Genomic DNA, 53,070 nt, shown 5'->3' with positions numbered 1-53,070 from the left:
CGCGGCCAGCAGCAGCCGGGCGGCGCCGAGCGCGCCGCCGTACCAGGCCGCGGCCAGGCCGGCGGCGCCGTGCCAGAAGCCGGGCCGGTCCAGGTACGCCCCCGGGCCGCCGACCGCGATGCCCGGCACCGCGTCCAGGGTGATCGTGACGGTTCCGGTCGCGGCCAGGCCGACCGCCGGCCAGCTGGCCGGGTCCGGGACGATCGCGGCCACGTCGAGGGCGAACAGCCGCCGCTCGTCGCCGGCGTGCGCGGTGACCAGGGCCCGGTCCAGGATCTCGGCCCCGGAGCACCAGGCCTTCGTGCCGGACAGCCGCCAGCCGGACCCGGACCGCCCGGCGACCACCCGGGCGGTCGGCGGCTCCGCGGCCCAGACGCCCCAGAGCCCGACCGCGGGCGGCCCGCCCAGCTCGGCCAGGATCGCGACCGCGTCGGCGTGGGCCTCGGCCAGCCGGCCGAGGCTGAGGTCGGCGGCGGCCAGCTCGGCCAGCGCGGTCCACCGCGCGAGCGTGCGGCCGGAGCCCGGGAGGGGCAGGTCGAGCTCCCCGGCCGCGTGCACCGCCCGCAGCACCGTCCCGGCGGTGGACCGGGTCAGCGGCAGCTCAGTGCGCCAGTCTCCGGTCACGGGCGGACCCTATGTCGCCCGGGCGGCCCTCGCCGCTCGGCGGATCAGCGCCGTCGGACGCGCCGTCGGACTCGCCACCGGCGAGCTCGCCCGGGTCGGGCAGCGGCTCGGCCAGCAGCGGCGAGTGGGCCAGCACGTACACCCCGGCGCAGACCAGCGCGGCGCCGACCGCCAGCCCGGCCAGTCCGCCGGCGCTGGTCGGCAGCCCCTCGTTGAAGCCGATCACCGCCAGCGCGGTCCCGACGACGGGATTCGCGATGGTCATGGCGGTCGCCGCGACGGGGAGCCGACCCGAGGTGAACGCGACCTGCTGCAGGATCACGCCGACCGCGGTGCCGAGCGCCAGCGCGTACCCGGGCCAGTCGGTGGCGGTGTAGGCGATGCCGTGCTTGACCAGGTCGTCGGAGGTGAGCTTGACCATGCTCGCGGTCGCCGCCAGGGACACCCCGGCCGCGCTCGCGAACAGCGTCGCCCGGATCGGCCCGGACCGCAGCGCGCCCGCCGCGGCCAGCACGAGCACGGTCCCGGCCAGCGCGAACAGCAGGAGCAGCAGCCGGCCCCGGTGGGCCTGGGACGCGCCTGGCTCCACCCCGCGCACGGCCAGGAAGACCGCCAGCCCGACCGCGATCGTGCCGGCGCCGATCCAGTCCCGGGCCCGCGGCCGGATCGTCTGCCCGATCCCGGCCAGCGGCAGCGTGAAGATCAACGTGGTCACCTGCAGCGACTGGACCACCGAGACGGACCCGAGGTTCAGCGCGGCGGCCTGGACGAAGAACGCCAGCGTGCCGAGGCCCCAGCCGAAGAACCAGACCCGCTCCTTGGCCATCCGGCGCAGCGCCCGGCCGGCCGCCCCGGCCTCGGCCAGCAGGCGCGCCGCCCGGTCGTCGTCCGAGTCGGTGTCGGCCGGGGTCGCGCTGCGCCACGCGGCCCGCTGCTGGAGGTACTCGGACAGCGCGTACAGGAACGCGGCGATCAGCGCGAGGAGGATGACGATCGCCAGCACACCCAGGATTGTCCTCAGTAATCCCGAGTCGTGTCGTGCCGGGTACGTCACACGGCGTTTCGCGGCCGCTCGGGAAGGTTTTCGGGTCCGCCGTAGTAAGCAGAACTGATGGGGACGAGCCGGGGCGCGCAAGCCCGGCCCCGAGGACGGGCCGAGCTGGGTATCGGCCTTGCCGTCTTCGCCTACTACCTGGTCGTCTCCCACCTGGGTGGACCGGGCCGGTACGCGGCCGCCGTCGACCACGCCGGGATCGTGTACGGCCTGGAGCGCGACCTCTGGATCGACGTCGAGCCCTGGTTCAACGCCGCCCTGCACCCGCACCGCACGCTGGTCATGCTGGCCAACTACGAGTACGCCACGACGTACGTGATCAGCGCGCTGGCGATGCTGATCTACCTGCTGGTCCGGCGGCCGGACCACTACCGCCCGGCCCGCAACTCGTTCGTGCTGCTCAACGTCATCGCGATCAGCTGCTTCGGGTTCTGGCCGACGGCGCCGCCGCGGCTGGTGCCGGACCAGGGGTTCGTGGACACCGTCCGGCTGGGCCAGACTTGGGGGTCGTGGGGATCACCCGTCGGCGACCAGGCCAACCAGCTCGCGGCGATGCCGTCGCTGCACTTCGCCTGGGCGGTGTGGGTCAGCGCGGTGCTCGCCTGGCTCGGTCACCACTGGTGGCTGCAGCTGATCAGCGCGGCGCACGTGCTGCTCACGTTCGTGGTCATCGTGGCCACCGGTAACCACTACGTGCTGGACGCGGTGGCCGGCCTCGGGCTGGCCGCGCTCTGCGTCGCCGTGGTCGGCCGGCCGGTGCCGGGGGCCCGGCTGGTGCCGCCCGCGGACGCGTTCTTCCTGCACGTCGAGACGCTGGACGCGCCCCAGGTGGTCGGCGGCGCGGTGCACCTGCAGGCGCCGCCGTCGATGACCGCGCTGCAGGACGTGCTGCGGGAGGCGCTGCCGGAGCTGCCGCGCTTCGACCAGAAGCTCACCCGCCGCTCGGTGCTGCACAAGTGGCGCTGGCAGCCGGTGGACGACCTGGACTGGTCCTGGCACGTGGTCGACTCCCGCACGCTCGGCTTCGAGGGCATGGAGCTGGACGCGCTGATCGGCCGGCTGGCGGCGATGCGGCTGCCCCGCGACCGCCCGCTCTGGCGGATGGTCGGGGCCGCGCTGCCGGACGGCCGCGGGGTGGCGATCCTGCTCGCGCACCACGTCTGCGCCGACGGCGTCGGGCTGGTCACCGGCGCGTTGTCGATCCTCAAGCCGCGTTTCGAGAGCCACGGGCTGCTCGGTCCGGTCGCCGCCCCGCCCGGGACGCTGCGGACCGTGGCCGGGGTGGCCGGGCTGGCCGCCGACACGGTCCGCGGCCGGGGCCGGCTGCGGCTGCCCGCCGGCGGCGGGCACGAGTTCGCGACCGTGGTGCTGCCGCTGGCCCAGGTGCGGGCGGCGGCCCGGCGGCAGCGGGCCGGCGTACCGGACCTGCTGCTGTCGATGCTGGCCGGCGCGCTCGGCACGGTCTCGGAGCGGACCGGGCTGCTGCGGGTCTCGATGCCGCTGACCACCCGCCAGGCCGGTGGCCCCGCCGAGGGCAACCGGACCGGCACGATCCTGATCGACGTCCCGGTCGCGCCGGGCACCCGGCCGGCCCCGGCCGAGCTGGCCGAGCAGATCGCGGCGCTGTCCGCGAGCGGCCGCCCGGCCGCGGCCCGGGCCGTGCAGAAGGTGCTCGGCCTGCTGCCGGCGCCGCTGCACCGCCTGATCGCCAAGGCCGTCTACGGGCGGGGCACGTTCGGCGCGATCGTGTCCTGCATGCCCGGGCCGCGGGCCCGGCTCTCGCTCGGCGGACCGCCGATCGAGGCGGTCTTCCCGCTGGTCCCGCTCGCGCCCGGGACCGCGGTCGCGGTCGGCACGCTGACCTGGAACGGGAAGCTCTGCGTCGGGATCGAGGTGGACCCGGCGCTGGCGCCGGCCGCGACGATCGGCGCCGCCCTGCGGGCCGAGTTCGCCGCGGCGGCCGACCGGTCCCCGTCCTACTGGACGGGTGGGGAGGACGGGGTCAGCTCGGGTCCTCGCGAGGAGGGCCCCAGGCCAGTGCCAGGGTGAGCCGCAGCCGGGTGTCGGGGTCGTCGTCCAGCGCCGGCCCGAACGCCTCGCGCAGCTGCTTGAGGCGGTAGCGGACGGTCTGGGGGTGGATGTGCAGCTCGGCCGCGACGGCGCCACCGTCGCCGCCGTGCCGCAGCCAGGCCGCCAGCGTCTCCTCCAGCCGGCGCCGGGCCCCGGCCGGGCGCCCGTCCAACGGAGTCAGGCTGCGTCGCCGCAGCACCGCGAGCAGGTCCCGGTCGCGGTGCACGATGATCGTGTCCAGATGCTCATCGACGAACAAAGGGTCGCCGACCAGCACGCCCGAGCGCCGCAGCCGTACGGCGGTCTCGGTGATCCGGCCCGCGGCCGGCAGCTTGTCCAGCGGCACCGCCGGACTGACCACGGCCCGCACGTCCTCCAGCGCGGCGATGATCCGGTCGCGCTGCCCGGGGCCGGCCGCGTCCGGGACGATCGCGCCCAGCAGGCTGCCCCAGCGCACCGGCAGGCTGTCCGGGCCGAGCCGGCGGGGGACGGCCGCGGCCCCCGGGTCGTCCGCGTCGACCAGCACCAGCGCGGCCGTGCCGGGCAGCCGCCAGCCGCAGCGGGCGGCCCCGGCCCGGATCGCGGCCGAGCTGGCCCGGTCGGCCAGCAGCAGCTCGGCCAGCTCCTCGCGCTGCCGTTCCCGGCTGCTGGCCTGCTCGGCGTGCTCGGCCACGTACCCGTCCGCGGTGGCCGAGGCCAGCGCGTCGACCAGCACGAACATCTCGTCGGCGAGCGAAGCCAGGGTCTGCGCGGAGGCGCCGGAGGCGGTCGCGATCCGGCCCAGGTGCCGCCAGCCGACCCGGGCCGCGACCCGGTACGCGGCGAGCAGGTCGGACAGGTGCCGCCCCTCCCGGCACTGCGCGGCGCCGACCTCGGTGAACAGCAGCGTGACCAGCGTGGGCAGCTCGGCCAGCTGGTCGGCGGCGACCCCGCTCTCGGCCCGGGCCACCAGCTCGATCGTGGGCCCCTCGATCGCGCCGAGCACCTCGGCCCGGTCCTCGTCCAGGAACCGGGCGAAGGCCGGCCATTTGTCCCGGAACAGGATGGCGATCTCGTCCAGCGCGTCGGGCAGCCCGGCCGCGAGCGCGGCACCGAGCTGACCGGGGTGCAGGGTCGGTTCCAGGCGATCTCCCACGAACGGCGGAATGCGCGGCACTGCCGAAGTTATGCCCGATGCCGCGGAATTTGTCACGGAGGCGCAAAGACAGTGGTCCACCCTGGTCCCGGTGGAGTAGAGAAGATCGGCACCGATGAGGAGTGTCATGAGACGTGGAGGCGGAGCGGGTGGTTGAGGGTCGAGCCCACCCGGGTACGCGTACGGTCCGGCTGCGCCGGCAGGAGTCGGCCGAGAACTTTCCCGTCGCGATGCGTGTCCTCCCGGCCGCCGTCCGCGTCCACCTGCGCGCGATCTACGACGTGGTGCGCGTGATCGACAACCTCGGCGACGACGCCGGGTCGCCGGCGGACCGGACCGCGGCGCTGGAGGCGTTCGGCGCGGACCTGGCCACGGTCTGGACCACCGGCCGTCCCTCCGACCCGGTGCTGGTCGGCCTGCTTCCGTCCGTACGGGCCTGCGGTCTGCAGCATCGTGACTTCGCCGCGCTCGTCGAAGCCAACGTGCAGGACCAGCGGCTGACCCGGTACGGGACGTACGGGCAGTTGCGGGGTTATTGCGCGCTGTCCGCGGCCCCCATCGGCCGGCTCGTGCTGGCCGTCTTCGGGGCGACCACCCCGGCCCGGGTCGTGCTCTCGGACCAGGTCTGCGACGCGCTGCAGCAGCTGGAGCACTGGCAGGACGTGGCCGAGGACCTGGCCGGTGGCCGGATCTACGTACCGCAGGAGGACCTGGCCCTGTTCGGGGTGACCGAGGCCGACCTGGCCGCGCCGGCCTCCTGCGCGGCCGTCGCCGAGCTGATCGTGTTCGAGACCGAGCGGGCCCGGGCGCTGCTGGTCGGCGGCTCGCCGATCGTCGGCACCCTGCACGGCTGGGCCCGGGTCGCGGTCGCCGGCTACGTGGCCGGCGGCCTGGCCGCCGCGGACGCGCTGCGCCGCCGCGGCGCCGACCCGCTCGTCGCCACCCCGGTCGCCTCCAAGGCCGGCACCGCCCGGCATGCTCTGGCGGTGCTCGCGCGGGGGAGGGCGGCATGACCCGCGCCCGGCCCGCCCCGGGCCCGGCCCAGCTCCGGGACGCGTACGAGGTCTGCGCCGCGATCACCAAGGTCGAGGCGGGCAACTTCTCGTACGGGATCCGGCTGCTGCCGACGGTCAAGCGCGACGCCCTCTCGGCCGTGTACGCGCTGGCCCGGCGCGTCGACGACATCGCCGACGGCGACCTGCCGGCGGCCGAGCGGGCCGCGGCGCTGGACCGGCTGCGGGAGGCGATCGCCGCGCCGCCGCCCGTGGACGACCCGGTGCTGGTCGCGGTCACCGACGCCGCCGGTCGGCTGCCGATCCCGATGGGCGCGTTCGGCGAGCTCATCGACGGCGCCCAGATGGACGTGACCGGCCGGCGGTACGGGACGTTCGCCGAGCTGGAGACGTACTGCCGGTGTGTGGCCGGCGCGGTCGGGCGGCTCTGCCTGGGCGTGTTCGGCTCCCGGTCGCACCCGGACGCGGCGCTCCACGCCGACCAGCTCGGCATCGCCCTGCAACAGGCCAACATCCTGCGCGACGTGCGCGAGGACCTGCTCAACGGCCGGGTGTACGTGCCGGCCGAGGACCTGGACCGGTTCGGGGTCACGATCCGGCTCGGTCCCGACGGCCGGCTGGCCGACCCCGACGGCGGGCTGGCCCGGCTGATCCGGTTCTCGGCCGAGCGGGCCCGGGGCTGGTTCGCCGAGGGGGAGCGGCTGATCCCGTTGCTGGACCGGCGCAGTGCCGCCTCCGCCGCCGCGATGGCCGGCATCTACGCGGCCCTGCTCGACCGGATCGCCGAGCAGCCCTCCCGCGTGTACGGCGGCCGGCTCTCGCTGCCGGTCTGGCAGAAGGCCGCGATCGCGGCCCGCTCGCTCGCCGGGGTGTCCCGGTGACCCGGGTCGGGGTCGTCGGCGGCGGCCTGGCCGGCATCACCGCCGCGCTGGACCTGGCCGCCGCCGGGCGGGACGTCGTGCTGCTGGAGTCGCGGCCCTGGCTCGGCGGGCTGGCCTCGTCGTTCGGGCGGGGCGAGCTGACCGTGGACACCGGGCAGCACGTGTTCCTGCGCTGCTGCACGGCGTACCGGGAGTTCCTGGACCGGCTCGGCGTGACCGGGCTGACCACGCTGCAGCCGCGGCTGGACATCCCGGTGCTGCGGACGGACGGGAAGCCCGCCCGGCTGCACCGCGACCCGCTGCCGGCGCCGTTGCACCTGGCCCGCGCGCTGCTCGGCTACCGGGTGCTGACGCCGCGGGAGCGGATCAGCGCGGCCCGGGCCGTCCGGGCGCTGGGCCGGGTCGACCCGGCCGACCCGGCCTCGGACGCGGTCACGTTCGGCAGCTGGCTGGCCGCGCACGGGCAGGGCCCGCGCGCGGTGGCCGCTCTCTTCGACCTCATCGGCGTGGCGACGCTCAACCTGCCCGCCGATCAGGCCTCGCTGGCGTTGGCCGCGATGGTCTTCCGTACGGGGCTGCTGACCGACTCGTCGGGCGGCGACCTGGGCTGGTCGAGGGTCCCCCTCGGCCGGCTGCACTCCGAGGCGACCGTGACGGCGCTGTCCTCGGCCGGGGTGTCGGTGCGGTGCGCTGCCCGGGTCCGCTCGCTGGACCGTCTTGGAGAGGAGTTCCGGTTGGTGCTCGACACCGATTCGATCCCGGTGGACCAGGTGGTCCTCGCCGTCCCGCCCCCGGCCGCCGAGGCCCTGATGCCCGGCGGCGGTACGCACGCCCCGGCCGGCTGGTCGGCGAGGCTGGGCGCGTCCCCCATCGTCAACGTGCACGTCCGGTACGACCGGAAGGTCACCGAGCACGAGTTCTTCGCCACCGTCGGCTCCCCGGTCCAGTGGGCGTTCGACCGGACCGAGGGCAGCGGCGCGACCGAGGGCCAGTACCTCGCCGTCTCGCTGTCCGCGGCCGGCCGGCAGATCGACGAGCGGGCGGCCGACGTGGTCGCCGAGGTCGTCCCGGCGCTGGCCGGGCTGCTGCCGCGGGCCCGCAACGCGCGGATCCTCGACACCTGGGTGACCCGGGAGCGGACCGCGACCTTCCGGGCCGCGCCCGGCAGCGCCGCGCTCCGGCCGCCGGCAAGGACGGAGATCCCGGGGCTCGCGCTGGCCGGCGCGTGGACCGCGACCGGCTGGCCGGCGACGATGGAGAGCGCGGTCCGATCCGGACACGCCGCCGCCGACGTGCTCATCGGCACCTCCGCACCGGCCGGGGTGGCAGCGTGACCGCCGTGGCCGAGCTCGTGAGCGTCGGTCCGGCGCTGCGGGCAGCGGTGGACCGGCTGGAACCCAACACCTGGAAGGTCGCCGCCTACCACTTCGGCTGGGTCGACGCGGCCGGCCGGCCGTCCGGCTCGGACGTGACCGGCGGCGGCAAGGGCGTCCGGGCCCGGCTGGCGCTGCTGTCGGCCCGGGCCGCCGGCGCGCCGGCCGAGGTCGGGCTGCCCGGCGCGGTCGCGGTCGAGCTGCTGCACAACTTCTCGCTCGTGCACGACGACGTGATGGACGGCGACGTGCAACGCCGCCACCGCCGTACGGTCTGGGCCGTCTTCGGGGTCCCGGCCGCGATCCTGGCCGGCAGCGCGCTGCAGTCGCTGGCGCTGGAGGTCGTGCTCGACCCGCCGACGCCGGCCGGGGCGGCCGCCGCCGACCTGCTGTCCAAGACGACCCGGGCACTGATCGGCGGCCAGTTCGAGGACCTCGCCTTCGAGCGGCGCCGCTCGGTCACCGTGGCCGAGGCCGAGGAGATGGCGGCCGGCAAGACCGGCGCGCTGGTCGTCGCCAGTGCGGCCGTCGGGGCCGTGCTGGCCGGGGCCGGGCCGGAGACGGTCGCGGCGCTGGAGGCGTACGGGGACCACGTGGGGCTGGCGTTCCAGCTCGAGGACGACCTGCTCGGGATCTGGGGCGACCCGACCGTGACCGGCAAGCCCGCACTGGCCGACCTGCGGGCCCGCAAGAAGTCGCTGCCGGTGGCGGCCGCGCTGGCCACCGGGGGACCGGCCGCCGACCGGCTGCGGGAGTGGCTGGCCACCCCGGCCCCGCCGCCCGGGCAAGCCACCGAGGTCGACTGGGAAGACCTGGCCGAGCTGCGCGCGATCGCCGACCTGGTCGAGCAGGCCGGGGGCCGGGCCTGGGTCGCGGCCGAGGCCCGGCGCCAGGTCGTGCTGGCCGAGCAGGCCCTGGCCGGGGCTCCGGTGGAGCCGGCCGCGGCCGCCGAGATGGTCGCGCTGGCCCGGTCCCTGCTGGGACGGTCGGCATGACGGCCACCGTGCCGCCGCCGGCGGCCCCCGGGGAGCCTGACAGAGCGGGACATCAGACGGCCGAGGGGCCGTTCGGGCGGCTGGGCACACGGGTCCCGGATACCCGTGATGCCCGTCACACCCTCTTCGAAACCCTCGATCGGGCGGTCCGGCACCTGCAGGGTTTGCAGGACCCGGCCGGGTGGTGGAAGGGCGACCTCGAGACGAACGTGACGATGGACGCCGAGGACCTCATGCTCCGGCACGTCCTCGGCATCCTCGAGCCCGGCGACACCGCCGCGGCCGCCCGCTGGATCCGCTCCCAGCAGCGCGGCGACGGCACCTGGGCCACCTTCGCCGGCGGCCCCGGCGACCTGAACACGACCGTCGAGGCCTGGGTCGCGCTGCGGATCGCCGGCGACGACGCGGACACGCCGCACATGCGGCAGGCGGCGGAGTTCTGCCGGTCGGCCGGCGGCGTCGCCGCGACCCGGGTCTTCACCCGGATCTGGCTGTCGCTGGTCGGGCTCTGGTCCTGGGACGACGTGCCGCCGATCCCGCCGGAGATCATGCTGCTCCCGCCCTGGGTGCCGCTGAACATCTACGACTGGTCCTGCTGGGCCCGGCAGACGATCGTGCCGCTGGCGGTCGTCTCGGCCCGGCGACCGGTCCGCCCGGTGCCGTTCGGGATCTCCGAGCTCGGCACCGAGCCCCGGCCGCGGACCGGCCGGCGCTCGGCCTGGGAGCTCGGGTTCGAGGTCCTGGACAAGGCCCTGCACGTGTACGGCCGGCACCCGGTCCGGCTCGTCCGCTGGTACGCCGAGCGCCGGGCCGAGCGCTGGATCCTGGACCGGCAGGAGGCCGACGGCTCCTGGGGCGGCATCCAGCCGCCGTGGGTCTACTCGCTGCTGGCGCTGCGGCTGCTCGGCCACGAGATGGACTCGCCGGAGATGCGGGCCGGGTTCGCCGGGCTGGACGCGTTCATGGTCAAGGTCGACGGGGCGCCGTGGGCGCCGCTGCCGCCCGGGCCGGACGACCCGGACGCCGCCCCGGCGGCCGAGAGCGTCGCCGTCCGGGAGCTCACCGACGGCCCGGTGCGCTGGCTGGAGGCCTGCCAGTCGCCGGTCTGGGACACCGCGCTCGCGCTCACCGCGCTGCTCGACGCGGGCGTCCCGGCCTCCGACCCCAGCGTGCTGACCGCGACCGACTGGCTGCTGGCCGAGGAGGTCCGCGTCGGCGGCGACTGGGCCGTCCGGCGGCCGAAGCTGGCCCCGGGCGGGTGGGCCTTCGAGTTCGCCAACGACGGCTACCCGGACGTCGACGACACGGCCGAGGTCGTGCTGGCGCTGCGCCGGGTCGCGGCCGGCCACCCCGACCCGGCCGCGGTGCACGCCGCCGCCGACCGGGGCGCCGACTGGGTCGTCGGAATGGCCAGCAGCGACGGCGGCTGGGCCGCGTTCGACGCCGACAACACCCGCGGGCTGGTACGCAAGCTGCCGTTCTGCGACTTCGGCGCGGTGATCGACCCGCCGTCCGCGGACGTCACCGCGCACGTGGTCGAGATGCTCGCGCGCACCCCGGGCGCGCCGCTGGACCGCGGCATCGACTGGCTGCTCACCTCGCAGGAGAAGGACGGGTCCTGGTTCGGTCGCTGGGGGGTCAACCACGTCTACGGCACCGGGGCCGCGGTCCCGGCCCTGGTCGCGGCCGGCATCCCGGGCAACGGGCCGGTCATCCGCAAGGCCGTGCGCTGGCTGGAGGAGCACCAGAACCCGGACGGGGGCTGGGGTGAGGACCTGCGCTCGTACACCGATCCGCGCTGGATCGGACGGGGCACCTCGACCGCGTCCCAGACCGCCTGGGCGCTGCTGGCGCTGATCGCGGCCGGGTCGCTGACCGGAGCGGCCGAGCGCGGGATCGAGTTCCTGGTCCGGACCCAGCGGCCGGACGGGACCTGGGACGAGCCGCAGTTCACCGGCACCGGCTTCCCCGGCGACTTCTCCATCAACTACCACCTCTACCGGCTCGTCTTCCCGCTCTCGGCTCTCGGCCGGTACGCGCAGGCGGTCCGGTGAGGCTCGTCGCCCCGCTCCGCCTGGAGGCCCTGGCGGTCGGCGGGACGCGGATCGGTGTGCGCGCCCGGCGGGTGCCGGCGGACGGCCTGCTGGCTCTGGTCGGGGTCGCCGGGGCGGTGGTGCCGGGATTGGCGCCCGGCGACGTCGTCGTCGCCGACCGCATCCTCTTCGACCCGTCACCGGACCCCGGCGCCGGTCGCGGCCGGGGGGGCTCGGTCGGCACCGGTTTGGCCGGTTCGGCTGGTTCCGGTTCGGCTGGTTCGGCTGGGTCCGGTTCGGCCGGTTCGGCTGGGTCCGGTTCGGCCGGTTCGGCTGGCTCCGGTTTGGCCGGTTTGGCCGGTTCGGCCGGTTCGGCCGGTTCGGCTGGTTCGGCTGGTTCGGCCGGTTCGGCCGGCCTCGGTTTGGCCGGGTCCGGTTCGGCCGGTTCGGCTGGGTCCGGCTCGGCCGGCTCGGGTGGCTCCGGCGTGGCCGGCGAGATCGTGCTGGCGGGGGCGGGGGAGTTGGCGAGGGTGTTGCGGATCGCCGGGCTCACCGTGCACGTGGGCGCGATCGGCGGCGCCGACGCCGTCGTCACCGGCGCCGCCCGGACCGCCTGGGCCGAGCGTGGCGCGCTCGCCGTCGACATGGAGTCGGGCGTGCTCGCCCGGACCGGACGCCTGGCCGCCGTGGTCCGGGCGATCGTCGACACCCCGGCACACCCTCTGGTGTCGCTCGGCACATTGCCGCGCGGCACGCACGCCCTGCGCTCGCTGCGGCGCGCGGCACCCGTACTGTCCGCCTGGGCCGCAGGCCAGGGCGAATCCGACATCCGCGAGCGGCAGGCCTCGGTTGTCGACATCACGATCACCCTGCCGGGAGAGGTCGAGAACTCGTGAGCATGCCTCTGCGCCAGTCGATGCGGCTGGGTGCGTACCTGATGAAGCAGAAGGTCAAGCGGGTGGAGAAGTTTCCGCTGCTGGTCGAGCTGGAGCCGCTGTTCGCCTGCAACCTCAAGTGCGCCGGCTGCGGCAAGATCGAGCAACCGCACGACGTGCTGAAGAAGCGGATGCCGGTCGAGCAGGCCGTGGCCGCCGTCATGGAGTCCGGCGCGCCGATGGTGTCGCTCGCCGGCGGCGAGCCGCTGATGCACAAGCAGATCCACGAGATCGTGCAGCGGCTGCTGGACCGCAACAAGATCGTCTTCCTGTGCACGAACGCCGTGTTGCTGCCCAAGCACATCCACAAGTTCACGCCGCACCGGAACTTCGCCTGGATGGTGCACATCGACGGGATGCGTGACAGGCACGACGAGTCGGTCCGCAAGATCGGTGTGTTCGACCAGGCCGTCGCGGCCATCAAGGAGGCCAAGTCCCTCGGCTTCAAGGTCATGACCAACACGACGTTCTTCGACACGGACACGCCGGAGGACGTCATCGAGCTGCTCGACTTCCTCAACGACGACCTCGGCGTCGACAACATTCAGATCAGCCCCGGGTACGCGTACGAGCGGGCGCCGGACCAGGAGCACTGGCTCGGCACCGAGCAGACCCGGGCGCTGTTCAAGAACGCGTTCAGCGAGGGCCGCCGGAAGAAGTGGCGGCTGAACCACTCGCCGCTGTTCCTCGACTTCCTCGAGGGCAAGCGGGACTTCGAGTGCACCCCGTGGGGCATCCCGTCGTACTCGCTGCTGGGCTGGCAGCGGCCGTGCTACCTGCTCGACGACGGGTACGCGGAGACGTACCGGGAGCTGATCGCGGAGACCGACTGGAGCGCGTACGGGCGGGGGAAGGACCCGCGGTGCGACAACTGCATGGCGCACTGCGGCTACGAGCCGACCGCGGTCCTGGCGACGATGGGGTCCCTGCGCGAGTCCATCCGCGCCGCCGGCATCCTGAGCTGAGCTGATCCCGCCGAACGGACGTGGCGCGGCGGCGCCGCGACCCTCGGCGCCGCGCCGCTCCCGTGCTCCGGCTGGGGATGGTGTCCTCCGGGAGCCGTACCACTGAGAGTGGTATTTACCACTGACAGTGGTACGGCTTCGGCGGGACACCATCCGCCGGAGCCGGCCCACCGCCGGACGACCGAGCAAGCGCCTCAGGATCGGCGCGGCTGGATCGACGGCGCCTCAGGATCGGCGGCGCCTCAGGATCGGCGGCGCCTCAGGATCGGCGGCGCCTCAGGATCGGCGGCGCCTCAGGATCGGCGCGGCTGGGACGGCGCGGCTGGGACGGCGCGGCTGGGACGGCGCGGCTGGGACGGCGCGGCTGGGACGGCGCGGCCGGGTTCAGCTGAAGCGGCGGGCGAGGGCGCGGTAGGTCCTGGGCGCCGTGGCCGAGAGGCGGGCCGGGAAACCGAGCCAGCGCGGCTCGACCCGGCGCTCCCGGCCGGTCGTGATCGCGTCCAGCACCGCCGCCGCCACCTGCTCCGCCGGGATCGGCCGCGGGAACCCCCGCTCGTACGGGACGCCGCGGGTGTCGAAGAACCCGGTCGCCACGGCCCCGGGCGCGACGGTCGAGACCGTGACGTCCTCGACCTCCTCCCGCAGCAGCGCCGCGAACGTCTCCAGCCCGGCCTTGGTGACCGAGTAGACGGTCTCGCCCGGTACGCCGACCAGCCCGGCGATCGAGGTCAGGAACACCAGCGCGCCCGGCCGGCGCAGCACCGGCAGCGCGGCCCGGGCCAGCAGCAGCGGCGCCCGCAGGTTCACGTCGACCAGCTCGGTGATCCGGGCCGGGTCCATGTCGGCGACCGGCCCGGCCCAGCCGATACCGGCCGAGGCGACGACCGCGGTCAGCGAGCCGTGCCGGGCGACCGCGGTCTCCACCAGCGCGGCCGGGGCGACCGGATCGGACAGGTCGGAAGCGACGGTGGAGGCGGCCGCGACCTCGGCCAGCGCGGCCTCGTCCCGCCCGGCCGCGACCACGACGGCCCCACGCGCGGTGAGCGCCCGCGCCACCGCCCGCCCGATCCCGTGCGACGCCCCGGTCACCAGCACGACCGCCCCGTCCAGCTCGATCACGAGCGCCCCCACCCCGCCGCGAAGCCCACGTCGACCGCGAAGCGCGCAAAACGCCGGGACGACGCACGACACACGAGCCGCCGAAACGGCGCAGGCCACGCGAGACGCCGGGACGGACACGCGAGACGCCGGGACGGTGCAGGCCGCGCGAGACGCCGGGACGGTGCAGGCCGTACGAGGCGCCGGGACGGTGCAGGACCCGCGAGACGCCGGAACGACGCAGGACCCGCGAGGCGCCGGGACGGTGCAGGACCCGCGAGGCGCCGGGACGGTGCAGGACGTACGAGGCGCCGGGACCGTGCAGGACCTGCGAGGCGCCGGGACGGTGCAGGACGTACGAGGCTCCGGGACCGCGAACCACACGAGCGGTGCGGGGACGGCGCGGAGCGGCGCCGGGAAGAAAAGGACGACCTCACGCGGAGGCGGGCCCGGCGCTGACCTTGAGCCGGATCCCGTTGCGGCGCAGCGAGCGCCAGCCCCAGGCCGTGCAGACGGCGACGGCCAGGATCGTCAGCAGCGGGCTGAGCAGGCCGCGGGCCCACAGCCCGGCGTCCACCCCGCGGTGCAGGAAGCCCAGGTTGAGCGCGACGTCGACCACCCGGGAGAAGCCCCAGATGACCGCGACCTCGGTGAACATCCGGCGGACACCCCGCTTGGCCAGGATGTGCGCCGGGACGTGCACGAAGTCCCGGGCCAGCCGCATCGTGATCGGCCGGCCGAAGGCCGCGCTGCCCAGGAACAGCAGCGCCATGACGACCGAGCCGAGCACCGGCTGCAGCAGGTAGACCAGCAGGCTGCCGGACAGCAGCGCGATCGTCGCCTTCACCACGAGCGCGGCCGAGCCGAGGATCAGCGTCCCGGGCAGCCGGCGGTCGACGAACCAGCGCAGCCCGATCGCGCAGGCGCACCAGCCGACCGCGACCAAAATGCTTCGCGTCGTACCGATGATGTGCAGCAGAATCGCCAGCAGGACGGTGGGTACGACGACCGCTTCGAGGAGCAGTCGGCCCGCGCGGATGAGCGTGACCCGGAGACCACTGATCTCCAGCACATCGGCGTGCCGGGATCGGTCTCCAGGTGGCGTCATCAGGCCTCCAGCGGTCGCGACGTCGGCCATAGTGGCACAGGTCTCCAGGGATTCAGTAGGGACGCCCGACCCAGGGCCCGCCCGGTGCGAACCCTCCCTGCAGACGCGTGAGCCTCCATCATCGTTTCCCCGCGGGGCAGGTTTCCTCACCTAATTCGAGGGGTGAGCACACAGCCACGCGGAGGATTGGGAGGGGTGAGCACGCCCACCCCTTCCTCACCACGGACGAGACCCAGGTTGGGTTCCGAGCGCGGCGCCGGCCGTCCCGCTCAGCCGCCGCCGCAGCCCAGGCTGAGGACCCGGCCGCGGTCCGGTGCGCCGGCCGGCAGGCTCAGCAGCAGGGCCTCGGCCTCCCCGGCCTCCGGGGCGCCGATGGCGGTGAACAGGGCGAAGGCGTCCCGCCAGGACCGGGCCGCGGCGCCGGGCTCGCCGGCGGCGTACCGGGCCCGGCCGAGCAGCAGCGCGGTGCCGGCCTCGCCGTGCCGGTGGCCGGTGGCCCGGTGCAGGTCGAGCGCGCGGGCGCCCACCGTCAGCGCCGCGTCCAGGTCGCCGGCGACCAGCCGGGCGTCCAGCAGGACGGTACGGGCCTGCGCGGCGACCACCCGGAAGCCGGCGGAGTCGGCGCCGGCGGCGGCGTGCTCGGCCAGCGCGACGGCCTGGTCGAGGTGGCCGAGGCGCAGGTGGCACGAGGCGAGACCGGCGAGCGCCGTCACCTCGGCGTAGCGGGTGCCGGTGTCACGGGCCAACCGCAGCGCCCGCTCGTGGTCGGCGGCGGCCGCGGCGGGCCGGCCCAGCCGGTGCAGGACGGTGCCGCGGGTGTTCAGCGCGTTGGTCTCGACCGGGCGGTGGCCGGTGTCGGCGGCGAGCGCCACGGCCTCGGTGGCGAGCGCCAGCGCGCGGGCGTGCTCGCCGCGGTCCCGCCGTACCGCGGCCAGGGCTCGCAGGGTCTCGGCCTCCGCGCCCCGGTCGCCGACCTCCCGATGCAGTGCCAGTGCCGAGCTGAGGTGCTCGTCCGCGGCGTCGATCCGGCCCAGCAGGTGGCACGCCTCGCCGAGGTTGGCCCGGTTCACCGCCTCGTTCTGGCGCGAGCCCATCTCGTGGTGCAGGCCCATCGCGCGGGCCTGGTGCTCGGCCGCCCGCTCCAGGTCCCCCTGCAGCCAGTAGACGAGGCCGAGGTTGCCGAGGGCCACGGCCGAGCTCGCCGGCCGCCCGACGCGCATCGCCAGGTCGACCCGCTGCTGCCAGCAGCCGGCCGCCTCCGCGAGCCGGCCCAGCCACAGGTACGCGGTCCCGAGGTTCGACAGCACGATCCCCTCACCCTCGGACCAGCCGCCGGCCCGGGCGAGCGCGGCGGCCCGGCCGTAGTGCTCGATCGCCGGTCCGTACCGGCCCTGCTGGCGGTGCAGGTCGGCCAGGCACAGCTCGGCCGCGGCCCGGCCGGCCGGAACCGCCGCGGCGCTGGCGGCGGCGCGGGCGGCCTCGGCGACGGCGAGCCACTCCAGCGGGCACATCCGCAGCCAGAAGTACCCCCGCAGCGAATCGGCCAGCAGCCAGGCGGACTCCCACGTCGCCGGGCGTCCGGCGGCCAGTTCGGCGGCCGCGACCAGACCGGCCCGTTCCTGGTCGAGCCAGGCCAGCGCGTCGGCCTCGGTTCCGAAGCAGGATCTCGCCGGCCCCGGGACCGGCAGGCGGGACCGCTGCGGGTGCAGCGTGCGGGCGGCCGCGTCGGCTCCGGCGAGATACCAGCGCACCAGCCGGCAGATCGCCCCCGGGCGCTCCGCCGCCTCGACCCGCTCGGCCGCGTACAGCCGGAGCAGGTCGTGGAACGCGAACCGGCCGGGCGCCGTACGGATCAGCAGGTGGGCGTCGGCGAGCAGGTCCAGCTGCGGCTGCACCGGCCCGGCGCCGGCCAGCGCGTGCGCCAGGTCGGCGCCGAAGTCGGGTCCCGGGACGAGACCCAGCAGCCGGAACAGCCGCGCCGCGGCCGCGGGCAGGGCCGCGTACGACAGGTCGAACGCGATCCGGACGGCCAGCTGGTCGTCGCCGTCGACGGTGAGCTTGCCCAGCCGGTCGTCGGCGGCCAGCTCGGCCACGTACCCGGCGACGGCCTGCGCGGGGTGCAGGGTGAGGTTGGCCGCGGCTATCCGCAGGGCCAGCGGCAGGAACCCGCACAGCCGGGCCAGCTCGGCCGTGGCGTCCGGGTCGGCGCCGGCCCGCCGGCGGCCCAGCATCCGGGTGAGCAGCGCGGTCGCCTCGGCCGGCGCCAGCAGGCCGAGCGCGAGGTGGGCCGCGCCGTCCCGGGCGACCAGGCCGCCGAGCCCGTACCGGCTGGTGACGATCGCGGCACTACCGGGGCTGCCGGGCAGCAGCGGCCGTACCTGCTCGGCCGTCCGGGCGTCGTCGAGCACCACCAGCATCCGCCGCCCGGCGAGCATCGTCCGGTACAACGCGGCCGCCCGCTCCACGTCGAGGGGAACCTGGTCGGCCGGGACGCCGAGAGCCGGAAGGAGCCCGGCCAGCGCCGCGGCCGGCGTCATCGGCGCCCCCGACGTGTGCCCGCGCAGGGTCACGTAGAGCTGGCCGTCGGCGAACCGATCCCGCCGGCGGTGGGCCCAGTGCACGGCGAGCGCGGTCTTTCCGACGCCGGCCGGCCCGGCGACCACGGCGAGGCCCACCGAGTCGGCGGCGGCGAGCGCCGTGTCGAGCAGGTCCAGATCGCCGGTCCGGCCGGTGAACGCGGACGTCGCCGCCGGGAGCTGCGCCGGGACCAGCGCCGGGACCAGCGCCGGGAGCTGCGCCGGGACCTGCGCCGGGACCTGCGCCGGGACCTGCGCCGGGACCTGCGCCGGGACCACGGCCGGCCGCGGCCCAGCCGGCGCCGGGTCCGTCCCGCGCGACCCGGACGGCTCGCCGACCTCGCGCCAGTACGCCGCCAGGGCGTCCTCGCCGGCCAGCATGGCGTGCTCCACCTGCCGCGGCAGCGCGCTGGGTTCGATCCCGAGCTGGTCGACCAGGGCGGCCCGCAGCCGCCGGAACGCCGCGAGCGCCTCCGCCTGCCGGCCGGCGCCGTACAGGGCCAGCATCAGCTGGGCCCACAGCCGCTCGCGCAGCGGCTGCTCCCGGACCAGGACCGCGAGCTCGGCCGCCAGCTCGGCGAACCGCCCGAGCCGCAGGTCGAGGTCCACCCGTCGTTCCAGCACGGTCTGCCGTTGCTCGTCCAGCCGGGTCGCCGCCGTCCGGCACGCGTCCAGCGGCAGGTCGTGCAGGGCCGGGCCGCGCCACAGCGCCAGCGCCGTCCGCAGCGTGGCCGCCGCCTCGGCCGGGTCGGGCGCGTGGTCCGCCGACCGGGCGAGCTCCTCGAACCGGTCCGTGTCCAGCTCGCCCGGCGCGACCCGCAGCAGGTATCCCGGGGCGCGGGTCACCAGCCGCTGTTCACCGGGACCGGCCGGCAGCGCCCGGCGCAGCCCCGCCACACAGCCGTGCAGCAGGGTCCGCGCCGTCGCCGGCGGGTCCTCGCCCCACAGATCGCCGACCAGGCGGTCCTGCGAGACCACCCGGTTGGCCTCCAGCAGCAACAGGGCGAGCAGGCCGCGCTGCTGGGGACCGCCCAGCGCGACCGGCCGGTCGGCCGCGGCCACCTCCAGCGGTCCGAGGACCCCGAATCGGATCGGGGTGGACACGACAGGCACAGCGGACCTCCACGGGCGACGAGTCCCTGCGTGAAGGAGCCGCGTCCGCGTCGCCGAGATACACCGGGATCACGGTCCTGCCCATCGGTTGCCCACCGGTCCGCCGCACTGTCGCCACGTCGCCGGGGTCGACCCCGCACGGCTCCGGCGGCGTTCAGCGGGCACCGGCCGCCCCGGTTGTACTGAGCCGGCCGGCCAGGAACGCCCGCTCGGCCGCGTTCGTGGCCAGCTCCAGCGCCCGCTCGTACGCCCCGCGTGCCTCCTCCGGACGGCCCAGCCGGGTCAGCAGGTCGGCCCGGGCCGCGTGGAAGAGGTGGTACGAGCCCAGCTCCAGCCGGTCGATCTCGGCCAGGCCGGCCGCCGGCCCGCGCAGCTCGGCGACCGCGACGGCCCGGTTCAGCGCGACCACGGCGGTCGGCGCGACCGCGGTCAGCTGGTCGTAGAGGGCCAGGACCTGGGACCAGTCGGTGTCCGCGGCGGCGGCCGCGTCCGAGTGCACGGCCGCGATCGCCGCCTGGATCTGGTACGGCCCGGGCCGGTTGCGGCGCAGGCAGGCCCGCACCAGCGCCTGTCCCTCCGCGATCAGGGCCTGGTCCCAGACCCGGCGGTCCTGGTCCGGCAGCAGCACCAGGGAGCCGTCCGGGGCGGTCCGGGCCGGCCGTCGCGACTCGGTCAGCAGCAGCAGCGCCAGCAGCCCGGTCACCTCGGCCTCGTCCGGCATCAGCGCGGCCAGCTCGCGGGTGAGCCGGATCGCCTCGGCGCAGAGCTCGGCCCGGACGAGGTCGTCGCCGGTGCTGGCCGCGTAGCCCTCGTTGAAGACGAGGTAGAGCACCGCGAGGACCGGCGGCAGCCGGCGCGGCAGCTCGGCCCCGGTCGGGATCCGGTACGGGATCCCGGCGTCCTTGATCTTCCGCTTGGCCCGCACGATCCGCTGCGCCATCGTCGCCTCCGGGACCAGGAAGGCCCGGGCGATCTCCGGCGTCTCCAGCCCGCCCAGCAGCCGCAGGGTGAGCGCGACCTGGGCGGCCGGCGCCAGCGCCGGGTGGCAGCAGGTGAAGATCAGCCGGAGCTGGTCGTCGCGCACGGGTCCCACCTCCTGCGGCTCGTCGGGCCGGTGCAGCAGCGCGGCCTGGGCGTGCTTGTCCTCGCGGGCCGTCTCCCGGCGCAGCCGGTCGATGGCACGGTTGCGGGCGGTGGTGGTGATCCAGGCGCCGGGGTTCGGCGGCAGGCCGGTGGCCGGCCACCTCTCGATCGCCACCGCGAAGGCGTCCTGCACCGCCTCCTCGGCGAGGTCGATGTCGCCGAGGACGCGGACCAGGGTGGCCACGCACCGGCCGTACTCCTGCCGGTAGACGCGGGCCACCCCGTCCGGGCTGGTCATCAGGATTCGGGCTCTTCCTGGAACGGCCGGACCTCGACGGGGGACCGGCAGGCCCTGGTGGCCTTCTCGGCCCAGGCCAGCGCCTCGTCCAGGTTCTCGGCCCGGATCACCCAGAAGCCGCCGAGCTGCTCCTTGGTCTCCACGAACGGGCCGTCGGTCAGCATGACCTGGCCCCGCTCGACCCGGACGACGGTCGCGTCGGACGGCTCCATCAGCCCGCCGCCGAAGACCCAGGCGCCGGTCTCGACCAACTCCTTGTTCACCTTGTCGACGTCGACGAACATCTGCTCCATCACGTCGGCGGGCGGCGGGTCCTCGTGGGTCCCGTGCACCGCGAGCATGTACTGCTTCATCGTGTCCTCCTCGTACGAACGGGTCAGGGTCGGACGGAACAAGCTAGCCGAACCGGCTGGCTCAGCCGGCTAGCTCAGCCGGCGCGCGACCGCCGGGACGATGATCGCGGCCGCGACGACGTGGGTGACCATCAGGACGACGACCGAGGCGGCGTCGGTACGCAGTACGAACGGCGCGGCCAGCGACAGCACGGTCAGCGTGACCGCGATGCGCACGAACGTCCGGCGCGGGCGGGCGGCCCAGCGGCGCAGCGCGGCCGCGAGCACGAGGCCCGGCAGCGCCAGCATGGCGGTCATGACGGCGAAGCCGGCCGGCGGGATCGCCTCGCCGGCGCTGACGAAGCCGACGCCGGCCGCGCGGGCGACCAGGGCGATCGCGACGGTGGCGACGGCCGCGGCGGCGACCGCGACGAGACCGGGGACGACCAGCGCCGGGCGGGTCGCAGTGGTGGTGGCCGGGGTGGTGAGCGTGGCGGTCATCGGATCCTCCGGGTGAGCGGTGACCGGCCTGCGTGCCGGTCTGTCACCAGGGCTACGAACGCCCCCGGCCCGGATCGACACCTGGCCCAGAAGTTTTTCCGGACCCGGCGCCATTTCCTGCCACCGGCCGCAATGGCCGGCCATGACCCGCCCGGGCGGCTCCGAGCAGCACGAGGTCGCGCTGATCGAGGCGCGGATGCCGGACCTCGACCTGTGCCGGGCCACCGACCCCCTGCTGCGGCACCTGGCCGCGACCGGGCAGTGCCGCTGGCACATGATCGACGACCCGGACTCACCGCGGCCGGCATCCGCCCGGCCGGCAACTCCGTCACGCCGGCCGGCTCCGATCGGACCGCTTTGACAGTATTGGGCCTCGCGGCCGTCGAGAACCGGGAGACCGAAGTGCGGATCGGAGCATGACCGGGGTCGACGCGGGCCTGTTCTCGCCGGTCCGCGCGGGCACCGAGGTCGAGGGGCTCACCTCGGACGAGGCCTTCCTGCAGGCGATGCTGGACGCGGAGGCGGCGCTGGCCCGGGCCCAGGCCCGGCTCGGCCTGGTCCCGTCCGATGCGGCGAAGGTGATCACCGACCTGGCCCGGGTCGGCAACGTCGACCTGGTCGCGATCGCGCACGAGGCCCGGGACGGCGCCAACCCGGTCGTGCCGCTGGTGCCGGCGCTGACCGCCGCGGTACGCGCGGCCGACCCGATCGCGGCCGGGTATGTCCACAAAGGATCGACCAGCCAGGACATCCTCGACACCGGGCTGATGCTGCTGTCCTCCCGGGCGCTGCGGGTGATCCTGCGCGACCTCGAGGCGACCGCCGCGGCGCTGGGCCGGCTGGCCGCCGCGCACCGGGACACCCCCGCGGTCGGCCGGACCCTGACCCAGCACGCGGTCCCGATCACCTTCGGCCTCAAGGCCGTCGGCTGGTACGAGCTGGTGTCGGTGGCCGCGGACCGGGTCCGGGCGCTGCTGGCCACGCTGCCGGTCTCGCTCGGCGGCGCGGCCGGGACGCTGGCGGCGTACATCGAGCACGCCCGGCTGCACGACCCGTCGACCGAGCCGGCCGCGTTCGCCGACGGGCTGGTCACCGCGTTCGCGGCCGAGACCGGGCTGGCCGAGCAGGTGCTGCCCTGGCACACGCTGCGGGTGCCGGTCGCGGACCTCGGCGCGACGCTGGCGCTGGTGACCGGGGCGCTCGGGAAGTTCGCGCTGGACGTGCGGAACCTGTCCCGGACCGAGGTCGGCGAGGTGGCCGAGCCGGCCGCGCCCGGGCGGGGCGGGTCCTCGGCCATGCCGCACAAGCGCAACCCCGTGCTGGCCACGCTGATCCTCTCGGCCGGTTTGCAGGTGCCGCTGCAGGCGGCCGTACTGGCCCAGTGCCTGGTCGCCGAGGATGAGCGGCCGGCCGGGGCCTGGCACGCGGAGTGGGCGCCACTGCAGACCTGCCTGCGGCTGGCCGGCGGGGCGGCCGAGACGGCGGCCGAGCTGGCCGGCGGGCTGGTCGTGTTCCCGGACCGGCTCCGGGCCAACCTGGACCTGACCGGCAGCCTGGTGGTGTCCGAGCGGATCGCGGCGGTGCTCGCGGCGGCGCTGGGCAAGGCCGAGGCGAAGGCGGTCATCGGCGCGGCGTCGGCGACCGCGAACGAGAGCCGCCGCTCCCTCGGCGACGTCCTCAAGGAGTCCGCCGAGGTGACGGCGCACCTCTCCGCCGCCGAGATGGACGCCCTCCTCGACCCGCTCGAATACCTCGGCGCCGCCGCCCACCTGGTCGACCGCACCCTCGCCCGCCGCCCCCCACCCCCTGACCCCCGCCCCACCGGCGCCTGCCGTGCTCCGGCGCGGCCCGGGCGGCGGCCCTGGTCCGGCGCGACCGGGCCTGCTCGGTCCTGAGCGGCGCGGCCGCGGCGGACGGCCTCTCGCCGCGCGGACGGCGCGGGGTCGGCTCCGCGGAGCGGACGGTGCGGGGTTGCTCCGCGGGGCGGACGGTGCGGGGTCGGCTCCGCGGGGCGGACGGTGCGAGTCGGCTCCGCCGGGCGGCGGTGCGGGCACGGCTCCGCCGGGGCGGGGCCGCTCAGGGCGCCAGGGAGGCCAGGATCGTGGCGGCGGGGGCGGCCCGGGCCAAGAGAAATGCCTGGCCGGCCCAGAGGTTGATCCCGCCGGCGTCGCCGGCCTTCGCCGCCGCCGCCCGCAGCGGCCGGGTGACGTGGTTGATGGCCGGGTAGCCGGCCGGCGCGTCCGCGTGCTCGTCCAGGAACCGGTTGCGGATCCCGCGCGCCCACCGCCCGGAGAACGCCCGGGTCAGCGTCGTCGTCGCGGCCGGGTCGCCCAGCGCGGCCCGGTGCGGCGCCGACGTCCCGGCCTCGTCCGCGAGCAGGAACGCCGTCCCGCACTGGGCCGCGACCGCGCCGGCCGCCAGCACGGCCCGGACCCCGGCCGCGGTCATGATCCCGCCGGCCGCGATCAGCGGCAGGTCGACCGCGGCCCGGACCAGCCCGAGCAGCGACAGCAGCCCGAGGTCCCCGGGCGCGTCGGCGAACGTGCCGCGGTGCCCGCCCGCCTCCACCCCCTGCACGCAGAGCACGTCCGCCCCGGCCCCGGCCGCGAGCCGCGCCTCCGGCACGGACGTCACCGTCACCGTCGTGAGGATCCCGGCCGAACGCAGCCGCTCGAGCGAGACCGCGTCCGGGCAGCCGAACGTGAAGCTCACGACGGGCACCCGTGACGCCACCAGCAGGTCGAGCTTGGCCGCCCAGTGGTCGTCGTCGTCGCGCGGCTCGCCCAGCGGCACGCCGTACCGCGCCGCCTCGGGCGCGAGCGAGGCGACGTACCGGTCCACCGCGGCCCGGTCGACCGGCGGCCCGCCGGGGACGAACACGTTCACCCCGAACGGCCGGCCGGTCTCCTTCCGGACCGCGGCGATCTCCTCACCCACCCGCTCCGGCGTCTTGTAGCCGGCCGCGAGGAACCCGAGCCCGCCGGCGCCGCTCACCGCCGCGGTCAGCGCCGGGGTCGACGGGTCGCCCGCCATCGGAGCCTGCAGGACCGGGTACGTCAGCGCGGGGAGGGTCACCGCCCGACCGTAACCGGGGGCGAGGTTCCCACGAGCCTGAGCAACCCGGCCATCGCCACCGAGCTGTCGATCAGGCACGAGACCGTGCGCAACTACGTCAGCGGCATCTTCGCAAGCTGCAGGTCGCGGACCGGGCCCAGGCCATCATCCGGGCCCGCGAGGCCGGCCTGCACCGCTGGGTCGTCCGGGGTCCGGCCGGCGCGTCGGGCAGCCGTCACCTGCCCTTCACCCGGCGGAGGCGTACGGGACAGCCTGGGCCTCGACGCTCCAGACGCGAACCCCGCGCACGGCGAAGGAGCGGAATGGACCAGCACCACGGCCCGCACAGTCATGACCACGGCCACGACCACGATCACAGCCACGACGGCCCGCTGCCACCGCACCTCGACCCCACGGTCGCGGACGGCGAGCTGTCCCCGGCCGAGCTCGACCGCCGGACGTTCCTGCGCCGCGCCGGCCTGGCCGGTGCCGGGGTCGCGGCGACCGCCGCGCTGGCCGGTGCCGGTGCCGGTGCCGGCGTCGCCGCCGCGGCTCCCGGCCCGAGCCGGGACGGCGGTTCCCGCAGCGGCGGCTACCTCTGGCTGTCCGGCGACCACCACATCCACACCCAGTACAGCCCCGACGCCCAGTACCGGGTCATCGACCAGGTCAGCCACGCCAGCCAGAACGGCCTGGACTGGATGGTCATCACCGACCACGGCAGCGTCGCGCACGCCAAGTTCGGCGTGGAGAAGGTCAACCCGGACATCCGCCGGGCCCGCGTCGCCCACCCCGACACGCTGGTCTTCCAGGGCTTCGAGTGGAACATCCCGGCGGCCGAGCACGCGACCGTCTTCGTCGCCCCCGGCTCGAACGAGGTGACGGTCCTCAAGCAGTTCGAGAACGCGTACGACGGCGTGGTGCGCAACGCCGGCCCGAGCACCCCGGCCAACGAGGCGCTCGCCATCGCCGGCCTCGGTTTCCTGGACCGGGCCGTCCGGACCCGCCAGATCGGCGACGCGCTCATGCTGGCCAACCACCCGGCCCGCAAGGGGATCGACTCGCCGCACGAGATCCGCAACTGGCGGGACACCGCGCCGGCCATCGCGATCGGCATGGAGGGCGCGCCCGGCCACCAGGCCGCCGGCATCCCGGCCCCGGCCGGCCCGGGCGGCGGCCGCGGCGAGTACGACTTCTCGCCGTCGGCCGACTCGTTCCCGGGCTACCCGCCCGAGTCGTACCGGACCTTCGGCGGGTTCGACTGGATGACCTCGACCGTGGGCGGGCTCTGGGACAGCCTGCTGGCCGAGGGCAAGACCTGGTGGGTCACCTCGAACTCCGACTCCCACATGGTCTACGCCGACTGGGCCAAGAACCCGGTCGGCAACGTCACCAGCGCGCCCTGGGACGCGGCCGGTGACACCTTCGACAACGTCGGCCGGTACGGCGACCCGATCTACGCCGGCGGCATCCAGACCGGGAACGCCGACTTCTGGCCGGGCTACTACAGCAGCACGCACGTCGGCGCGATCTCGCGGGACTACCGCGCGGTCATGGCCGGGATGCGGGCCGGCCGGATCTGGGTCACCCACGGCAACCTCATCCGCGGCCTCGAGGTCCGGGTCCGGGCCACCGGCGGCGACCGCGACGGGGTCACCCTGGGTGGCCGGCTCAAGGTCCGCCGCGGCGCCACCGTCGAGGTCAGCATCAAGGTCACGATGGCGGGCACGCCGAACTTCGCCCAGTTCGTGCCGACCCTGGCCCGGGTCGACATGATCACCGGCGACGTCACCGGCGCGACCCCCGACCGGGACACGTTCAGCACCCCGCGGACCAAGGTCGCCCGGTCCTGGGACGTGAACAGGAGCGCCGGCTCGGTCGTGCTGACGCACACCTTCCGCAACGTCAGGGACCCGTTCTACCTGCGGCTGCGCGGCACCGACGGCGAGCAGCTGGCACCCGGCATCCTCGGCGCGGGCGTGGACCCGTCCGGGCCGGCCATCGACGTGGTCGGCGACGCGGACCCGTGGGCCGACCTCTGGTTCTACTCCAACCCGATCTGGGTGCTGCCCCCCACCTCGGGGCACTGATGATCACACCACCGGTTTCTTGGTCGTCTCGCCGGTCGGCCAGCGCCGTCCTCGGGGTCGACGCCGGCTCCCGGACCGCCGCCGAGGCCGAGCACCTGCTGCTCGGCCTGGTGGCGGACCTCGGCGCCGGCCCCGGGGCGGTGCTCTGCACGCACGCGGTGCGGCAGGGCACCCCCCACTACGCCGGGACCCTCACCCTGCCCGCGCCGGTCGTCCTGCCCGACGTCCCCGGCGCGGGCCTGGCGCTGCTCGGCGCCGGTCCGGACCCGGTCGGCGCGGACGAGCCCGCGGTCGGCACCGTGCCCGGGCACCGGCCGGTCGCGGCCGGCGTCCTGACCGCGGGCGACCCGGCCCTGGCCCGGACCGCGCTGTCGGCCGCGACCGACCGGGCCGCCGGCGCCGACGGCCGGGCCGTCCGGTTCCCGGGCGTCGAGCTGCTCACCGGCACCGTGCCGGTCCAGGACGTGCTGGACCGCACCGCGGTCGAGGAGGTCCGGGTGCTGGCCGGCGGGACGCTCCCGCCGGACGCGCTGCTGCACACCCGGGACTTCTGCCGGCCGATCTACCAGGACGGCAGGCTGGTCCTGCTGGTGCTCCCGGCCGGCCCGCACGCGGTCGCCCCGTTCGAGGTGCCCAACCCGACCCCGTGCTGCGCGGTGCACGCCTGAGGCCGGGGCCGCCGGCGGCCGGGGGCGGTGCACGCCTGCGGCCAGGGCTGCCGGCGGCCGGGGGCGGTGCACGCCTGCGGCCGGGGCCGCCGGCGGCCGGGGGGCGGCGCACGCCTGCGGCCGGGGCCGCCGGCGGCCGGCGGGTGGGGCACGCCTGAGGCCGGGGCCGCCGGCGGCCGGTGGGCGGCGCACGCCTGCGGCCGGGGCCGCCGGCGGCCGGGGGGCGGGGCACGCCTGCGGCCGGGGCCGCCGGCGGCCGGGGGGTGGGGCACGCCTGAGGCCGGGGCCGCCGGCGGCCGGTGGGCGGCGCACGCCTGCGGCCGGGGCCCCGCCGGCGGACAGCGGTGCACGCCTGGGACCGCCCCGGCGGCGGGCGGTCAGGAAGGCGGGATAGCGTGGCCCGGTGACCCAGTGGGATCTCGAGGTGCTGGCCACCGAGCTGCGCCGGCACAGCGGAGACCTCTCGCTGTACGCGGGATTTCTGCTCACCACCCTGTCCGAGGCCCTGCCGCCGGAGATGGTCGAGGTCGAGCGCAGGAGCAGCCTGTTCGGGAAGCTGCGCGGGGCGGAGGCGCCGGTCGTCGCGGTGACCGTACGGCTGGCCGACCAGGGCTTCACGCTGCGCCGGGAGGCGGTCGGCAAGCCCGCGCTGGCGACCGTCCGGCACACCTCCGGCGGGATCGCGCTGCGGACCGAGACCGTCGGCGTGGACGAGTGGTCCCGCCGCCTCGCCGCCGCCCTGGGGACGTACGCGGAACGCAACGCGGCCGCGGCCGCGGCGCTCGCCCGGTTCACGCTGCCCGGGTCGCCATGAGCGCGTTCACCAGCAACCTGACGGTCGCCGAGCACCACGCGATCCGCAGCGTCGGCTTCAGCCCGGTCGGGCAGGTGCTCGGCAGCTGCGTCTACTCGATCGGCTACACCGGCACCTGGAACTGCGGCGCCCGGTACGGCTACGGGGGCTACGGCGGCGGCATCGCCGGCCCGATGTACGGGATGGGGGCCCGCACGGTCGAGGCGACCGGCCTGCGCGACTCGCTCCTGCAGGCCCGCAACACCGCGATGCAGCGGATGCGGGAGGAGGCGATGCGGGTGCACGGCGACGGCGTGGTCGCGGTCCGCCTGACGGTGGCCCCGTTCGAGGGCGCCGGGCTGGAGTTCCGGGCCATCGGCACCGCCGTGCGGGCCGACGGGCCGGTCCGCCCGAAGCTCCCGTTCACCTCGGACCTGTCGGGGCAGGAGTTCGCGAACCTGATCACCGCGGGCTGGGTCCCGGCCGGGCTGGTGCTCGGCCTGGCCGTGATGGTCCGGCACGACGACTGGCAGACCCGCTACCAGAACTCGAGCTGGACCAACCAGGAGGTGACCGGCTACACCGAGCTCGTCACCCAGGCCCGGGCCGCCGCGCGGTCGCACCTGGCCCACGACTGCGCCCGCTACGGTGAGGGCGCCACCGCCGTCCTCCACGACTTCTCGCTGGAGGTCGGCGAGCGGTCCTGCAACGTCGGCAACTCCGAGGGCCGTGACCACCTCGCCGAGGCGATGGTCATCGGCACCGCGATCGTCCCGTTCCGGCACCGCGGCGGCAACGCCCCGGTCGCCCCACTGCCCGTGCTCCGACTCTCCGGGAGGAACCCGTGACCGATCCCGCCGCCGCCGGGCTGCCGCAGGACGCGATGACGCGGCTGGCCGAGCTGCAGCCGGGCCGGCCCGGCAGCATCTTCACCTCCGACCTCACGGTCAACGAGTTCATGCTCGTCCGGCAGGCCGGCTTCCGCCCGCTCGGGCTGGTGCTGGGCACCTCGATCTACCACGTCGGGCTGCAGGTCGGCCGGTGGAGCAAGAACCAGGAGATGGACACGCTGTCCCAGGCGATGTATCACGCCCGAGAGCTGGCCATGACCCGGATGGAGGCCGAGGCCGACGTCCTGGGCGCGGACGGGATCGTCGCGGTCCGGCTCGCGGTCGAGCTCAAGGAGTGGGGTTCGGACATCGCCGAGTTCCTCGCGGTCGGCACCGCGGTGAAGTCCGAGTCCGGCGGCAACTGGCGCAACAACCGCAACCAGCCCTTCACCTCGGACCTGTCCGGGCAGGACTTCTGGACCCTGCTGCAGACCGGCTACATGCCGCTGGGCATGGTCATGGGCACCTGCGTCTACCACATCGCGCACCGCTCGCTCGGCAACGTGCTGTCCAACGTCGGCCAGAACACCGAGCTGCCCCAGTTCACCCAGGCCCTGTACGACGCCCGCGAGCTGGCCATGGAGCGCATGCAGCGGGAGGCGGAGGCGCTGTCCGCCGAGGGCATCGTCGGTGTCCAGCTGTCCCAGCACAACCACACCTGGGGCGGCCACACCACCGAGTTCTTCGCCGTCGGCACCGCGGTCCGGCCCATCCGCCCGGACCACGTCGTCCCCGCCCCCCAACTGGTCCTCGGCCTCGACCGCTGAGCCTCCCCGGGCCCGCGTCAGCGGACGCGCAAACGCCGTCGTGGGTGGGCTTCACGGCGGCCTGAAAAGGCGGGTGCCGGGTGCGACCCCGCCCGGGCGCGGGGAGGGGCGCGACCGAGTCGTGACCTCCGCGGCCGGTTCCGGTCGCACGCCTCTGACCTGCGAAGAAACAGAGAAGCGACGCTTGTCGCGTCCGGCTGAAGATCAAGTCCGATCAAACTTCGTCTTGCGTTACGTCCGGATGGCTCATACGTTGCAAGCGTTCGGCATCTCCGCATTAATTTGGTGCGACCGGGCCGGACGGGCCGTGAGGAGGCTCCGGTGCACATGCGGATCTTCAAGACCAGCCGAACCGCCCGGGCATTGCTCGCCGCGCTCGCCGTAGTGCCGGCAGTGGCAGCGTGTTCCAGCGGCGGTGGCACCCCCGTGATCAACCTGTACGGCGGGGCCAGCGGCGTCGGTTTCGACAAGATCCTGGCCAACTGCAACGCAGCGGCCGGTGGCAAGTACAAGATCGTCGGCAACCTGCTGCCGAGCGACGCGGACGGGCAGCGCGAGCAGTTCGTCCGCCGCCTGGCCGCGCACGATTCCAGCATGGACATCCTCGGGATGGACGTGACCTGGACGGCCGAGTTCGCCCAGGCCGGCTGGATCCGGGAGCTGACCGGCGACCAGAAGACGCAGGCGTCGGCCAACGCGCTCGGGCCGCCGCTGCAGACGGCCGAGTGGGACAGCAAGCTCTACGGGATCCCGCGGACCACCAACGTCCAGCTGATGTGGTACCGGAAGTCCCTGGTGCCGAACCCGCCGAAGACCTGGGACGAGATGATCTCCCAGGCCCAGGCGCTCAAGGCGGCCGGCAAGCCGTACGAGATCGGCTTCACCGGCGCGCAGTACGAGGGCTACGTGGTCGGCTTCAACACGCTGCTCAACTCCTTCGGCGGCAACCTCGTCAACGCCGACGGCACCCAGCCGACGATCGACGCCAAGACCGTGCAGGCGCTGACGCTGCTGAAGAAGTTCGCGACCTCCGGTGTGGAGAGCAAGTCGCTGTCGAACTCGCAGGAGCCCGAGGTCTTCGCCCAGATGCAGCTGGGCCAGGCCGCGTTCATCCTCAACTGGCCGTACGTGCTGTCGGCGATGACGACCGCGGCGGCGACGGACCCGGAGAGCAAGAAGATCCTCGACGACCTGGGCTACGCGCCGTACCCGGCGGTCGTCCCCGGCGAGACCCCGAAGGTCACGCTCGGCGGGATGAACTACGCGATCAGCACGTACAGCAAGCACCCGACCGAGGCCTTCGAGGCCGCGATGTGCATGCGCAACGACACCAACGCGCTGTCCGCCGCGCTCGACAACGGCGACGTGCCGGCGCTGAAGACGGTCTTCGACAGCGACGCGTTCAAGAAGGCGTACCCGATGTACCAGACGCTCATCGACGAGCTGAACGTCGCGGTGCCGCGGCCGAAGACCCCGCTCTACCAGAACATCTCGACGATCGTGTCGACCACCCTGTCGCCACCCTCCTCGATCGACCCGCAGCAGACCGCCGACAAGCTGCGCTCGTCGATCTCTGATGCCCTCGCAGGGAAGGGGATCCTGCCGTGACGACTACTCCGGTCGCCGCTGAGCTCGAGCGGGACGACTACGAGGACGAAGGCGTAGCGATTGCGCGCCAACGGCACAGCGAGGGCCAGAAGGCGGAGCGCAAGCTCGGTCTGATGCTCTGCGCGCCGGCGGCGATCATCATGCTGGCGGTCACCGCGTACCCGATCCTGTACGCGCTCTGGCTGTCGCTGAACCGGGCCGACCTGCGGACGCCGAACGCGAACAAGTTCATCTGGTTCAGCAACTACGTGACCGTGCTGTCCAGCTCGATCTGGTGGCGCGCGGTGGGCGTCACCTCGCTCATCACCGTCGTCAGCGCCACGTTCGAGCTGGTGCTCGGCATGCTGCTGGCGATCGTCATGCACCGCACGATCATCGGGCGCGGCCTGGTCCGGACCTCGGCCCTGGTGCCGTACGCGATCGTGACCGTGGTGGCCGCGTTCTCCTGGCGGTTCGCCTGGACCCAGGACCTCGGCTACCTGGCCGGCGGGAACGCCCCGCTGACCGGCAAGTGGTCCTCGATCTCGATCATCACCCTGGCCGAGATCTGGAAGACCGTGCCGTTCATGGCACTGCTGCTGATGGCCGGCCTGGCCCTGGTGCCGGAAGACCTGCTCAAGGCGGCCTCGATGGACGGAGCCTCGCTCTGGCAGCGGTTCTGGCGGATCACGCTGCCGCTGATGAAGCCGGCGATCCTGGTGGCGTTGCTGTTCCGCACGCTCGACGCGTTCCGGATCTTCGACAACATCTTCATCCTGACCGGCGGGTCGAATCAGACAGGATCCGTGTCGATCGTCGCCTACGACAACCTGATCCGCGGTCTCAACCTCGGCATCGGGTCGACGATGGCGGTCCTGATCTTCATCACGATCGCGATCATCGCCTACATCTTCATCAAACTGTTCGGAGCCGCGGCACCTGGTGCCCGTCAGGATGGGGGGCGCTGATCCATGGCGAACATGACAGCGGCGACTCCGGGCCGCAAGGCGGCATGGGGCACCGCGGACCTCGTCGTCCTGCTGTACGCGTTCATCCCGGTCCTGTGGATCATCTCGCTGTCGATCAAGTCGTCGGGCACGCTGAACGACGGCAGCTTCTGGCCGCGGGCCCTGTCCTGGGACAACTACACCGCGATCTTCAAGAACAACGACTTCATCCGCGCGCTGATCAACTCGATCGGCATCTGCGTCATCGCCACGGTCATCGCGCTGATCTTCGGCACCATGGCGGCGTACGCGATCGCCCGGCTGGAGTTCCCGGGCAAGCGGCTGATGATCGGCGTCTCCCTGCTGATCTCGATGTTCCCGCAGATCGCCCTGGTGACGCCGCTGTTCAAGATCGAGACCACGCTGCACCTGTTCAACACCTGGCCCGGGCTGATCATCCCGTACATCACCTTCGCGCTGCCGCTGTCGATCTACGTGCTCTCCGCGTTCTTCCGGGAGATCCCCTGGGAGCTGGAGAAGGCCGCGAAGATGGACGGCGCCACGCCCTACCAGGCGTTCCGCCGGGTCATCACGCCGCTGGCCATGCCGGGCATCTTCACCACCGCGATCCTGGTCTTCATCGCCTGCTGGAACGACTTCCTGTTCGCGATCTCACTGACCTCCACCAACGCCGCCCGCACCGTGCCGGCGGCCATGTCGTACTTCACCGGTGCCACCACGTTCGAGAAGCCCACCGGGCCGATCGCCGCGGCGGCCGTGGTCATCACGATCCCGGTGCTGCTCGTCGTCCTGCTGTTCCAGCGCCGCATCGTCGCCGGGCTCACGTCCGGCGCGGTCAAGGGCTGACTTTTCCTTAACCCGAGGGGAGCTCCAGTGGCCGAGATCGTCCTGGACCACATCGTCAAGCGGTACCCCGACGGCGCGCTCGCCGTCGACGACTTCAACCTGACCATCGCGGACGGGGAGTTCATCATCCTCGTCGGCCCGTCGGGGTGCGGGAAGTCCACGACCCTGAACATGGTGGCCGGCCTGGAGGACATCACCCAGGGCGACCTGATCATCGACGGGCAGGTCGCCAACAACAAGGCGCCCAAGGACCGCGACATCGCAATGGTCTTCCAGTCGTACGCGTTGTATCCGCACATGACCGTCGGCGAGAACATGGGCTTCCCGCTGCAGCTGGCCAAGGTGGACAAGGCCACGATCCAGCAGAAGGTCATGGAGGCGGCCGAGATGCTGGAGCTGACCCAGCACCTGGACCGCAAGCCCTCCAACCTCTCCGGTGGCCAGCGCCAGCGGGTCGCGATGGGGCGGGCGATCGTCCGTAGCCCCAAGGCGTTCCTCATGGACGAGCCACTGTCCAACTTGGACGCCAAGCTCCGCGTGCAGATGCGCACGCAGGTGTCGCGGATCCAGAAGACCCTGGGCACCACGACGCTCTACGTGACCCACGACCAGACCGAGGCCATGACGCTCGGCGACCGGGTCGTGGTCATGCGGGCCGGGCTCATCCAGCAGGTCGGCTCGCCCCAGCACCTCTACGAGAACCCGGCGAACCTGTTCGTGGCCGGCTTCATCGGCAGCCCGTCGATGAACTTCCTGACCGCCACGATCGAGGGCGACGAGGTCGTCAGCGCGCTCGGCCGGGCCACCATGCCCGAGGACGTGAAGCAGGAGGTGCACGGCTCGGCCTCCGGGCGCAACATCATCCTCGGCATCCGGCCCGAGCACTTCGAGGACGCCCGGCTGGTCGGGGACAAGCCCGGCGGCACCTTCACCACCCGCATCGACCTGGTCGAGTCGATGGGCTCGGACGTCTACGCGTACTTCGGGGTGCAGGGCGAGGCCGCGAAGTCCAAGGACCTCGAGGCGCTGGCCAAGGACACCGGCCAGGACATGACCTCCATGGAGACCCAGATCACCGCCCGGCTGGACGCGGCCGCCAAGGTCGCCGCCGACCACGAGGCCACCCTCTGGTACGACACCTCCAAGATGCACGTCTTCGATGCGGAGACCGGGGCCAAGCTCACCGCCGACGAACCGGTGAGCGCCTGACGTATCAAACCGGCCCCTCCCGCCGTCCGATGTGACAGGACGGCGGGGGAGGCCGGAATGAGCACGCGCACGATCGACTACCGGGACCCGGTGCTGGAGCACCGGGGTCCCGCGCTCGCCCTGGCCCCGCTGCGCGGCGCCAAGGCCCGGTCCTGGCTGCGCCGCAAGGCCGTCGGGGCCTGGATGAACGTGCTCATCGCGCTGGCCGCGGGCGCGACCGTCTGCACCGCGGGGTTCCTGGCCCAGCAGCGCTGGCCGGACCCGCAGACCTGGGCCGGCGGCGCGCTGAAGCTGTTCGCCCTGTGGTGCCTGGCGTTCCTGCCCGGCTGGCTCTACGTGCGCTTCCTCGGCACCCGGGCCCGGGCGCTCTGGAACGAGTACGTGCTGACCCTGCACCGGCTCGGCTGCGACCGCCCCTGGCACCTGCCCGAGCCGCCGCCGGGCTCGGACTTCCACGCCCGCTGGGAGGTCGGCCCGCACGGGGCCGGGACCACCATCTACGAGCAGAAGTTCGAGGCGTACTACGGCCGGCAGCCGTCCGAGGCCCAGCAGAGCGACGACTACGTGGTCAGCTCCGAGTCGCTGTTCCCGGTGTTCCTGAGCACCGCGATCCTCGGCGTGGGCTGGTCCGCGGTGCTCTGGGACACCACGTTCCTGACCGCCCCGGACGGCGTCTGGGACGTGCTGAAGTACGCGTTCCTGGGGGCGTACGCGTTCGTGTCCGGGATGCTGGTGCGCCGGTACTTCCAGTCCGACCTGCGGCCCAGCGCGTACGCGTCGGCGGTGTTCCGGATCATCCTGGTGTTGCTGCTGGTCGCCGTCCTGCACCAGGTGCTGCACGCGGTGGCGCCGCAGGCCGGGTCGGCGGAGTTCGCGGTCGCCTTCGTCGTCGGCTTCTTCCCGCTGGTCGGCCTGCAGGTGCTGCAGCGGGTGACGGCCCGGGTGCTGCAGCAGGTCGTGCCGCCGGTCGCCTCCGCGTACCCGCTGGACCACCTCGACGGCCTCAACCTCTGGTACGAGGCCCGGCTGATCGAGGAGGGCGTGGAGAACATGCAGAACCTCACGACCATGAACCTCGTCGACGTCATCCTGCACACCCGGGTCCCGCCGGGCCGGCTGATCGACTGGATCGACCAGGCGTTCCTGCTGCTGCACCTGGGCGCGGACAAGTCCGACGGGGGCGAGGAGACCGGCCGGGCCGAGCTGCGCCGGGTCGGCGTCCGGACCGCGACCGACCTGCTCACGGTGTTCTCGGTCGAGGTGCCGTCAGCGTGCGGGGGCCGCCCGGGCCGGCGCTACCGGCACCCGGCCGGCGTGAGGGAGCTGCCGCTGCCGGCGGACCAGCTGCGGCTGCTGGTCGGCGTGCTCGCGGCCGGGCCCGGGCTGGACGCGGTCTGGAACTGGCAGCGCAACGGACGCACCGACCAGTTCTGCCCCTGACCGGCCCGGGGGCCGGGCCCGGCGCCGTGGGAAGCGGCGTCAGGCCGGGGTGCCGCCGACGGCGACGAAGGCGGCGGCCGCGGCCCGCAGCAGCGGCGGCGCGTCCCGCAGCTCCCGGACGGTCCGGGCCAGCGCGTGCTGCGGCGGAGCCCCGTCCGCCATCGCCGCGTGCAGCCGGGTCATCACCTCGGGCGCGACCGCGTCCGGCACCTTGGCCACGCTCGCGATCACGGTCCGGACGCCGCTGTGCAGCATCGCGACCGGCAGCCCGAGCAGCTCCTCGCCCGGGCCGCCGGCGGCCGCGCTGTCGCAGGCGGACAGGACGACCAGCTCGGGCGGGCGGTCCAGCCGGCCCAGGTCGTAGGCCATCAGCGGCCCGTCGGCCAGCCGCAGCGCGGAGAACAGCGGGCTGTCGGCGCGGACGTCGCCGTGCGCGGCCAGATGCGCGATCCCGGCCCCGTCCATCGCGGCCAGCACCGCGGCGCTGCCGGCGTCGACGCCGGTGAGCACGATCGCGTTCGGCGCGCCCGCGGCCAGCGCCCGGACCTCGGCCTCGGCATGCTCCAGGTCGGGACCGGCGACCAGCACGGTGGGTCCGGGGCGGGCCGGCCGTACGGTCGCCGCGTACCAGGAGGCGAGCGAGGGCGCGAGGCTCACGGTCCGGTCGGCCGCCACCGGCAGCAGCGACCAGGGCAGCACGGCCAGCGGCGCCGGCGGGACCACGACCAGGTCGCGGTCGCCGATCAGGTCGGCCAGCGGGCCGAACAGCAGCCCGTCCAGCCGCTCGGCCGAGCGCAGCGCCTCGGCCAGCGCGGTCGCGCCGCGGGTCGCGGATCCCGGCTGCAGTGCCCGCCGGGTCCACATGCCGAGGAAACCGGCCTCCCAGTCGACCGGCGCCGCCGGCCCGACCGCGCGCAGCACCCGGCGGCGGCCGGCCACCACCACCGCGTGCACGGTGCCGCCGACCACGACCAGGCTGACCAGGGCGGCGCCGCCCAGCGCGCGCTCCAGCCCGGCCGCGTCGGGCAGCGACCAGGGCCGCTCCCCGGACCGGCCCTCCACCCGCAGCGCCCGCCGCCGGACCCGGTCCCGCAGCTCCTCCTCCTGCCGCCGCCGGGCCGCGCTGTCGGGCTGGGCCGCGAGCCGGCGCAGCCCGGCCAGCGCGGTGGCCAGCTCCGGGTCGTCCGGCGGCCGGACCCGCGGCAGCCGCAGCGCCAGCCCGCGGCCGAGCTCGGACCAGCGCAGCACCTGCTCGGCCCGGCCCGTCCCGACCGCGAGGGTCCGGCCCGCCGCCACCAGGTCGGCCGCGTACGAGGAGACGTGGGCGCGCAGCTCCAGCGCGCCCAGCCCGGCCCCGTACGCGTCCAGGACCCGGAAGCCGGCGCCGAGCGCGGCGAACGCCCCGCGCCGGTCGCCGCGGTCCAGCCGCAGCATCGCCTCGGCGTACCAGGCCTGGGAGCGCCCGGACGCCGGTCCGCGGTGGCGGCCGCGGGCGACCCGGCCGAGCAGGTCCCGGGCCTCGGGACCGTCGCCGAGCTCGCGCGCGAGCCGGCCGGCCAGCAGCAGCGCCTGCCCGGCCGGGGCCAGCAACCCCTCCGCCCGCAGGTCGTCCGCGACCGCGGAGGCGGCCCGCAGCAGCCGGCGGCCGCGCTCGCCGGCCGCCCACCGGGCCCGGACGGCGAGGTGGGTGGCCAGCGCGAGCTTGCCGGTCCGGTGCTGCCGGTCGTAGAGGCCGGCCGCCTGCCGGGCCAGCGTCGCGGCCCGGACGTGGTCGCCCGCGGCCAGCGCGGCCTCGGCCGCCACCAGCAGCGCGTCCGCGTACGCGCTGCGCTCGCCCCGGGCGGACAGCTCGGCCGCCAGCCGGTCGGCCGTGACCAGCGCCTCCCGGGCCAGCCCCGCGTCCAGCAGCAGCCGGGCCCGGTCCAGCCGCAGCTCGACCAGCGGCAGGTGCAGCGCGGCGAACTGGCGCTCGGCCTCCTCGAGGTGCCGCAGCGCGGCCGGGATGTCACCGAGCAGGCCCGCGCACCAGCCCCGGTTGTGCCGGTTGCCGGCCGCGTCGGCGAGCTGCCCGAGCGCGGCGAACTGCTGCTCGGCCCGCCGGAAGGCGTCGTCGGCCTCGCCGTACCGGCCGAGCTCGACGCCGGTCAGGCCGAGCACGTTGAGCCCGCGGGCCTCCCAGCGGGACTCGCCGGCCGCCCGCAGCCGGCTCAGCGCGGCCGGCACCCGCTCGGCCGCGGCCGCCGGCCGGCCCAGCAGCCAGAGCACGATCCCGCGCTGGACGTCCAGCTGGGCCAGCTCGATCCCGGTCAGCTCGGCCGCGGCCAGGTCGAGCTGGCGCAGCGACTGCCCGTGCCGGCCGAGGTAGAGCAGCGACACCGCGAGGCTCATCCGGGACTGGCCGGCCTGGTGGGTCAGCCCGGCGTCCTCGGCCGTCCGGACCGCGCGGCGCAGCGCGACCGTGGACTCCCGCGGCTGTTCCAGCGAGCGCAGGGCCAGGCCGAGCGCCTGCTGCGCGACCGAGAGGTCCAGTGGGTCGGCCCGGCGGCGGGCGTCGCGGATGGCGGGACCGGCGAGCTCGACGGCCCGGGCCGGGTCGGCCTGGGCGAGGTCGAACGCGGCTCGGGCGAGCGAGCCGTCCGGTGTATCCGACAGCCCGGCCGACACCTCCCGAGAGTAGTAAAACCATGCAGCAACGACCAGGAGGTCGCCCATGCTCCCCGAGGAGACCCTCGCCTACCCATCGATGCCGAATGCGGTCCTGAACCCGCCACTGGCGAACGCCCGGGAGTTCCTCGTCCACTCCGTGGACCTGGGCACGCTGCGGGCGACCGGCCTGGTGAACGACCTGCTCCCGGGGACGGACCCGGCCCCGAGTGCGATCAGCGTCGTGCGCCTGCCGCTGGCCGCCGGCGCGGTCTTCGCCGCCGCCCTCGCCCGGCTGCGGCGCGCGCTCAACGACCCGACCGGCGAGCGGGTCACCCCGAACTTCCAGCTCCAGCCGTGGGTCAGCCCCGGTGGCGAGTCGGGCCCGAGACCGGTGGCGATCGCCGCGCTCGACTACGGCCGGGCCCGGGCCGGCCGGGTGGCGACGATCGCGGTCTACGACAGCGGCGTGCTGGAGGACTACGTCACCTACGACCCCCGCGCGCACCTCAAGGCCGCGGGCACGGTGCCGGACGGGAACCCCGGTCCCGGCGCGGAGCCGACCTTGGTGCGGCACGGATCGTTCGTGGCCAGCCGGGTCTCGGCCGCGTCGAGCACGGCCAAGGTCAAGGCGGTCAAGGTCTTCGGGTCCACCGGCGGGGTCGACGACTTCACGCTCGCGACCGCGATCGACGCGTTCCTCAAGGTGAACCCGGACGTCTCGATCGTCAACCTGTCCTGCGGCACGTTCTCCGACGTCGCGCCGCTGGCACTGGCGACCGTCGTCCGCAACCACCCGCGCGTCCTCTGGGTCGCCGCGGCCGGCAACCTGACCACGATCGGCACCGGCGCCACGACGCTGCCGGCCTGGCCGGCGAACATGCCCGAGGTGATCGGCGTCGGCGCGCTGGACGCCAACAACAACAAGACCGCATTCACCGACCAGATCTCGGCCGACGTGTGGGCCCCGGGCGAGGCCGTGCTCGGCGTCGTCGGCAAGGGCATGCTGGCCGGCGTCGCCGCCGCGTTCAACGGCTACGCGACCTGGAGCGGCACCTCGTTCGCGGCCCCCTTCGTGGCCGCCCGGCTGGCCGACTTCATGGGCCAGTTCACCGCGCTGAACCCGCCGCCGCCCGGCACCGCCCTGGTCCGCGCGGCGCAGGAGTACCTCTACGGCGGGCCGCTGCCGGCGCTGCCGGCCCGGCCGACGATCCTCGTGACCTGACCGCCGTACCGCCCCCTGGGTCGCTAGGTGAGGACCCAGGGGGTGTGGGCGGGCGGGTGGCCGGGGCGGGTGCAGCGCAGCGCGAAGGTGGGCCCGGGCGGCCGGAGCAGGAACCGGCCGTCCGGGTCCACCGGCACGTCCGCCGCCGGCCCCCGCGGGGTGAGCACGGACAGCGTCACCCCGGCGGCCGGGCGGACCTGACCGCGCAGCTCGCCCGCCTGCAGCTCGCAGTCCACGGCCAGCTCGCCCAGCGCCCAGCTCAGCTCCCGGGCGGTGGTCCCGCCGCGGATCCCGGCCAGGGCCGGTTCGTCGGCCGAGTCGGCCACCAGCACGGCCAGCTCGCCGTCCAGCCGGACCCAGTCGCCGGCGGCCACCGCCGCCTCGACCACCCGCTCGGGTGGCTGCTCGTCCTCGTCGGTCAGCGCCGACCGCAAGAACGTCAGTATCTCGTCGTCGTCCATTGATTTTCTCCTTCGTTCCCCCAGGAGAGCCGAGGAGGTTCCACGGATACGGCTACCGCTCGATTACTTTGCGGAGCTGGGCCAGGCAGCGGCCGCGGGTCGGGCCGATGCTGCCGCGGGGGATGCCGAGCGTCGCGCTGACCTCCGTGTACGACGCGGCCGGGTCACGCATGAGCAGCGAGAGCAGCGCCCGGCAATGCTCGGACAGCTCGGCGAAGGCGGCCCGGACCAGCCGCTGCTGCTCGGCCCGCAGCACCGCGTCCTCGCCCTGCTCGGCGGCCGGGTCGGCGGTGTCCGCGACCGGGGCGAGCGGGTCGGCCGGGAGGTCGCGGCCGCGCCGGTGCAGCAGCCGGATGCTCTCCCGGCGGGCGGTGGTGGCCAGCCAGCCGCCGACCGCGGCCGGTTCCTTGAGGGTGGTCAGGTTGACCGCCAGCAGCAGCCAGCTGGCCTGGCTGACGTCCTCGGCGTCCTGCGGCGAGAGGCGCATCGTCCGGGTCACGGCCCAGACCGAGCGCGCGTACCGCCGGACGAGCTCCCGCCAGGCGTCCTGGTCACCGGCCCCGGCCGCGGCGACCAGCTGCTCGATCGGCACGTCCGACACGGCCCGATCTTGTCACGATCCAGGGCAGGATCGGGGTATGGAGAGCGCGACACAAGCGATACACCGGCTGAGCTCGTACGGCACGGACTACTACCAGCAGGTGCGGCTGGAGGACATGTCCGGCTGGCCCCCGCCGGTGGACGATCCGCGCGTCCTGGCCGGCCTGGTGCTCAACGACGTCGCCCGGCTCCCGTGGTTCCACAAGCGGTACCCGGCCGATCTGCCGCGGGTGCCGTTGCCGCGCTCGCTGCGGCCGACGACCGCGCCGGCCGTCGCCGTGCTGGCCGGTGCGGCCGGCGTCGCACCGGCGGCATGGGACCTGGCCGGGCTGTCCCGGCTGCTGCACCTGTCCGCCGGGGTGGTCCGTACCGTCGTGCGGCCGGGCGTGACCTGGCTGTTCCGGGCGGCCGGCTCGGCCGGCGGCCGCTTCCCCCTGGAGCTCTACGTCGCCGTCCCCGCGGGCGGCGGCGGCGCGGTCCCGGCCGGGGTGCACTGGTACGACCCGGCCGAGCATGCCCTGCTCCGGGTCGGGCCGCCGCCGCGCGGGGGCGTGCCGGCGGTGGTCGTGACCGGCGTGCCCTGGCGGACCGGCTGGCGCTACGGCGAGCGCGGCTTCCGGCACACCTACTGGGACGCCGGCACGATGCTGTCCCAGCTGCTGGCCGCGGCCGACTCGGCCGGACTGCCGGCGGCGCTGCACACCCGTTTCCCGGACGCCGCGGTGACCGCGCTCACCGGCGCCGACGGCGTGCACGAGTGGCCGGTGGCGGTCGTCGCGCTCGGCAATGGCGACCCGGCGCTGGAGCCCACCGGGCCGGCCGCCGCGGGCGAGGTCGACACCGCGCCCCGGGAGTTCCCGCTCGCGACGGCGGCCCAGCGCGCGGGCGACCTCGACCGGCTCGGCCGCCCCTGGGACCGCGGCGCCCCGGTGGCCGTCCCGCTGACCAGGAGCGCGCCGGTCGAGGACGTCGTGCTGGCCCGGACGTCCCAGCACCGGATGGCTCGCAACCGCACCCTGTCCGGCGACCTGCTGCGGACGGCGATGGCGGCCGCCCTGCGCGGGATCACCGTGCCGCACTTCGTCGCGGCGACCGGGGTCGACGGCCTCGCGCCCGGGGTCTACCGCTGGCCCGACCTCACCGCCCCGGTCCGCCCGGGGCTGGGGCGGGACGAGCTCTACCGGGTGTCGCTGGAGAGCGGGACCGCCCGGGACGCCGCGTTCGTGGTGATGGCGGCGACCGACGTGCCCGGCCTGGACGACCGCGAGTACCGGGAGGCGCAGCTGGCCGCCGGTCTGGTCGAGGGCCGGCTGCACCTGGTCGCGTACGCGCTCGGCGCGAGTGCCTGCGGCATGACGTTCCTGGACGAGGAGGTGCCGGCGCTGCTGGGGGAGCAGCTCGACCCGCTGCTGTTCACCTGCGTCGGCGTGCCGGAGTACACGGCCCGGGCCGGCGGCGCGCCGGGGTCGCCGACGGCCGTCGAGATCATCCCGCCGCGGGTGCTGGACGAGTGAGGTGGGTCAGCAGGGCGCCGCGGAACGCCGCGGGCTGGTCCAGGTGCGGCCCGTGCCCGGAGTCCTCCAACGCCACCTCGCGATACTCCCCGCCCGCCGCCGCGTACGCGGCCAGCACGGCCCGGGTCTGACCCACCATCGGCTGGGCCGGGTACGCCTCCGGGCCGGGCCAGCCCGGCACCACCCCGAGCGCGCCCAGGTGGGCCAGGTCGTACAGGGAGGTGTCGGAGACGATGACGTCGCCGGTGCCGCGGATCCACAGCACCGGCGGCTTGGGGTCCACAGTGGACAGACCGTCGAGCCGGAGGTGGGTCGGGGCGAGCGTGTTGAGGACGCCGCGGTCGCCCGGACCGACGCCGGGCCAGGTGTCCACTGTGGACGACGTACCGGGGTAGAAGTCGTCGCCGAGGCGGGTCGAGAGCATCGACTCCACGAACGCGTCCAGCGGCTCGGGCACGCACGGCGGGGCCACGTAGTGCGCCAGCAGGACGTTGCGAGGGGAGAGCGGGGAGTCCTCACCGCGGTCGCCGGCCCGCAGGTGCTCGACGAACTCGGCGTTCGCGGTGCCGCCGCCGGTCCCGGCGCCGGCCGGGTCGACCAGCCGGCCGTCGAGCCCGGCGGTGCCGCCGAACCCGTACGGCGAGACCGGCGCGACCAGCGTGAGCGAGGCGACCCGCTCCGGCGCGTCGAGCAGGAACTGCATGACCACGCCACCGCCGAGGCTCCAGCCGACCAGGTGCACCCGGTCCAGCTCCAGCGCGTCGAGCAGCGCGGCCAGGTCCTCGGCCCAGTCCCGGACGCCCCGGGTCGCGTCGACCGGCTCCGGGTCGGTGTCGCCGAACCCGCGCAGGTCCACCGCCAGTGGCCGGAACCCCGCCGGCAGCGCCAGCATCGTCGGCTGCCAGAACAGCGCGGAGGACACGTTGCCGTGTACGAACAGGACCGGCTCGCCCTCGTCCCGGGCCGAGAGGATGTTCTGGGTCAGCCGCGCCGTCGGCACCCGCCGGGCTTCGACGCCTGCCATCAGCGTCGTCACCGGGCGCTCCAGCCGCCGTCGAGCACCAGCGAGCTGCCGTTGACGAACGAGGCGTCCTCGGAGCAGAGATAGGAGACGGCCGCCCCGACCTCGGCCGGCTCGATCAGCCGCTTGATCGCCGGCTCGGTCAGCATGATCTTCTCGACGACCTCGTCCTCGCTGATCCCGTTGATCCGGGCCTGGTCCGCGATCTGCCCCTCCACCAGCGGCGTCCGCACGTACGCGGGGCAGACCGTGTTGGAGGTGACGCCGCGCGGGCCGCCCTCCAGCGCGACGGTCTTGGACAGGCCCTCGGTCGCGTGCTTGGCCGCCACGTACGCGCTCTTGTACGGCGACGCGCGGATCCCGTGCACCGAGGAGATGTGCACGACCCGGCCCCAGCCGTTGGCGTACATGCCGGGCAGGACCGAGCGCAGGATGAGGAACGGGGCCTCGACCATCAGCGTGAGGATCCGGTGGAACTGCTCCGGCGGGAAGTCCTCGATCGGCGCGACGTGCTGGATCCCGGCGCAGTTCACGACGATGTCGGCAGTGAGCTGCAGCCGCTGGACCGCCTCGGTGTCGGTGAGGTCGATGGCCAGCCCGTCGCCGCCGAGCGCCTTCGCCTGGTCCACCACCTGCTCGTCCCGGTCCAGCAGCAGGACGGTGGCGCCGTCGGCCGCCAGCCGCTCGGCGCAGGCCCGCCCGATTCCCGACGCGGCCCCGGTGACCAGCGCCACCCGCCCGTGCAGATCGCTCATCGGGCCCTCCCTCCGGCTCGCGCCCATCGTAGGAGGATCAGCCCTCCAGCCCTCCCCGGGCGACGGTGAGCGCGTCGTCGACGGCGGTCGCGAGCAGGCCGCGGCCGCCTCCCGGTCCTTCGGCCCGGCCAGGAACCGGACCGTCACCTCGTCCGGGTCGTGCAGGGTGCCCACCGGCGCGATCCGCCCGGCCCCCCGCGGACGCCACGGCCGCACCCTAGGGTGGACGGCGTGCGGGAACTGGATCCGCGGCGGGCCCGGGTGTTCGGGGCGACCGCGGAGGACTACGACCGGTACCGGCCGAGCTACCCGCCCGCGGCGGTCGCCTGGCTGGTCCCGCCGGGTGCGACCCAGGTCGCCGACGTCGGGGCCGGCACCGGGAAGCTGACCGGGCCGCTGGTGGCGCTGGGCCTCCAGGTCGCGGCGATCGAGCCCGATCCGGCGATGCTGGCGGTGTTGCGCCGCGAGCACCCGGGCGCGGTGCCGTACCTGGCCGGCGCCGAGGCGCTGCCGCTGCCGGACGCGAGCGTGGACGCGGTGCTGGCCGGGCAGGCCTGGCACTGGTTCGACCACGAACGGGCGGTGGCCGAGGTACGGCGGGTGCTGCGTCCCGGCGGCGTGCTCGGCCTGGCCTGGAACGGGCCGGACCCGCGCGACCTCTGGGAGTACGACCTGGCCCGCCTCGACCCCGACACCGGCGGCCACGACTTCGTCGCCGACCCGGCCGCCGAGCCGATGACGGTGCCGGGGCTGCCGGCGGCGGAGCTGGAGGAGGCGAACTTCCCCTGGCTGCGGGAGATCGACGGGCCCCGGCTGCGGGGCCGGCTGCTGACCCACTCGGCGTTCGTGGTGCTGCCCCCGGCCGAGCGGGACGCGCTGATCGACTCGATGGTCGCGGTGGTCACGGCCGAGGCCGAGCGACAGGGCACCCCGACGGTCCGGCTGCGCCAGTCCGCCCACTGCGTCCGCTGGCGCCCGTAGCTAGCCGGCGTCGGTGACCTTGCCGGCGTCGACCTCCAGGTGCCGGGTGGTCCGCACGACCTCGAGCATGTTCCGGTCGTGGGTGACCAGCAGCAGCGTCCCCTGGTACGAGTCGAGGGCCGACTCCAGCTGCTCGATCGCGGGCAGGTCGAGGTGGTTGGTCGGCTCGTCCAGCACCAGCAGGTTGACCCCGGCCGCCTGCAGCAGCGCCAGCGCGGCCCGGGTCCGCTCGCCCGGGGACAGCGTGGCCGCCGGCCGCAGCACGTGCTCGGCCCGCAGCCCGAACTTCGCCAGCAGCGTCCGGGCCTCGGCCGGCAGCAGCCCGGCTGCCGTCGAGAACGCGTCCAGCAGCGCCTCGCCGCCCAGGAACAGCCCGCGGGCCTGGTCGATCTCGCCCACCACCACGCCCGGCCCGAGATCGGCCACGCCCTCGTCCAGGGTGACCCGGCCGAGCATCGCGGCCAGCAGCGTCGACTTGCCCGAGCCGTTCGCGCCGGTGATCGCGACCCGGTCGGCCCAGTCGATCTGCAGGTCGACCGGCCCGAGCGTGAACGACCCCCGCCGGACGACCACCCCGCGCAGCGAGGCCACGATCGCGCCGGACCGCGGCGCCGCCGCCACCTGCATCTGCAGCTCCCACTCCTTGCGCGGCTCCTCGACGACGTCGAGCCGCTCGATCATCCGATCGGTCTGCTTGGCCTTGGCCGCCTGCTTCTCGCTGGTCGCGACCTGGTGCGCCCGGATGTTCTTGTCCGGCTCGGAGGCCATCTTGCGGCGGGAGGCCCGTACGCCCTTGTCGGCCCAGGCCCGCTGGGTCCGCGACCGCGCCTCCAGGCCGGCCTTCGTCTCGGCGTACTCCTCGAAGTCGGCGCGGGCGTGCCGGCGCAGCAGCTCGCGCTCGGCCAGGTAGCCGGCGTACCCGCCGCCGTACCGACGGACCTGGTGCTGGGGCAGGTCCAGCTCCAGGACCCGGTCGACCGTACGGTCCAGGAACCGGCGGTCGTGGCTGACCAGGACCGTCCCGGCCCGCAGGCCCAGCACGAACTCCTCCAGCGTGGCCAGTCCGGCCAGGTCGAGGTCGTTGGTCGGCTCGTCCAGCAGCACCACGTCGTAGCGGGACAGCAGCAGCGAGGCCAGCCCGGCCCGGGCCGCCTGCCCGCCGGACAGGCCCGAGGTCGGCCGGTCCAGCTCGACGCCCAGCCCGAGGTCGGCGGCGACCTGCTCGGCCCGCTCGTCCAGGTCGGCCGCGCCGAGGCCGAGCCAGCGCTCGAGCGCGGCCGCGTACGCGTCGTCGGCGCCGCGCTCGCCGGTCTCCAGCGCCGTCCCGGCGGCGTCCAGGGCCTGCTGGGCCGCGGCCACCCCGGTCCGCCGGGCCAGGAAGTCCCGCACGCTCTCGCCCGTACGGTCCGGCTCCTGAGGCAGGTAGCCGACGGTCGCGGTCGGCGGGCTCAGCGAGACCGTGCCCTGCTCGGGCTGGTCCAGCCCGGCCAGGATCCGCAGCAGCGTCGACTTGCCGGCCCCGTTCGGCCCGACCAGGCCGATCACGTCGCCCGGGGCCACGATCAGGTCGAGGCCGGAGAACAGCTCGAGGTTGCCGTGCCCCGCCGTCAGCTGCCGGGCCGTCACCGTCGCGCTCATCGGGTCAGGATGCTACGCGGTACCGGCTCGGTCACCGATCGATAAAGGCCGGGCTCCCCCATACCAGTCCTGTGCCACCGTGCACCATGACGACCACCCTGGCCGCGCCGGCCGAGATCGAGCGCGAGTTCACCGTCCGCTCCCGCAGCCAGCTGCAGCTCGCGGTCCGGCGGTTCCGCCGCAACGGGCTGGCGATGGGTGGCCTGGTCACGTTCCTGCTCATGCTGCTCGCCGCGTTCGCCGGCCCGCACTTCTTCTCCTACCGGTTCGACGCGCAGAGCACGACGCTCTCGGCCCCGCCCGGCACCGACGGGCACCTGTTCGGCACCGACACGATCGGCCGGGACGTGCTGCTGCTGACGCTGCGCGGGATCCAGTGGTCGATGCTCATGGCCGCGGTGTTCGTCGTCGTCGCCTGCCTGCTCGGGATCCTGGTCGGCGCGGTCTCCGGCTACTTCGGCGGGCTCGTCGACGACGTGCTCATGCGCGCGGTCGACATCACGCTGACGCTGCCGTTCCTGGCCGTGGTGATCGTGGTCGCGGCGGCGTACCCGAGCGCCCGGTCGCCGATCGGCGTCGCCGTGCTCATCGCGTTGTTCAGCTGGATGGCGCTGGCCCGGATCGTGCGGGCCAGCTTCCTGTCCCTGCGCGAGCGCGAGTACGTCGAGGCCGCGCAGGCGCTCGGCGCCTCCGACCGGCGGATCGTGATCCGGCACCTGATCCCCAACTCGCTCGGCCAGATCATCGTCTGGGCCACCCTCGGGGCGACCGGCGCGATCGGCGCCGAGGCCGCGCTGAGCTTCCTCGGCTACGGCGTGCAGGGCTCGGACATCTCCCTCGGCCGGCTGGTCGCGGAGGGCGCGGCCGCGGCCGCCAGCCGGCCCTGGCTGTTCTACTTCCCGGGGCTGACGCTGCTGCTGATCGTGCTGGCGGTCAGCCTGGTCGGCGACGGCATCCAGGACGCGTTCGACCCGTCCGCCACCCGCAACCGCTGACGCCGATCGGACCCGGCCGCCGGCCGGACCCGGCTGCTGGTCAGACCCGGCCGCGGAAGCGGTCGGCGGCGACGAGCAGGGCCGCGTCGCCGCTGCGGGCGTGCTCCCGCAGCGCCGCCTCGGTCAGCTTGATCACGTGCTCGTCGCCGTGCTCGACGGCCCGGCCGATCAGCTCGGCCGCCGGCGGCACTTCCTCGGCGTCGGCCTCGAAAGGCTCGCTCTCGGCCGCCAGCCGCGGCGAGGCGAACCCGGCCACGATGGCGCCGACCGACTGCCAGGCCGCGGCGACGCTCGCGGTCCGGACCGCCGGCGGCAGCTCCGGCAGCACCAGCCGTACGGCGGCGGGCGCGGTGACCGCGTGGCAGAAGGCGATCGGCGCGTCCTCGCGGGCGGCCAGCACCCGGGCCGCGGCGCCGATCAGCTCGTCCAGCGCTGCGTCCGGGTCGGCCGGCGGCCCCCAGTCGTCGAGCCGGTCCGGGAACCGGGTCAGGTGCCGGACGGCCTTCAGCCGGCCCATCACGGCCGGGCCCTCGTCCGGCACGTCCGGGTCGAGCCGGGGCAGCCCCGCGATCGCCGGCACCGCCGGCAGCCGGCCGGCCAATCCCGGCCGGCCCGGCAGGGGCTGGTAGCGGGCGGCCCAGAAGGCCAGCCCCTGCGCGAGCTCGTCGACCAGCAGCGGGTCGGGGTCGTCCCCGGCCGTCCGCAGCGACCGGACCGCGTGCGCGGTCCGGATCACCCCGTGCGTCGCGCTCGCGGCCAGGCCCGGCAGCAGCCGCGGCCACCAGCGCTGCAGCAGCTCGTGCCAGCCCGTCTCCGCCGCCTCCCGCCGCAGGTACGCCGTCCAGTCGCCGAACAGCCGCTCGTCGCCGAGGTGCTCGAACCAGTCCGCGTCGCCGAGCCCGCGCACCACCTCCGGCGCGGAGTCGAGCTTGGGCAGGTAGCCGGCGACCCAGCCCTCGATCTCGGCCGCGGCCCCGATCCGGACCAGCGCCTCGGCCGCCATCGGGCCGTGGTTGGCCAGGAAGCCGTTGAACTCCGGGCCGGTCCGGCGGAACCGGTCCAGGGCCTCGAGCAGCGCACCGTCGGTCATCGGCCCACCGTCGGGCCCGCGGCCCGGCCTCGTCAACCCTCGGTCACATCGGAGGCGGCGCGGACGTCAACGGGAGGCGCGGACGTCGACGGGGAAACGGAAGGATGCGGACGTGGACGACGAGACCTGGCTGGCCGAGCGGTTCGAGACGCACCGGGCGCACCTGCGCTCGGTGGCGTACCGGATGCTGGGTCCGGTGCCGAGGCCGACGACGCGGTCCAGGAGGCCTGGCTGCGGCTGAGCCGCTCCGACACCGGCGAGGTCGCCAACCTCGGCGGCTGGCTGACCACGACAGTGGCCCGGGTGTCGCTGGACATGCTGCGCCGCCGGGCGTCGCGGCGGGAGGCGGCGGTCGAGCTGCCGGACCTGCCCGACGAGGGCGCCGATCCCGAGCACGAGGCGGTGCTGGCCGACTCGGTCGGTCCGGCGCTGCTCGTCGTGCTGGACACGCTGAGCCCGGCCGAGCGGCTGGCGTTCGTGCTGCACGACCTGTTCGCGGTGCCGTTCGACGAGATCGCGCCGATCGTGCGGCGGACCCGCCGGAGCGCGGCAGCTGGCCAGCCGGGCCCGCCGCCGGGTCCGCGGCCCCGAGCCGCCGGACGCCGACCCCGGGCGGCAGCGCCGGATCGTGGATCGGCGACGTCATCGCCGAGGTCGAGATGCTCTCGGACGAGGCCACCGTGGCCGGGCTGGAGCTCTCGTACTGAGACCCGGTGCCCGTCGCAGCGGGCGTAGCGTCGGCCGCATGGAGCGTTTTCGGATGCTCGTCGGCGGCAAGCCGGTCGACGCACTGTCGGGCCGGACGTTCGAGTCGGAGAACCCGTACACGGGCGAGGCCTGGGCGTCGGTGCCCGACGGCGGCCCGGAGGACGTGGACGCGGCCGTCGCCGCGGCCCGCGCCGCGCTGGACGGCGAGTGGGGGGCGATGACCGGCTTCGGCCGGGCCGCGCTCCTGCACCGGCTGGCCGGGCTCATCGACGACAACGCGGAGCGGCTGGCCCGGCTGGAGGTCAACGACTCCGGCAAGCTCTACCGGGAGATGATCGGGCAGCTGCGCGGGCTCGGCGGCTGGTACCGCTGGTTCGGCGGGCTGGCCGACAAGCTCGAGGGCCGGCAGATCCCCTCGCCCAACCCGGACTACCTCGTCTACACCCGGCGCGAACCGGTCGGCGTGGTCGCCGCGATCACCCCGTGGAACTCGCCGCTGCTGCTGATGAGCTGGAAGCTCGCCCCCGCGCTGGCCGCCGGCTGCACGGTCGTGATCAAGCCGTCCGAGCACTCGCCGGTGTCCACCCTCGGCTTCGCATCGCTCGTGACCGAGGCCGGCTTTCCGGACGGCGTGGTGAACGTCGTCACCGGGCTGTCCCGGGAGACCGGGGCGGCGCTGGCCGCGCACCCCGGCGTGGACAAGGTCGCGTTCACCGGCTCGACCGCGACCGGGCGGGCGGTCGCCCGGGCCGCGGCCGAGAACATCACCAAGGTCACGCTGGAGCTCGGCGGCAAGTCGCCGCAGGTGGTCTTCCCCGACGCCGACCTGGCCGCGGCCGCCAACGGCGTGGTCGCCGGCGTCTTCGCCGCCACCGGCCAGACCTGCATGGCGGGGTCCCGGCTGATCGTGCACGCGGACGTGCACGACGAGCTGGTCCGGCTGATCGCCGAGCGGGCGTCCCGGATCCGGCTCGGCGACCCGAACGCGGCCGAGACCGAGATGGGCCCGGTCGCCAACCGCCCGCAGTACGAGAAGGTGCTCGGCTACCTTTCGACGGCGCGGGCCGAGGGTGCCACCGTCGCGTACGGCGGGGCGGCCGAGGACGGGCTGTTCGTGCAGCCGACCGTGCTGACCGGGGTGACGCCGGCCTCGACCGTCTACCGCGAAGAGGTCTTCGGGCCGGTGCTGGCCGCGGTGCCGTTCACCTCCGAGGAGGAGGCGGTCACGCTCGCCAACGACACTCCGTACGGGCTGGCGGGGGCGGTGTGGACGAAAGACGTGCACCGGGCCCACCGGGTCGCGGCGAAGATCCGGGCCGGCACGGTCTGGATCAACGCGTACCGGGTGGTGGCGCCGAACGTGCCGTTCGGCGGGTTCGGCAGCTCCGGGCTCGGGCGGGAGAACGGGCTGCACGCGGTCGACGAGTACCTGCAGGAGAAGGCGGTCTGGGTCGAGCTCACCGGCGGCACCCGCGACCCCTTCACCCTCGGCTGAGGCTTGCATCGTGCAACTACTGGCGGCTTGCTGATAATCGCGCGGGAATGTCACCGGGCGCCGCTACCGTGCCGCGCATGGAAGCCCTCGCCCGGTTCGTGCTGCGTCACCGGCTGCTCGTCGCGCTCGGCTGGCTCGTCCTGCTCGTCGGCGGCGGGATCGCCGCGGGCCCGGCCGCCGGGCGGCTGACGTTCGACTTCTCGCTGCCGGGCCAGCCCGGCTACGAGACCGAGCAGCAGCTGATCGGCACGTTCGGCACGAGTACGGCCGACACGCTCATCCCGGTGCTCACGGTCCCGGCCGGTTCGACGGTGCAGCAGCACGCGGCGGACATCGCCAGCGTGTTCCAGACCGTCCGGACGAAGCTGCCGCAGGCGCGGGTCGTCGACCTCGCCAGCACCGGCGACCAGCGCTTCGTCACCGACGACGGCCGCAGCACGTTCGCGCTCATCCAGGGACCGGAGCCGCAGGGCTTCGGACCCGGCCTGGACGCGGACCTCAAGCCGGTCCTGGCCCAGGCCGCGCAGGCGGCGGGGCTGGAGACCGGACTGACGTCGTACAACCTGCTGGCCGCCGGCGGGTCGACGGACGGGCCGTCCGTCCTGGTGGAGACGTTGTTCGGGGCGCTCGGCGCGCTCGCCGTGCTGGTCTTCGTGTTCGCCTCGTTCCTGGCGTTGGTGCCGCTGGTGATCGCGGCCGTCTCGATCCTCACGACGTTCCTGCTCGTGCTCGGGCTGACCTACCTCACCGACGTGAGCTTCGTCGTCCAGTTCCTCATCGCCCTGGTCGGCCTCGGCGTCGCGATCGACTACTCGCTGCTGCTCGTCTCGCGCTGGCGGGAGGAACGCGCACACGGCCGCAGCAACGACGAGGCCGTCGTCGTCGCCGTGCAGACAGCCGGGCACGCCGTGCTCGCCTCCGGCGTGACCGTGGCGATCAGCCTGCTGGCGCTGCTGGTCGTGCCGGTCCCGTTCCTGCGCAGCATGGGCCTCGGCGGCATGCTCATCCCGCTGGTCAGCGTCGCCGTCGTGCTGACGCTGCTGCCCGCGCTGCTGTCCAAGATCGGCCCGAAGGTCGACTTCCCGCGGATCCGGCACGACGCGGTCGCCGCCCGCGGCTGGTCGGCCTGGGCCCGGCTCATCGTCCGGCGCCGCTGGATCGCCGCCGCGGCCGCGATCGTCGCGCTGGGCTTCCTCATCGCGCCGGTCTTCGGGCTGAAGATCGGCCAGGCCGGCCCGGACTCGCTGGCCCGCAGCGGTCCGGCGTACCAGACCCTGCAGGCGCTGCGGTCCGGCGGCGTCGGCGACGGCGTGCTCACCCCGATCGAGCTGCTGGTGCCGGACGCGCAGGCCGACGCCGCGGTCACGGCGGCCAGGTCGGTCGAGGGCGTCCGGACGGCCGCCATCGGCGGCAGCAAGGGCGGCACCACGGTCGTCGACGTGCTGCCGCAGCAGGCGACCGTCGACAGCGGCAGCAACGGGGTCACCGACGACGTCCGGACCGCCGTCGAGCAGGCGACGAACGGGTCCGCGGGCGTGGCCGGGACCGGCGCGATCATCCAGGACTACTTCCGCGCCGTGTACGACAACTTCCCGTACGTGCTGCTGCTCATCGCGGTGATCACGTTCGTCCTGCTGGTGCGGACGTTCCGCTCGGTGCTGCTGCCGGTGAAGGCGGTCCTGCTCAACCTCGTCTCGCTGGCCGCGGTGTTCGGCGCCGTCACCTTCTTCTGGCAGCACGGCCACGGGTCGAACGCGGTCTTCGGCGTGTCCCAGACCGGCGCGATCACGTTCTGGCTGCCCGTGATCATCTTCGCGTTCCTGTTCGGGCTCTCGATGGACTACGAGGTGTTCATCCTGGCCCGGATGCGGGAGGAGTACGACGGGACCGGCTCGACGGCCAAGGCCGTCGTCACCGGGCTCGGGCGGACCGGCCGGCTGGTCACCTCGGCCGCGCTGATCCTCTTCTTCTCCTTCGCCGCGCTGGCGTCCTCACCCGGCACCGACATCAAGGTGCTCGGCACCGCGCTCGGCGTCGGGATCCTCATCGACGCGACGCTGGTCCGGGCCCTGCTCGTGCCGGCGCTGGTGAGCCTGTTCGGCCGCTGGAACTGGTGGCTGCCGGGCTGGCTGGCCCGGCTGCTGCTGGTCGAGCCGTCGCCGGTCGCGCCGGCCGGCGGTGACCGGCCGTCGTCCGACCCGGACGACGCGCCGGAGCGCGAACTGCAGCAGGTCTGACGCGGCGCGGCGCGGCCGGTCGCGGCGCGACGCGGGTCTGGTCGCTGCGGGCGACGATCGGGACGAAGTGCACGCCCGGCTGGCCGCGACCGACGCGGCCCGGCAACGCCTGCGGGAGCTGGGCGAGGAGGACTGGACCGTCCGGACACCCTCGAACGCCTCCAGGGCATGGTACGACTTCCGCCGCCGCCGCCGCCGCCGCCGCCGC

Annotated in this window: 43 protein-coding genes and 1 pseudogene; 27 read left to right on the top strand and 17 right to left on the bottom strand. The window is 74.9% G+C overall.

Annotated features, from left to right (window positions below):
* The coding region (locus VGP36_26045; protein ID HEV7658176.1) for an acyl-CoA dehydrogenase at positions 1-624 on the bottom strand (624 nt) is incomplete at its 3' end.
* Positions 602-1,627, bottom strand: a complete 1,026-nt coding sequence (locus VGP36_26040) for a DMT family transporter (protein ID HEV7658175.1) — start codon at positions 1,625-1,627, stop codon at positions 602-604. The genes VGP36_26045 and VGP36_26040, both read right to left, overlap by 23 nt.
* A 108-nt stretch (positions 1,628-1,735) precedes the next feature.
* On the opposite strand from VGP36_26040, the gene VGP36_26035 reads away from it, so the two are divergent.
* Positions 1,736-3,727, top strand: coding sequence for a phosphatase PAP2 family protein (locus VGP36_26035; protein HEV7658174.1), 1,992 nt, complete (start codon positions 1,736-1,738; stop codon positions 3,725-3,727).
* On the opposite strand, the gene VGP36_26030 is transcribed toward VGP36_26035, so the two are convergent.
* Complete coding sequence (locus VGP36_26030) at positions 3,681-4,883, bottom strand: helix-turn-helix domain-containing protein (GenBank protein ID HEV7658173.1); 1,203 nt, start codon at positions 4,881-4,883, stop codon at positions 3,681-3,683. The genes VGP36_26035 and VGP36_26030 overlap by 47 nt on opposite strands.
* A gap of 149 nt (positions 4,884-5,032) precedes the next feature.
* Here VGP36_26030 and hpnC point away from each other — a divergent pair, with 149 nt between their 5' ends.
* The 7 genes from hpnC (at position 5,033) to hpnH (ending at position 13,078) form a co-directional block, all read left to right on the top strand.
* A complete protein-coding gene (gene hpnC, locus VGP36_26025; GenBank protein ID HEV7658172.1) occupies positions 5,033-5,896 on the top strand; it encodes a squalene synthase HpnC in 864 nt (287 codons plus the stop codon).
* Positions 5,893-6,777 (top strand): presqualene diphosphate synthase HpnD, encoded by an 885-nt coding sequence (hpnD, locus tag VGP36_26020; GenBank protein HEV7658171.1) that lies wholly within the window; start codon positions 5,893-5,895, stop codon positions 6,775-6,777. The genes hpnC and hpnD overlap by 4 nt, the downstream gene beginning before the upstream one ends.
* Positions 6,774-8,111 carry a hydroxysqualene dehydroxylase HpnE gene (hpnE, locus tag VGP36_26015; GenBank protein ID HEV7658170.1) on the top strand — a complete coding sequence of 446 codons (1,338 nt, stop codon included), beginning with the start codon at positions 6,774-6,776 and terminating at the stop codon, positions 8,109-8,111. Before hpnD ends, hpnE begins: the two co-directional genes overlap by 4 nt.
* On the top strand, positions 8,108-9,145 hold the full coding sequence (locus VGP36_26010; protein ID HEV7658169.1) for a polyprenyl synthetase family protein: 1,038 nt from the start codon (positions 8,108-8,110) through the stop codon (positions 9,143-9,145). Before hpnE ends, VGP36_26010 begins: the two co-directional genes overlap by 4 nt.
* The gene (shc, locus tag VGP36_26005) at positions 9,142-11,199 is read left to right on the top strand and encodes a squalene--hopene cyclase (GenBank protein HEV7658168.1); all 2,058 of its coding nucleotides are present in this window, start codon (positions 9,142-9,144) and stop codon (positions 11,197-11,199) included. The genes VGP36_26010 and shc overlap by 4 nt, the downstream gene beginning before the upstream one ends.
* Positions 11,200-11,663: 464 nt before the next feature.
* Positions 11,664-12,074, top strand: a complete 411-nt coding sequence (locus VGP36_26000) for a hypothetical protein (GenBank protein ID HEV7658167.1) — start codon at positions 11,664-11,666, stop codon at positions 12,072-12,074.
* 2 nt (positions 12,075-12,076) lie between these two features.
* Complete coding sequence (gene hpnH / locus VGP36_25995; protein HEV7658166.1) at positions 12,077-13,078, top strand: adenosyl-hopene transferase HpnH; 1,002 nt, start codon at positions 12,077-12,079, stop codon at positions 13,076-13,078.
* A 384-nt stretch (positions 13,079-13,462) separates the two neighbouring features.
* On the opposite strand, the gene VGP36_25990 is transcribed toward hpnH, so the two are convergent.
* From VGP36_25990 to VGP36_25965, 6 genes are all read right to left on the bottom strand, one after another.
* The gene (locus VGP36_25990) at positions 13,463-14,197 is read right to left on the bottom strand and encodes an SDR family oxidoreductase (protein HEV7658165.1); all 735 of its coding nucleotides are present in this window, start codon (positions 14,195-14,197) and stop codon (positions 13,463-13,465) included.
* A 412-nt stretch (positions 14,198-14,609) separates the two neighbouring features.
* Entirely contained in the window at positions 14,610-15,284 is a 675-nt protein-coding gene (locus VGP36_25985) for a VC0807 family protein (GenBank protein ID HEV7658164.1), read from the bottom strand.
* A gap of 269 nt (positions 15,285-15,553) precedes the next feature.
* A complete protein-coding gene (locus VGP36_25980) occupies positions 15,554-18,964 on the bottom strand; it encodes a BTAD domain-containing putative transcriptional regulator (protein ID HEV7658163.1) in 3,411 nt (1,136 codons plus the stop codon).
* Between the two features lie 163 nt (positions 18,965-19,127).
* Positions 19,128-20,354 (bottom strand): RNA polymerase sigma factor, encoded by a 1,227-nt coding sequence (locus VGP36_25975; protein HEV7658162.1) that lies wholly within the window; start codon positions 20,352-20,354, stop codon positions 19,128-19,130.
* Complete coding sequence (locus VGP36_25970) at positions 20,354-20,707, bottom strand: YciI family protein (protein HEV7658161.1); 354 nt, start codon at positions 20,705-20,707, stop codon at positions 20,354-20,356. Before VGP36_25970 ends, VGP36_25975 begins: the two co-directional genes overlap by 1 nt.
* A gap of 69 nt (positions 20,708-20,776) precedes the next feature.
* Complete coding sequence (locus tag VGP36_25965; protein ID HEV7658160.1) at positions 20,777-21,187, bottom strand: DUF6069 family protein; 411 nt, start codon at positions 21,185-21,187, stop codon at positions 20,777-20,779.
* 142 nt (positions 21,188-21,329) lie between these two features.
* Between VGP36_25965 and VGP36_25960 the strand changes: the two genes are divergently transcribed.
* On the top strand, positions 21,330-21,548 hold the full coding sequence (locus VGP36_25960) for a hypothetical protein (GenBank protein ID HEV7658159.1): 219 nt from the start codon (positions 21,330-21,332) through the stop codon (positions 21,546-21,548).
* Positions 21,549-21,603: 55 nt separating this feature from the next.
* Entirely contained in the window at positions 21,604-23,082 is a 1,479-nt protein-coding gene (locus VGP36_25955) for an adenylosuccinate lyase family protein (protein HEV7658158.1), read from the top strand.
* Between the two features lie 181 nt (positions 23,083-23,263).
* On the opposite strand, the gene VGP36_25950 is transcribed toward VGP36_25955, so the two are convergent.
* Positions 23,264-24,262, bottom strand: coding sequence for a nitronate monooxygenase (locus tag VGP36_25950; protein ID HEV7658157.1), 999 nt, complete (start codon positions 24,260-24,262; stop codon positions 23,264-23,266).
* A 302-nt stretch (positions 24,263-24,564) separates the two neighbouring features.
* Between VGP36_25950 and VGP36_25945 the strand changes: the two genes are divergently transcribed.
* From VGP36_25945 to VGP36_25900, 10 genes are all read left to right on the top strand, one after another.
* Entirely contained in the window at positions 24,565-26,331 is a 1,767-nt protein-coding gene (locus tag VGP36_25945; GenBank protein ID HEV7658156.1) for a PHP domain-containing protein, read from the top strand.
* On the top strand, positions 26,331-26,999 hold the full coding sequence (locus VGP36_25940) for a hypothetical protein (GenBank protein ID HEV7658155.1): 669 nt from the start codon (positions 26,331-26,333) through the stop codon (positions 26,997-26,999). Before VGP36_25945 ends, VGP36_25940 begins: the two co-directional genes overlap by 1 nt.
* Positions 27,000-27,402: 403 nt before the next feature.
* Positions 27,403-27,813 carry a hypothetical protein gene (locus tag VGP36_25935; GenBank protein ID HEV7658154.1) on the top strand — a complete coding sequence of 137 codons (411 nt, stop codon included), beginning with the start codon at positions 27,403-27,405 and terminating at the stop codon, positions 27,811-27,813.
* Positions 27,810-28,640, top strand: a complete 831-nt coding sequence (locus tag VGP36_25930) for a heavy metal-binding domain-containing protein (protein ID HEV7658153.1) — start codon at positions 27,810-27,812, stop codon at positions 28,638-28,640. The genes VGP36_25935 and VGP36_25930 overlap by 4 nt, the downstream gene beginning before the upstream one ends.
* A gap of 35 nt (positions 28,641-28,675) precedes the next feature.
* Complete coding sequence (locus VGP36_25925) at positions 28,676-29,449, top strand: heavy metal-binding domain-containing protein (GenBank protein HEV7658152.1); 774 nt, start codon at positions 28,676-28,678, stop codon at positions 29,447-29,449.
* 426 nt (positions 29,450-29,875) lie between these two features.
* A complete protein-coding gene (locus VGP36_25920) occupies positions 29,876-31,057 on the top strand; it encodes an ABC transporter substrate-binding protein (GenBank protein HEV7658151.1) in 1,182 nt (393 codons plus the stop codon).
* A 59-nt stretch (positions 31,058-31,116) separates the two neighbouring features.
* Positions 31,117-32,004: a sugar ABC transporter permease gene (locus tag VGP36_25915; protein HEV7658150.1), complete on the top strand. Its 888-nt coding sequence runs from the start codon at positions 31,117-31,119 to the stop codon at positions 32,002-32,004.
* A gap of 3 nt (positions 32,005-32,007) precedes the next feature.
* Positions 32,008-32,850, top strand: coding sequence for a carbohydrate ABC transporter permease (locus VGP36_25910; GenBank protein ID HEV7658149.1), 843 nt, complete (start codon positions 32,008-32,010; stop codon positions 32,848-32,850).
* A gap of 27 nt (positions 32,851-32,877) precedes the next feature.
* A complete protein-coding gene (gene ugpC, locus VGP36_25905; GenBank protein ID HEV7658148.1) occupies positions 32,878-34,059 on the top strand; it encodes a sn-glycerol-3-phosphate ABC transporter ATP-binding protein UgpC in 1,182 nt (393 codons plus the stop codon).
* Between the two features lie 57 nt (positions 34,060-34,116).
* Positions 34,117-35,499: a hypothetical protein gene (locus tag VGP36_25900; protein HEV7658147.1), complete on the top strand. Its 1,383-nt coding sequence runs from the start codon at positions 34,117-34,119 to the stop codon at positions 35,497-35,499.
* 39 nt (positions 35,500-35,538) lie between these two features.
* Here the strand turns inward: VGP36_25900 and VGP36_25895 are convergent, their stop codons facing one another.
* Positions 35,539-38,163, bottom strand: coding sequence for a CHAT domain-containing protein (locus VGP36_25895; GenBank protein ID HEV7658146.1), 2,625 nt, complete (start codon positions 38,161-38,163; stop codon positions 35,539-35,541).
* Positions 38,164-38,242: 79 nt separating this feature from the next.
* Here VGP36_25895 and VGP36_25890 point away from each other — a divergent pair, with 79 nt between their 5' ends.
* Positions 38,243-39,367 (top strand): S8/S53 family peptidase, encoded by a 1,125-nt coding sequence (locus tag VGP36_25890; protein ID HEV7658145.1) that lies wholly within the window; start codon positions 38,243-38,245, stop codon positions 39,365-39,367.
* Between the two features lie 23 nt (positions 39,368-39,390).
* Here the strand turns inward: VGP36_25890 and VGP36_25885 are convergent, their stop codons facing one another.
* Together VGP36_25885 and VGP36_25880 are read right to left on the bottom strand one after the other, a co-directional pair.
* Positions 39,391-39,828 (bottom strand): hypothetical protein, encoded by a 438-nt coding sequence (locus VGP36_25885; protein ID HEV7658144.1) that lies wholly within the window; start codon positions 39,826-39,828, stop codon positions 39,391-39,393.
* Between the two features lie 52 nt (positions 39,829-39,880).
* Positions 39,881-40,429, bottom strand: a complete 549-nt coding sequence (locus VGP36_25880) for a sigma-70 family RNA polymerase sigma factor (protein ID HEV7658143.1) — start codon at positions 40,427-40,429, stop codon at positions 39,881-39,883.
* Positions 40,430-40,466: 37 nt separating this feature from the next.
* Here VGP36_25880 and VGP36_25875 point away from each other — a divergent pair, with 37 nt between their 5' ends.
* Entirely contained in the window at positions 40,467-41,942 is a 1,476-nt protein-coding gene (locus tag VGP36_25875) for a hypothetical protein (GenBank protein HEV7658142.1), read from the top strand.
* Here VGP36_25875 and VGP36_25870 read toward each other — a convergent pair.
* Positions 41,914-42,978: an alpha/beta hydrolase gene (locus tag VGP36_25870; GenBank protein ID HEV7658141.1), complete on the bottom strand. Its 1,065-nt coding sequence runs from the start codon at positions 42,976-42,978 to the stop codon at positions 41,914-41,916. The two genes, VGP36_25875 and VGP36_25870, sit on opposite strands and share 29 nt — an antisense overlap.
* Positions 42,975-43,718: a 3-hydroxybutyrate dehydrogenase gene (locus VGP36_25865; GenBank protein HEV7658140.1), complete on the bottom strand. Its 744-nt coding sequence runs from the start codon at positions 43,716-43,718 to the stop codon at positions 42,975-42,977. Before VGP36_25865 ends, VGP36_25870 begins: the two co-directional genes overlap by 4 nt.
* 231 nt (positions 43,719-43,949) lie before the next feature.
* Here VGP36_25865 and VGP36_25860 point away from each other — a divergent pair, with 231 nt between their 5' ends.
* Positions 43,950-44,699, top strand: a complete 750-nt coding sequence (locus VGP36_25860) for a class I SAM-dependent methyltransferase (GenBank protein HEV7658139.1) — start codon at positions 43,950-43,952, stop codon at positions 44,697-44,699.
* Here VGP36_25860 and VGP36_25855 read toward each other — a convergent pair whose 3' ends face one another.
* On the bottom strand, positions 44,700-46,337 hold the full coding sequence (locus VGP36_25855; protein HEV7658138.1) for an ABC-F family ATP-binding cassette domain-containing protein: 1,638 nt from the start codon (positions 46,335-46,337) through the stop codon (positions 44,700-44,702).
* 86 nt (positions 46,338-46,423) lie between these two features.
* Between VGP36_25855 and VGP36_25850 the strand changes: the two genes are divergently transcribed.
* Positions 46,424-47,332, top strand: coding sequence for an ABC transporter permease (locus tag VGP36_25850; GenBank protein ID HEV7658137.1), 909 nt, complete (start codon positions 46,424-46,426; stop codon positions 47,330-47,332).
* A 40-nt stretch (positions 47,333-47,372) separates the two neighbouring features.
* Here VGP36_25850 and VGP36_25845 read toward each other — a convergent pair whose 3' ends face one another.
* Positions 47,373-48,422, bottom strand: coding sequence for a hypothetical protein (locus VGP36_25845; protein ID HEV7658136.1), 1,050 nt, complete (start codon positions 48,420-48,422; stop codon positions 47,373-47,375).
* Positions 48,423-48,534: 112 nt separating this feature from the next.
* On the opposite strand from VGP36_25845, the pseudogene VGP36_25840 reads away from it, so the two are divergent.
* The 3 genes and pseudogenes from VGP36_25840 (at position 48,535) to VGP36_25830 (ending at position 52,862) form a co-directional block, all read left to right on the top strand.
* A pseudogene (locus tag VGP36_25840) lies at positions 48,535-49,056 on the top strand (sigma-70 family RNA polymerase sigma factor).
* A 111-nt stretch (positions 49,057-49,167) separates the two neighbouring features.
* Positions 49,168-50,625 carry an aldehyde dehydrogenase gene (locus VGP36_25835; protein ID HEV7658135.1) on the top strand — a complete coding sequence of 486 codons (1,458 nt, stop codon included), beginning with the start codon at positions 49,168-49,170 and terminating at the stop codon, positions 50,623-50,625.
* A gap of 77 nt (positions 50,626-50,702) precedes the next feature.
* A complete protein-coding gene (locus VGP36_25830) occupies positions 50,703-52,862 on the top strand; it encodes an MMPL family transporter (GenBank protein ID HEV7658134.1) in 2,160 nt (719 codons plus the stop codon).
* The last annotated feature ends 208 nt before the right edge of the window (positions 52,863-53,070 follow it).

This window comes from Mycobacteriales bacterium (genome assembly GCA_035995165.1).
Lineage (GTDB): Bacteria > Actinomycetota > Actinomycetes > Mycobacteriales > CADCTP01 > CADCTP01.
The sequence above is the reverse complement of the archived record's forward strand: the minus strand, read 5'-3'. Positions and strand labels throughout refer to the sequence as shown.

What these genes read in the sequence shown, in the direction of transcription:
- VGP36_26035 (HEV7658174.1), top strand. Translation starts at nt 1,736, where the DNA reads ATGGGGACGAGCCGGGGCGCGCAAGCCCGGCCCCGAGGACGGGCCGAG.
- hpnD (HEV7658171.1), top strand. Translation starts at nt 5,893, where the DNA reads ATGACCCGCGCCCGGCCCGCCCCGGGCCCGGCCCAGCTCCGGGACGCG.
- shc (HEV7658168.1), top strand. Translation starts at nt 9,142, where the DNA reads ATGACGGCCACCGTGCCGCCGCCGGCGGCCCCCGGGGAGCCTGACAGA.
- hpnH (HEV7658166.1), top strand. Translation starts at nt 12,077, where the DNA reads ATGCCTCTGCGCCAGTCGATGCGGCTGGGTGCGTACCTGATGAAGCAG.
- VGP36_25985 (HEV7658164.1), bottom strand. Translation starts at nt 15,284, where the DNA reads ATGACGCCACCTGGAGACCGATCCCGGCACGCCGATGTGCTGGAGATC.
- VGP36_25975 (HEV7658162.1), bottom strand. Translation starts at nt 20,354, where the DNA reads ATGACCAGCCCGGACGGGGTGGCCCGCGTCTACCGGCAGGAGTACGGC.
- VGP36_25970 (HEV7658161.1), bottom strand. Translation starts at nt 20,707, where the DNA reads ATGAAGCAGTACATGCTCGCGGTGCACGGGACCCACGAGGACCCGCCG.
- VGP36_25965 (HEV7658160.1), bottom strand. Translation starts at nt 21,187, where the DNA reads ATGACCGCCACGCTCACCACCCCGGCCACCACCACTGCGACCCGCCCG.
- VGP36_25960 (HEV7658159.1), top strand. Translation starts at nt 21,330, where the DNA reads ATGACCCGCCCGGGCGGCTCCGAGCAGCACGAGGTCGCGCTGATCGAG.
- VGP36_25955 (HEV7658158.1), top strand. Translation starts at nt 21,604, where the DNA reads ATGACCGGGGTCGACGCGGGCCTGTTCTCGCCGGTCCGCGCGGGCACC.
- VGP36_25945 (HEV7658156.1), top strand. Translation starts at nt 24,565, where the DNA reads ATGGACCAGCACCACGGCCCGCACAGTCATGACCACGGCCACGACCAC.
- VGP36_25940 (HEV7658155.1), top strand. Translation starts at nt 26,331, where the DNA reads ATGATCACACCACCGGTTTCTTGGTCGTCTCGCCGGTCGGCCAGCGCC.
- VGP36_25930 (HEV7658153.1), top strand. Translation starts at nt 27,810, where the DNA reads ATGAGCGCGTTCACCAGCAACCTGACGGTCGCCGAGCACCACGCGATC.
- VGP36_25925 (HEV7658152.1), top strand. Translation starts at nt 28,676, where the DNA reads ATGACGCGGCTGGCCGAGCTGCAGCCGGGCCGGCCCGGCAGCATCTTC.
- VGP36_25910 (HEV7658149.1), top strand. Translation starts at nt 32,008, where the DNA reads ATGGCGAACATGACAGCGGCGACTCCGGGCCGCAAGGCGGCATGGGGC.
- VGP36_25900 (HEV7658147.1), top strand. Translation starts at nt 34,117, where the DNA reads ATGAGCACGCGCACGATCGACTACCGGGACCCGGTGCTGGAGCACCGG.
- VGP36_25890 (HEV7658145.1), top strand. Translation starts at nt 38,243, where the DNA reads ATGCCGAATGCGGTCCTGAACCCGCCACTGGCGAACGCCCGGGAGTTC.
- VGP36_25885 (HEV7658144.1), bottom strand. Translation starts at nt 39,828, where the DNA reads ATGGACGACGACGAGATACTGACGTTCTTGCGGTCGGCGCTGACCGAC.
- VGP36_25875 (HEV7658142.1), top strand. Translation starts at nt 40,467, where the DNA reads ATGGAGAGCGCGACACAAGCGATACACCGGCTGAGCTCGTACGGCACG.
- VGP36_25865 (HEV7658140.1), bottom strand. Translation starts at nt 43,718, where the DNA reads ATGAGCGATCTGCACGGGCGGGTGGCGCTGGTCACCGGGGCCGCGTCG.
- VGP36_25855 (HEV7658138.1), bottom strand. Translation starts at nt 46,337, where the DNA reads ATGAGCGCGACGGTGACGGCCCGGCAGCTGACGGCGGGGCACGGCAAC.
- VGP36_25850 (HEV7658137.1), top strand. Translation starts at nt 46,424, where the DNA reads ATGACGACCACCCTGGCCGCGCCGGCCGAGATCGAGCGCGAGTTCACC.
- VGP36_25845 (HEV7658136.1), bottom strand. Translation starts at nt 48,422, where the DNA reads ATGACCGACGGTGCGCTGCTCGAGGCCCTGGACCGGTTCCGCCGGACC.
- VGP36_25835 (HEV7658135.1), top strand. Translation starts at nt 49,168, where the DNA reads ATGGAGCGTTTTCGGATGCTCGTCGGCGGCAAGCCGGTCGACGCACTG.
- VGP36_25830 (HEV7658134.1), top strand. Translation starts at nt 50,703, where the DNA reads ATGGAAGCCCTCGCCCGGTTCGTGCTGCGTCACCGGCTGCTCGTCGCG.